Origin of the sequence: Bifidobacterium parmae, from assembly GCF_002860365.1 — a bacterium.
In the GTDB taxonomy this organism is placed as follows: Bacteria; Actinomycetota; Actinomycetes; order Actinomycetales; family Bifidobacteriaceae; genus Bifidobacterium; species Bifidobacterium parmae.
This window is the reverse complement of sequence record NZ_NMWT01000027.1, coordinates 1-57,671: the sequence shown is the minus strand read 5'-3', so window position 1 is coordinate 57,671 and position 57,671 is coordinate 1. Positions and strand designations below refer to the sequence as shown.

Here is a 57,671-nt window from a genome sequence, read left to right as displayed (position 1 = left end):
CGCGAGTCGAACGGGCTGGGCGCGAAGTCGATGATCATCCGCGGCGACCTGACGCTGGATCTCGCGAACCGCAAGGCGTATTTCGCGAGCACGCACCGGCCGATGCCGCTCTCCCGTCTCGAATACGACGTGCTGGAGGCGCTGGTGAAGGCGAACGGGCGATTCGTCGACCTAGAAGAACTGCAACGCGGCATCGGCGGGTATTTCGCCGGTGAGGGGCTGATCCGCAGCGCGTTGTACACGCTGGACAGGAAGCTGCGCCGCGCGGGACTCAACCTGAACCGGCATGGGGACTCGTTCCGCGTGATGTGACGATGTTGCGGCATGTGACGCGATGCGTGACGTGGGATTGCGGTCACGCGAGATACCGGTCACGCAGGGCGGCGAAGATGGCGGGCGTGCCGGCGAGCACGCCGGTTTCGAGACGATGGCCGAGGTCACGGCCCTCCCAGTCGCCGACCATGCCGCCGGCCTCGGTGACGAGCAGCCGGCCGGCCGCGTAATCCCAGAGCTTGATGTCCATTTCGAAGTAGGCGTCGGCGCGGCCGCACGCCACGTAGGCGAGGTCGAGCGCGGCCGAACCGGTGCGGCGGATGTCGGCCGAGTCGACGAACACGCGGCGCATGATGTCGAAGTTGCGTTCCGCGAGCTCATGATGGTAGGGCGACGTGCCCACGTTGACGAGCGCCTTGCCCATGTCGGTCTCGCCGGACACGTGGATGCGCCGGCCGTCGAGATACGCGCCGTGGCCCGCTTCGGCGGTGAACGTCTCGCCGCTGAACGGCTGGTATACGACGGCCTTGATGGTTGCGTCGCCGTCGAGCAGGGCGAGCGAGATGGCGCTGTGGCGGAAGTCGTGGATGAGGTTCGTGGTGCCGTCGATCGGGTCGAGCACCCAGGTGAGGCCGGCGAAGTCCGCATGCTGTTCGCCGTTCTCCTCGCCGAGGAACGCGACGTGCGGCCAACGGTCGGCGAGCGCGGCCTTGAGGAACGACTGCACGCCCGTGTCGACCTCGGTGACGAAGTCTGCCACGCCCTTGACGGTGATGCGTTCGCGCGCGTCGGCCGAGGAGTCCGCGAGCACGTAACGGCGGGCGGCCTCGTGTACGAGTTCGGTCATGCCGGCGATGGTGATGGGGGCGGGGTTTGCGGAGACATTAGGGGTCGTACTGGAGGCTGCGTTCGTCGTCTTAATCATGGTTCCTTCTTTCGTGTCACGGTTCACGCTGGCGGATACCCGGTTCAGTCCGCTGCGACGATTGTAGGTCCTGCAAGACCTCTTTCTATCGGCGTCACTGCACATTACAGAGTATGTTCAGGTCCACTTTTTTGACATTACGGAGTACTTTTCACCTCTCGCAATGCGCATTACAGAGTGGTTCGCAGGCGGTTGGAGTCACATTATGCGAATGGCCCCGGTTCAAGGCGTGAACGTGCATGGTTCCGGCATGGATGTGTATGGTTTCGGCATGGTCGTGTGGGATTTTGAGGCGAATGTGCATAATTGCCAGATGGTTGTGTAGGGTGCCCTCGTGAAGACCTGAACATCACACCGATATGCACCCAACCGCAATGGCGGAATTCCAAGGATCCCAAGCCTCCGCCCTGCCGCTCATTCGGCCTTCGGCCGGTCTTCTTCAACGGCGCACCATGCAGGTCGCCCGTTTCTAGGTACAGGATGCCCGCGAAACCATACACATTCATGCCGGAACCATGCACGTTCGCCCTCAGACCTTGCACGTTCGCATGTTCGACATACTCCTGTTCGACACGGTGGCGAGCGCCGCACGGTACCACGCGGTCCTTGGTACGGTAATGGGAGACTCGAAGGAGAATGGAAGGTGACGATGAATCATCAGTCGATCGTGGCGTTCATCTGGTCGGTGGCGGACCTGCTGCGCGGTGACTACAAGCAGCATGAGTACGGAGATATCATCCTGCCGTTCACGGTGCTGCGCCGATTGGACTGCGTGCTGGCGGAGACCAAGGACCAGGTGTTGGAGGCGGACAAGCTGACCGCCGGCATGACGGACGACCTCGTGGACTTCCAGTTGAAGAACGTCTCCGGATTCCCGTTCTACAATACGAGCCGCTACACAATGGACAAGCTGCGTGCGGATTCGGGCAACATCGCGGCGAATCTGGGCGATTATGTGCGCGGCTTCTCGCCGGACGCGTTGGACGTGTTCGAAAAGTTCGACTTCTTCGCCCGCATCGATTCGCTCGATGCGAACAATCTGCTGTTCCAGATCGTCGACAGGTTCTGCACGGTCGATCTCGGTCCGAAGGCGGTGAGCGACGTCGAGATGGGCAATATCTACGAGAATCTGCTGCGACGGTTCTCGGAGATGTCGAACGAGACGGCCGGTGAGCATTTCAGCCCGCGCGACGGCGTGGAGCTGGCGGTGGATCTTCTGATCGCGGGAGCGTCCGCCGACCTGTCGCAGGACGGCAAGGTGGTGAACGTGTACGATCCGTGCGCCGGCACGGGCGGCGCGTTGTCGATCTTCAAGGATCGGGTGAACGAGTATTACCCGAACGCGGACGTGTACTGCTATGGGCAGGAGTTGAACGCGGCCACGTTCGCCACCTGCAAGGCGGATATGCTGCTGCGCGGCGGCGATGCCGGTCATGTCGCGTTCGGCAATACGCTGACCGATCCCGCGTTCGCCGGCGAGGAGTTCGGCTACCAGATCTCGAACCCTCCGTATGGCGTGGATTGGAAGAAGTCGAAGCGCGAGGTCGAGGCCGAGTACAGGAACGAGGGTTTCAGGGGACGGTTCGGCGCGGGATTGCCGCGTGTGAGCGACGGTCAGCTGCTGTTCATCGAGCATATGGTCTCGAAGATGCGGCCGGCCGGTTTGGGTGGCGGACGCATCGCCGTGTTCATGAACGGTTCTCCCCTGTTCACCGGCGCGGCCGGTTCGGGCGAGAGCAACATCCGCAAGTGGCTGTTGCATGACCTGGACCTGGTGGAGGCAATCGTGGCGATGCCGAACGATTTCTTCTACAACACGGGCATCGCCACGTATATCTGGGTGTTGAACAATAGCAAGCCCGCGGAACGCCGTGGCAAGGTGCAGCTCATCAACGCGAACGGCGTGTTTACGAAGATGCGCAAGTCGTTGGGGTCGAAGCGCAACGAGCTGAGCGCCGAACAGATCCGCGCGATCGTGCAGGAGTACACCGCGTTCGAGGAGTCGAAGACCTCGAAGATCTTCGACGTGGATGATTTCGGCTATACGACCGTGACCGTGGAGCGCCCCTTACGCGATGAGAACGGCGAGATCGAGACGGACCGCAAGGGCCGTCCGAAGCCGGACACGTCGCTGCGCGACACCGAGAACATTCCGCTCAAGCAGGACATCGACGAGTATTTCGAGCGCGAGGTGAAGCCGTACGCGCCGGATGCGTGGATGGACCGGAAGAAGGACAAGGTGGGCTACGAGATTCCATTTACGCGGTATTTCTACGAGTACACGCCGTTGCGCCCGAGTGCGGCGATCCTCGATGACATCCGCTCGCTGGAGGCGTCCATCGCCGAGAGCCTCGCGAAGGTGGGTCTGTGATGGAGCGATACAGCGCATACAAGGATTCCGGCGTTGACTGGATCGGCGAGATTCCGGAGGGATGGAAAACAATTAAGAACAAGCATCTTGCGTATATTCGTGCACGCCTTGGATGGAAGGGCCTGAAGGCCGAAGAGTACGTGGATGACGGTTATCCTATGTATTCTGCATTCAACTGTGTGGAAGGCAACCTTTGCCCGACACCAGTGAACTACATCAGCCGAGAACGATATGATGAATCACCCGAAATCATGCTTTCCGATGGTGACATCCTTCTTGTCAAAGATGGTGCAGGAATCGGAAAATATGCAGTCATTCGAAAAGTGGAAAAACCTGCAACCGTCAACGGATCGCTTGCAGTTATATCACCAACTCCCAATATGGAAAGCCGTTATCTCGGTTATTTCTATGCCTCGATGCAATTTCAAGACTATATCCATTTATTGATGGATGGTATGGGAGTTCCTCATCTTTTCCAGAGAGATCTAAAACAAGTGCCAGTCATTGTTCCTCCCAAAGCCGAACAGCAGAGCATTGCTGACTATCTGGATGAGAAGACGGGGGTGATTGATGCGGCGGTGAAGGATATAGAACGTTCAATCGAGCTGCTGAACGAGTACCGCCAGTCCGTCATCTCTGAAGCCGTCACCAAAGGCCTCGACCCCACCGTGCCCATGAAGGATTCCGGCATCGACTGGATTGGCCAGATTCCAGAGCATTGGTCGGTGCTCTATCCCAAGAAACTGTTTGCTCTTCGAAAAGAACGAGCACACGCCGACGATCAGCAACTCACTGCCTCTCAAAAGTATGGAGTCATCTCTCAGAAGAGGTTCATGGCACTTGAAAACCAACGTGTGATGGCTGTGCTTACCGGTAATGACATTCTTAAGCATGTCGAAGCCGGAGATTTCGTTATCAGTATGCGTAGCTTCCAAGGCGGCTTGGAATATAGCTATGAGAGCGGGAAAATCAGCTCGGCCTACGTGATGGTTCACCCATTCACTGAACAGACCTACTCCGAGTACTACAAATACCTGTTCAAGACATGGGCCTATATACAAGCTCTTCAATCCACTTCGAATCTTGTACGAGATGGACAAGCGCTTCGTTATGCGAACTTCGCACAGGTTTATTTGCCTGTGCCGTCAATTGAAGAACAACAGATGATTGCCCATTATCTCGATGACGCCACCGAGAACATCAACTCCCTCATCCAGCAGAAGCAGTCGCTCGTTGTCCGGTTGAAGGAATACAGGGCGTCGCTCATCAGCGAGTGCGTCACCGGCAAGGTCAAGGTTCCCGGCGTGGAGGAGTGACGGGAGGAAAGGAATCATCATGGCAGTGAAGCCGACCCGCAGCATGAGCGAGCGCACGTTCCAGAATCATGTGGTGGATGGATTCGAGAAGCATGGGTACACGTATGCGCCTCAGTCGACGATGGACCAGACCTTCAACCGCGATACAGCCATTGACGAACCGGCACTGATCGGGTTCCTGATCGAAACGCAACCCAAGGAGGTCGCCAAGGTCGAACGCCAGTACGGCGGCCGTTGGAGCCAGATGGTCATCAAGCGCATCCAGCAGGTCGTCGCGGACAAGGGCCTGCTCTGGACGCTGCGCAACCAGGTCGAGATGGCTCCGGGGGCGAAATTCAAACTCCTGTATTTCAAGCCGAAGAACGACCTCAACGAGACCGCGGTGGAACACTACCATGCGAACCGCTTCCAGGTCACCGAGGAGTTCCATTACGGCACGTTCAAGGACGACCTCAACAACCGCATCGACGTGGCGCTGCTCGTCAACGGGTTCCCGCTCGTCACCATCGAACTGAAGAACCATCAGACCGGTCAGACGGTGAACAACGCGATCCGCCAGTACATGGCCGACCGCAATCCGAAGGAGCAGGTGTTCCAGCCGGACCTGCGTTCGCTCGTGCATTTCGCCGTGGACGCGGACGACGTGTACATGACCACATGGCTCAAGGGCAAGAACACGAAGTTCGTTCCCTCCAACCGTGGCAACGGCAAGGACGGCGGCGGCAATCCCCCGGCCGAACCGGGCAAGTTCGGCACCTCCTACCTGTGGGAGGAGGTGCTCGCACCGGACTCCCTGCTGGACATCATCGAACGGTTCGTGCAGATCACCTACCACGAGAAGGACAAGAACGGCAGGAGAATCACCCGCCGGTGCCGTTCCACGATGAAGGCGGTGGTCTTCCCCCGCTACCATCAGCTGCGCGTCGTGCGCCGTCTGCTCGAGGCGACGCGGGAGCAGGGCCCGGGGCACAACTATCTCATCCAACATTCGGCCGGCTCCGGCAAATCGTATTCGATCGCCTGGCTCGCCTACCATCTTGCCTCCCTCACGCAGGATGACGGCGATTCGTTCTTCAACTCGGTGATCGTGCTCGTCGACCGCGTGGTCCTCGACAGGCAGCTGCAGGGCACCATCATGAGCATGTCGCAAACGAGAGGCGTGGTCGCCATCGCCAAGGATTCGGCGGGATTGCGTGATGCGGTCAACGCCGGCGCACGCATCATCATCTCCACCATCCAGAAGTTCCCGTACATCTACGACCAGACCGACACGGCCGGACGCACGTTCGCCATCATCATCGACGAGGCGCATTCGTCGCAGAGCGGCGAAGCGCACCGCAAGACCAAGCAGGCACTCGGCGACCACACCGGTCTCAACGCCGACGATACGGACGAGCTTGCCGGCGAAGACTTCGAAGCCGACGCGTTCGACTGGGACGACGGCGGATTGGACGAGGATGCGGACGACGCCGCGAAGCGCGTGCGCGACGAACTGAACGCGCAGGGCGTGCAGCGCAACCTGTCGTTCTACGCGTTCACCGCCACGCCGAAGCCGAGCACGCTCGAAACGTTCGGCACGCCGAACCCCGCAACCGGCAAGCCGGAACCGTTCGACCTGTATTCGATGCGGCAGGCCATCGAGGAAGGATTCATCCTCGACGTGCTCGCCAACTACACGACGTTCCAGACGTACTTCCAGCTGGTCAGGAAGTCCGAGGAGGATCCGAAGCGGAAGACCGGCCGCGCGAAGAAGGAGATCATGGACTTCGTGAAGCTCGACCCGAGCAACGTGTCCAAGATCTCCGAGATCATCATCGACCATTTCCACGATCACGTCATGCCACTATTGCACGGCGTAGGCAAAGGCATGGTGGTGACGTCCAGCCGCAAGGCGGCGGCCGCGTACTTCCAGCATATGCGCAAGCTCGCAGCCAAACCCGAATACGCCGGGGTGAAGCCGGTCGTCGCGTTCTCCGGCAAGCTCGAGCTCGGCGGCGTGGATGTGACCGAGGAGACGCTCAACGGGTTCCCGTCCAGCGAGATCGCGGACCGGTTCGACACGCCCGAATTCAACCTGATGATCGTGGCGAACAAGTTCCAGACCGGCTTCGACCAGCCGAAACTATGCGCCATGTACGTCGACAAGAAACTCACCGGCGTGGCCGCGGTCCAGACGCTCTCCCGACTGAACCGCACCTGCGCCGGCAAGACCGCGCCGATCGTGCTGGACTTCGCCAACAAGGCGGCGACCATCCAGGCCGCGTTCGAACCGTACTACACGCAGACCGAGCTCGACCGCGTCACCGATCCGAACGTCATCTACGACATGAAGACCGAACTCGACGCGTTCCAGATCTACGACGACGAGGACATCGCGGCATTGTGCCGGATCTGGCTCGGCAAGCCGGACGAGTCCACCATGCCGGAAGTGCTGCGGGCTCTCGGCCCCGCCAAGGACCGGTACGCCGATCTGGACGAGGACCGTCAGGAGGAGTTCCGCAAACGCGTCGGCAAGTTCCTGCACACGTACACGTATGTGACGCAGCTGATCCGGCTCGACGACCGTCCGCTGTTCGAACTCGACACGTACCTCACGTTCCTCCACCGGGAGCTTGCGCCGGAACGCGAGCCGGAGGAATCCATCGACGGGCTGATCGCCGTAACGCAGCTGCGCATCGAGAACAAAGGACACGCCGACATCAAACTCACCGGAGGGGAGCCGGTCAAGAACAACGCCGGAACCGTCGGCGTCGGCAAGAGCGGCGACGACGAGGATTATCTGTCTTCGATCATCGAACAGATCAACCAACTGTTCGGCACCGATTTCGGCGACCCCGCCAAGAAGTTCTTCGAAGGCGTGATGACATTGCTGAAGGACGACGCCAAACTCGGCCAGCAGGCGCGCAACAACTCGCGCTCCGACTTCCGCACGGCGTTCGACCCCGCGTTCCTCAACGCCTTCTTCAAGTCGCAAACCGAGAACACGGACCTCTTCCGCCGCATCAGCGGCAGCGGGGAGGCGCTGCGGATCGCACGCGAAGGACTCCTCAACGAGTACTACAACGAGGCGCGGAAGGAGAAGCCGGACCAGTCGGAATGACCGCATCACGACCCCACCGCCAATACGTATATGACTATCCATAGTGTATGTATGGAAGCGAGGTTCCGTCATGGGCAAACTCACACTGAGCATCGATGAACGCGTCATCGAGAACGGGAAACGCTATGCCGAGCAACAAAGTCGCATGCTGTCTTCGCCGGTGGAAAGCTACCTCGAATCCCTGCAGGAGGAAGGTACGTCGACAAGGACTTCACCCGCTCCCCGTCGGGGCGGCCACACCAACGACGGTCGCCGCAGGCTGTTACTGTGTTTGTGAGCAAGTTGTCCGTAAACAACTTGCTCACAAACACAGTAACAGCCATCTACGAGCGGGCACAGGGGCACGGACATGGGATTCGTCGGCAGGACCGAGGAACTGAAGACACTGGAATACCACTTCTCGCTCAACAGATTCCAAATGGTCGTCGTATACGGACGGCGACGCGTCGGCAAGACGGCACTGATCGCCCACTTCTGCGAAACCCGACCCACACTGTGGTTCACGGCCAAGGAGCAGAGCGCAGCCGCGAATCTGCGAGAATTCTCCCGATCAACGCTCTCGTTCTTCAACGAACCGAACTTCCCCGCAGGATTCGCCAGCTGGGACGACGCATTGAACTACATCGCGGACAAGGCGAAAAGCTCCCCCGACGAACCGTTCGTACTCGTCTTGGACGAGCTGCCATATGCAGCCGCCGCCGAACCATCATTGCCGTCAGTGCTGCAGATCGCCATCGACCACCGGTTCAAGGACACGAACATCCTCATGGTGCTGTGCGGATCCAACGAAGGCTTCATGGAAAGCAAGGTGCTCGGATACAAGAGCCCGTTGTACGGACGCCGCAACGCACAAATCCGACTCAAACCGTTCGACCTGTTCGAAGCGCGCGAGCTGATGCCTGCCAACGCGGATTGGCAGACATGCATCCACTATTACGCGGCACTGGGAGGAACCCCCTACTATCTGGAGCAGCTCGACCCGAATCTGACATTCAGCCAGAACATACAGGCACGATGCTTCAGCCAGAACGGACTCCTCTACGAGGAACCGCTGATGCTGTTGCGCCAGGAACTGCGCGAACCGGCGTTGTATAGTTCGATACTCGACGCGGTCGGCGCCGGACGCACCCGTCCGAAGGAGATCGCCGAATATGCAGGCGTCGATCCGAACACCGTCGGCTCATATCTTCGCACACTGGAGCAGCTCGGCATCGTCGAGCGACTCGTGCCGTTCGGCGAAGACCCGAAACACTCACGCAAAGGACTGTGGAAGATCAAGGACCCGTTCTTCGCCTACTGGTACCGGTTCGTCAGCCCCGCCACCGCGCTCATCGATACCGGCTACGGACAAGCGGCGGGGAAGACGGCCACGTCCGGCGAAGTGTTCGACACCTACGTCGGCCAACAATTCGAGACCATGTGCACACAATGGCTTCTCCGCCAATGCCGTGAGCAGCGCCTCGACTTCCTGCCGACCGCATCCGGCAAATGGTGGGGCAACGATCCGATCGCCCGCGAACAGACCGACATCGACGTGGTCATGGCCGACTCGTTCAACCACAAAGTGCTGCTCGGTGAATGCAAGTGGCGAGAACACCTCAACGAGACGGAAACCATCGACCGGCTCAAAGCACGCTCCCCTCTCATCCGGGACAACGGCGAACGACTCTACTATCTGTTCACCAAACGCCCGGTCAGTGAGGCGACCGCGGCGAAAGCGGCCATCGACCCCACGCTCACCGTCATCGACGCCGCGACGATGATGCGGGACGCATAGAACGCATATACATATATACGTATCGAACAATCGTCCGCCAGCCCGAGACCCTCGGCACATGCCGGGACCTCAGTACCAAGGCCCCGGTGTCAGCGCGCCATGAGCCTCAACGCCTGCCGCATGTCCCTGACGCCGGCCTCCGCCTCCCAAAGTCTGGCATCGTAGGCGGCGCCACCGTCACGCACCTCCAGTTCCAGACCCGTCCGTGCGACACCGTACCAGTGCAGCGCCCGATCATAATCCAAGACGCAGCCGCGCGCGTTCGCATACGCCCGTGCGAGACGCAACGCGACGCTCCCCCAGATGCGCGGCGAACCGTCGCGCCCGTACCGGTACGCCTTCAGGAACATGTCGAGCGCCGCGGCATAGTCGACCTCGCAGCCGCGGCCTTCCGTCAGCATGTCGCCCAGCTTGTAGCAGCCTTCGGCCAGCCGCCTGTCCGCCGCGTGCCGGAAGCACTCGAACGCCAGCGTATCGGCGTCCGGCTTGGGCGGCACCTCGCCGAAATTATCGAAATAGGAACGATAGTATTCGCCTTCGCACCGGTCGTAGGCGTACACGTAGCCGAGGCACAGCCATCCGATCGCGTTGCCGCGGCCGGCGGCATGCCGGTACAGGATCTCCGCCGCCTTGAAACAGTCGATGCGTGCCCGCCTGTCCTCCGGAGCCGTATATCCCATGCCTTCCTCGTAGTACATGCCGCCGTACTGCAACGCCAGGCGCCCCTCCGGATCGCTTTCGTCGGCCACATGGCACAAGTCGTCCTCGGCGGTTCCGGCATCATAGAACGGCACGCCCACGTCGGCGGCATCATCCGCATGGCCGATGCCGACGGGATCGATCTCGACCGTCTCCGCATACGGATAACAGTCGATCCGGTCCCGTCCGACCGCGCCATCGCCGTCGCGCACCGGTATGGTGATGAACAGCAACGGGAGAATGGGGCCGATGACCGGATCATCGTAGAGGAAATACACGTCGCCGTAGTCGATGACGGGAATATCGTCATGCACGTTGAGCAACGGGTCATCACCGATGTCGAACACCATGGCATTCACCTGCCTTCCATCGGAATCCGCAACGATTCCATGATTCCCACGATCAATCCTCCATGACCAGCGACACCCAGATACGGTGGTATTCGCCCAGCGTCTCCGTTTCCAGGTATTCGGCGTACACGTGTTTGCCGGCGTCCATGAGACGCGCGATGATCTCGTTCTCATGGGCGCGGACCACGCCGAGGAAGACGCCGTCGAGCGACGCCTCCACGGTCCACGGGTCGGCGGCGTCATCGGGTTCACACCGCAGGACGATACGCGTCTCGCCCCCGGCGCTTCTGATGCCTTCGAGCATGCCCTCGTCGGCGCCGCTGCCGCCGAATCCGCGTCCGCCCACCAGATACGTACGGTCCACCAACGTGATGGTCGTCCCATACGGCTTCGGCAGGTCGACGTCTCCCGCCAACCCTCCGGAAACCGTCAACGCGAATCCGTCCTGCGCGAGCAACGACAACGCCTGCGACTCCGCCCGATCGGTTTCGCGACGCGCCTGATCGCCGGCATCGTTCGTCTTGTCGGTCATATCGGTCATCGATCCTCCTTGATCAACCGGTCATACGCTTCATCATAGTGTGTTTTCTCACGCTCGAACGCCTCCACCCGCGCCCTCAGACCGCCGACCACGCCGCTCACCCATTCCGGATCATCGAGTTTGGCCCGCAACGTGTACGGCTCGGTGGAAACCATCCGATTCAGATCTCCCCGACAGGACGACAGACGGTCCTCCAGCAATTCGATCTCACCGGCGAGCTCGTCTTCGGTCAGACGCCCGTAATCGACGTCGTCCACCCAATCGGCCGTGGCCACGTCCAGCGCCCGCAGCATGTCCAAATCTCCATCCGCCAGGGCGTTGCACGCCATCTCGTAGTATTGCGCGCGTTCCTCATCACCGGGGAACAGGTCAGGGTGGAAGCGCCGGGCGAGACGACGGAACAGCCTGTTCAGTTCCTCCGCATTTCCTGCGGGCATGCGCTGCCGGCCGCTGCGCCATCGGAGAAGCGCATTGAGACTGCGCATCTTCTCATCCATCAACCGCTTCCAATCAGCGAACTCGGCATCCAACGCCTTCGTGATCTCCTCGGACTCCACGGGTTCCCCGCGGTTCACGCGCGCCCGCGCCATCGCATAGCGTCGTTTGGCGCGGCGCGCCGCGAGCTCGGTTTTGATCCGACGCGCGTTCCAGACGCCGATCTTGGTCGCGTAATCGGCTTTGATCCGCGGAATCACCTGCTGCCGGATCTCGTCCATACGCGCCAACGTCTCCGACAGGTCGGCACGTAGACGCGTTATGCGCGCGACGAGTGCCCTGCGGGAATCACCCGATTCCTTCGCGTCCGCTTCGTCGTCGTACTCCCACACCACAGCAGGCTCCTTCGTCCATCATCCATCATCCAACCGAAGCCGATCGGAACAGGCATTGCTCGATGACCTGTTTGCCGCGCAACGTCGCCATCCAGTCGGCGGGGATTCCGTCCGCTCCGTAGACGATGCCGGCGAGGCCTCCGGCCACGGCGGCCGTGGTGTCGGTGTCCGAACCGAGGTTCACGGCCTTCAGCACGCATGCCGCATACGAGTCCGTGGTGAGCAGGCACCAGATCGCGGCGAGCAGCGTGTCCAGCACGTAGCCGCCGGAACGGATCTCCATCTCCGGAAGCGACGCCACGTCGGCGCGCACCGGCTTCGCCTCCGCCAACGCCTCCGCCGGGGAACGGCCGGCGATCAGCAGTCGGGCGAACGCGACCAGACGCACGCAGGCGTCCATGCTCGTCGGATGGGCGTGCGTGATCGCGCTCACCGCACGGATCTCGTCATCGGCCGCACCGGTGAACGCGAGCGGGATCGTGCGCATCAGCGAACCGTTGCCGTTGTCCCACTCGCCGTCGCAGCCGCGTCCCATCATCAGCGCCTCGACCGTGGTGTTGCCGATGTCGAACAGGCCGTCGACCGTGTACGCGTCGTGCCGGTACCAGTCCTCGAACCGTGCGCGCATGTCCGCCACGTCGATGCGCCCGTCGTTCGCACGGATGGAATCGCAGATCGCGAGCGCCATGCTCGTGTCATCGCTCCATGTGCCGGCCGGCTGGTCGTGCGTGCCATGGCCGATCATGCCTTCCGCATGGAAGCCACCACGTTTCCTGAACTCGTAGGGCACGCCGAGCGCATCCCCCACCGCCTGCCCGTACACGGCATCACGCAACGTCGCAGTCATGGCCATCTCCTTGTCGTGCTTCCCGCCGACCCAGCCGGCATATTCCCAGTCGGGAGGAGTCCCTGTGACGAGCATAACCCAGGCCGGGTGCACGCGTCCTACATCCCTGCTGACGTTATACTTGCGGTATGAGAATGCCGAAGCTTTCCACGTTGTACATGGCGACCGCGGCGATGAACGCCCTGTCGACCATCCTCGAGTTCGCGAAGGAGAAAAGGGACAACAAGGTCCTGCTGCTTCGCGCCGTCACAACGGTCAATTGGATCACCATCACCATCATGCAGCTGCGATGGGAACGGCAGGAAGCGCTGGAGGCAGCCGAAGACGAAGAGGGCGGCACCCCCGAACGCATCGAGGCGTAGCCGGCTCCTCGACGTCCTCCCACGAGCACCTCCACCGTCATCACAAAAAACGACCATGACGCAACATCACGAAACCCCCTCAACCCAACCGGAACGCTCATCCGGCTGGCCGAAGCCGCCACGACATGACGGACGGTCCTGGAACGAACCGAAGCGCGCGGACGGCAAAGCCAAGCAGCCCTCCGTCAACGCGAACGCCCGGGGTGCGGCGAAATCCGGCAGGCGTGCGATGCCGTTCAAGGCGACCGGCCACAAGGGCGGCATCAGCTTCCGCTGACGCCGCTGCAGGCCTTCAGGACATGGGCCGGACGCACGCACTAGGCGGCAGCCCATGCGGCCGTTCCGGAGTTTCGAGGCGGACGTGCATGGTCCGGAGGGCAACGTGCATGGTTCAACCGGATACGTGCATGGTCCGGAGGGCAACGTGCGGCATTCCCGGATGAACATGTACCGTTCTGGGGCGAACGTGTACGGTCATGTCGGGAAGAGCACGACGACCACACCATTGCAGCGATGAGGATTCGGCGGAATTTCAGGGGTTTCGCACAAGCAGGAATTCGTTCATCCGGCTGTCTTCAGAAAGGCACCCTGCAGGTTGACCGTTTTGAGCTACAGGTTGCCGCCGAAACCATACACGTTCGTGCTCCGACCATGCACGTTCCTTCCTCATCCATGCATTTAATCGGCCATTTCATGCACATTCGCCGTATATCGCCGCATCGGTTCTCGGCGCGACGCAACATGGCCGATACGTCACGGGATTACCATCACGCGCCAGCGGTGCGGTTCGCGCGGACCGCGACGCACCGGACGCAACCGGACGCAACCGGCACGCAAAGGAAAGGCAGGCACATCCATGAAGATGCTCACCGTAGGCCCGAAGGACATCTACCAGTTCGACACGGTCAAGGAGTTCGCCGAGGAGTTCGGGCTCGGCCCGCGCGACCTGGTCGTCACCATCGGCATGATCCACGACGCGTTCCTGGAACCCCATCTCAACGGCGCGAACGTGCTGCTCGTCGACAAGTACGGCAACCAGGAGCCGACCGACGTGATGATCGACGCGATCATCGGGGACGCGAAGGCGTTCGACTACGACCGCATCGTCGCGATCGGCGGCGGCGCGGTGATGGACATGTCGAAGATCGTGGCCGTGGCGGGCGGCGCGTCGATCGACGAGGTCATCGACCATCTGCCCGATTTCAAGCGCACGGTGGGTCTCGTGCTCGTGCCCACCACGTGCGGCACGGGCAGCGAGGTCACGGAGATCGCGGCCATCAACCGCACGCGTCTCGGCTGCAAGGCGGGCATCGCCGGCCCGGAGATGTTCGCCGACCATGCGGTGCTCATCCCCGAGCTCCTGTACGGCCTGCCCGACCACGTGTTCATGACCAGCTCGCTCGACGCGCTCGTGCATTCGGTCGAGTCCACGCTCTCCCCGAACGCGACCCCGTACACGCGCCTGTTCGGCTATGAGGCGATGCGCATGATCGTGGGCGGTTACCAGGCGATCGTCGAGGCGGGTGGTCCGGACGGCGACGCCGAGAAGCGCCGCGTGAAGCGCAACGAGCTGATGACCGACTTCCTCATCGCCTCCGACTACGCGGGCATCAGCTTCGACACGGGCGGCTGCGCGGCCGTGCACGCGCTGAGCTACCAGCTGGGCGGCAAGTACCATGTGCCGCACGGCGAATCGAACTACGCGATGTTCACCGGCGTGCTGCGCAACTACATGGAGATCAAGCCGGACGGCGAGATCGCGAAGCTCAACGGCGTGCTCGCCGGTCTGCTCGGCTGCGACGTGGCCGACGTGTACGACGAGCTGGAGCGGCTCATCGACCAGCTACTGCCGAAGAAGGCGCTGCACGAGTACGGCGTGACCCGCGAGGACTTGCCCGAGTTCACTGATCGTGTGATGACCACGCAGGCGCGTCTGATGCGCAACAACTACGTGCCGCTCGACGCGGCCCGCGTGCGCAAGATCTTCGAGGAGCTGTACTGACGATGACGCCGATCGAACTGGCGACGCGCAGGCGGGTCACGGGATTGACGTCGGGCGAGTTCGCCCGGCTGTTCGTGACCATCGAACGCAAGGTGGGCGGCGAATCCGCGCATTGGGACGCCTCCGACGTGGAGTCGTGGGAACTGGTCGGCCCGCCCGCGACCGCCGACCAGCATCTCAACGACACGTTCGCCGCCGCGAACGAGTTCGTCGCGACGCTCGCGAAGCGCCTGTACCGGATGATCACCCCGGCCGAGGAGGATACGGTCGTCACCGTGTTCGACGACGACGTGACCTTCTGGGCGGAGCAGCCCGATCTGGGCGGCATCCCGCACGCCCTGTGGAACATCGCGGCGTTGCAGGCGATCGAATGGGTGCGTCAGGAGTCGGGCGTGGTCTGCACGCTCGACGTGCGGCCGGCGATCGGCTGAGTCCGCCCGAAAGCTGCCGTTTCCGGCTTTTCGCCGCCGGTCTCCGGCGAAAAGCCGGAAACCCCGACCGACCGGCGACCCCTAGTACAGTCGCATGCCCTGCGGCACGGGGGTGAAACCGGCCTGGTGGAGGACGTGCGTATACGGGTTGCGCGCGTTCAACGGCGCGCCGTTCACGTCCGAAAACGTGACGGTGCGCGCGGCCGCGCCTCCCGTGCCGTCCGTGCCGCCGCGGCGCAGCGCGTAGGCGAGTTCGGTCAGTCCGAGGCGCAGGCGCGCGTCGGCGCCGGCGCCGGCGCCGGTCACGTCACGGCCGTCAGTCACGTCACGGCCGGCGAACACCGTCAGATGCTTCGATTTCGGTGTCGCATAGGACACCGGCCTGCCATCGGCCAACACGACGACGCCGCCCTCGCGGCGTACCGGCTTGGACGCGCCCACAGGCACGGGCGGCCACGGCAGCGCCGAGCCGTACAGGTTCGCCGGGTCGAGCACGGACAATGCCACCGGCGAACACATATGTCCGGCCGACTCGGATGCCATAGCCGGTGCGCCCGGCATGTCCGGTGCTTTAGCGCCGCCGCGCCCGCCTTCTTCGGTCCGCCGCAGTTCGTCGACCGTCTCGCGTTCGGCGAACTGGGCGGCGCCGAATCCTTCCACGAACATGCCGCGCGCGAGTCGCCCGTGTTCCTCCATGCGTTTGAGCAGCGGGTACAGCGCGGGGAACCCTCCGGGAACGTTCTCCTTGTCGATCAGCGGCTGTGCGATGACGCCGTACCGGTCGAGCAGGATCTCCACCAGTTCGAGCGCGCATCGCTCGTTGCCTATGGTCGCCGCAGATTCTGCATCCCCCGTGCCGCTCGTATCACTCATATCGTCCGACTCCGTCGCGCCGACCGCGGACCACAATCCGCCCAGCGTCATCGGCGTCGCGGGCCGCATGCGGATGCGGCGGCGTGACGCGCGGGCCGACGTGCGCACCTTACGGACGTCCGCGCCCAGCGCACGCACGGGCGCGAACGAGCTGTTGGTCACCTTCCCCTGCCAGGCGAGCGTCCACAACGCCTCCTCGAAGCGTTTCGCATCCCACTCGGGAAGGAGGATCTCGCCGGTCGCTGTGTCGATGTCCGGCTCGGCGATGGTGGTCCAGACGCGTTTGGCGGCGTCGGCGAGCTGGGTCGCATGGTAGGCGCCGCCGGAGGACAGGGCGGTGAGGATGGCCGCGGCGTAAGGCGATTCTTCTTCGGCGGTCTCTCCCCCAGGCTGCTGTTCCAGCAGGGGTGAGTCGGCGGGATGGAAGGCGATGAGCCCCGGATCCGTGGGTTTCGTGCCGCCGGTTTTGGAACCGACCCACACCGCTTCGCCGCCGGCGAGCAGTTCGTCGAGCATGGCGGGCGCGTATCCGGCGACGCGCGCGGGGAACACCGACGCCTCCCAGACGGCGGCGGGCAGCGCCACGCCCTCCAGTTGCTCGATGACGCGCATCAGCCCGTCCGCGCCCTCGTACGCCTCGCCGCCGACCGGTCCGACGCCCTGCCGTTGCAGCAGGAACGATTGGTACGCGACGGCCGGCACGGGGCGTATCGCCTCGCGCGCCTTGGCGAGCGACCTTGCGCGGATGCGGCGGAACACGTCGCGGTGCAGCCATTGCGTCGGCGCATTCCCGACCGCACCGTCACCCGTGCCACCTTTACCGTCGGGGTCCCCACCATCGCCGGCACCACCGTCTCCGTCGCCACCGTCTCCGTCACCGTCCATGAACCGCCCACGCAGCAGTTCGCCGCGCCGTTCGAGTTCGTCCAGCGCATGCACGGCTTCGGTCGCGTCGATCCCCAGTTCGGCGATCATCCGGTCCGCGGTGAACGGCCCGTGGGTCTTCGCGTAGCGGGTGACGCGCCCGGTCACGTCGTCGGCGGCGAGCTCGTTCCAGAACGTGCGTCCGGCGAGTTGCCGCGAGACTTCGGCGATCACGTCCGGGTCGAGCACGGCGCTCATGTCGGTGTTGCCGAGCAGCCGTTCGAGCACGTCCGGGTCCATGGACAGCAGGCGCACGCTGCGTTCGGCCTGCGGCGCGTCGTACTGGTACATGACGGAGCCGACGAATCCGAACAGCAGGTTCTCGGCGAACGGGGACGGCGTTTCGGTCGACGTGTCCTTCACGACGATGGTTCCGGCGTCCAGTCCGGTCATCAGGTCGCGCAGCGCCTTGAGATCGTAGACGTCCTGGAGACATTCGCGCGCGGTTTCGAGCAGCAGCGGGAAGTTGCGTCGCGTGCGTGCGGCGGCGAGCAGTTGGGCGGCGCGGAGCCGCTGCTGCCACAGCGGCACGCGCCGGCCGGGTTCGGTGCGCGGCAGATAGAGCGATCGTGCGGCGCATTCGCGGAACCGGGCCGCATAGAGCACGCTCTCCCCCACCTCGGTCTCGACGATGCGCGTGAGCTCGTCGGGGGCGAACAGGAGCAGGTCGCGTGAGGGGATGTCGCCGATGCCGTCGGGGATGCGGATGACGATGCCGTCGTCGGCCGCGTACGCCTGCCCGTCGAATCCGTAACGCTGCTTGAGGCGCGTGGTGATGGCCATCGACCATGGTTCGTGGACGCGCCGGCCGTACGGCGAGTGGATGATGATGCGTTGGTCGCCCTCCTCGTCCGGGCATCGTTCGACGACGATCGTGCGGTCGGAGGGGACGATGCCGGTGGCCGCCCGCTGTTCGGCGAGCAGCCGGGCGAGGTTGGCGATGGCGTTGCGGTCGAGGCCGTCGGCGTCGAGGCGCGCGAGAGTGGTCGGAGTGAAGGATGGGGCCGACGGCGGTACCCCCTCGGTCCGCTTCGCGGACGGCTCCCCCTCGAAGGGGGCGCAATGGGAAGAGGTGGTGAGGGCGGCGGCGAGGTCGCGGATGAGGTGGCCTTTGGCTTGGCCGAAGCCGGCGTCGCGGCCGGATTCCTCGCCGTGCCAGAACGGCAGTCGGGCGGTGCGTCCGGGGGCGGGCGTGACGACGACCTGGTCGCGCGTGATCTCCTGGATCTGCCAGGTGGAGGTGCCGAGCGTGATGACGTCGCCGACGCGCGACTCGTACACCATCTCCTCGTCGAGTTCGCCGACCCGTCGTCGCCCCTGGTTGCCGTCCGCTTCGGGCAGGACGACCGTGTAGAGGCCACGGTCGGGGATGGTGCCTCCGGAGGTGACGGCGAGCCGTTGCGCGCCGGGACGTGCCGAGATGCGGTTCGCCTCGCGGTTCCACATGAGCGGCGGGCGAAACGCGGAGAACTCCTCGGTGTCGTAGGCGCCGGTGAGCATGCCCATGACCGCGTCGAACATGCCCCGGTCGAGTTCGGAGAAGGGCGCGGCATGGCGTACGCCCGCATACCATGCGTCAGGGTCGAGGTCGTCCATCGCGGCGGTGGCCACGGTCTGCTGGGCGAGGACGTCGAGCGGGTTGCGCGGCACGGCCAACGGTTCGAGACGGCCGGCGCGCATGCTTTCGACGGCCGCGGCGACGCCGATGATCTGTTCGCGCGTCAACGGGTAGAACAGGGCGTGCGAGACGCCGCCGACGTGATGGTCGGCGCGGCCGACGCGCTGCAGTCCGGACGCGACGGACAGCGGCGGCGCGATCTGGATGACGAGGTCGACCGACCCCATGTCGATGCCGAGTTCGAGGCTGCTCGTCGCGACCACGCACCTGAGTTCGCCGCGCTTCAGCCGTTCCTCGATCTGTTTGCGCCGGTCCTTCGACACGGACCCGTGGTGCGCCATCGCGATCACGTCGTCCGGCTTGTGCGAGCCGACGAGCTGCGTGGTGCCGCCGACGACCGCGTCGTAGTGCGCGGCGAAGCGTTCGCGCCCTTCGGGCGAACCCGTGTCGGCGGATGCGGGGAATGCGGCGGGGCCTCCGCTCCCCCGCCGTTCGGCGTACAGGTCGTTCAATCGTGCAGTGAGTTTCTCGGCGAGTCCGCGCGAGTTGACGAACACGAGCGTGGTCCGGTGCGCGAGGATCTCGTCGAGCACGCTCGCCTCGACCACCGGCCAGATCGATCCGGCCGTCCGGTCGCCGGCCGCGCCGACGATCGCCGTGGACGCGACGTCGGCCCCGACGATCCCTTTGCGTTCGGCGAGCCGTCGCATGGCGGGCGTGACGCCGGAGATGTGGGGCGCGTCCGCACGTCCGGAGTCCACGCCGCCGGCGCGGTTCGGAACGTTCGCGGAGGAGAGGTCGCGCATGTCCGCCAACGGTTCGACGACCTTCAGATCCATGTCGGGACGCGAACCGGGATCCACGATCGTGACGGGCCGGTCGCCGCCGAGGAACCGCGCCGCCTCGGCGGGCGGATTCACGGTGGCGGACAGGCCGATGCGCTGCACGGGCGCGTCCGCGTCCGCGAGTCCGTCGAGCCGTTCGAGGCTCAGGGCGAGATGGCTGCCGCGTTTCGTGCCGGCGAGCGCGTGCACTTCGTCGACGATGACCGTGTCCACGGTCTTGAGGATGCGCCGGGCCTTGGAGGTGAGCAGCAGGTAGAGCGATTCGGGGGTGGTGACGAGGATGTCCGGCGGGTGGGCGGCGATGGCGCGGCGTTCCTTGGGCGTGGTGTCGCCGCTGCGCGTGGCGACGCGGATGCGCGGCGCGGGCAGTCCGAGCGTCCCGCATTCGCGGGCGATGCCGTCGAGCGGCGTTTCGAGGTTCCGGGCGACGTCGACGGCGAGCGCCTTCAACGGGGAGATGTAGAGGACGCGCACGCCGCGGGTCGTGCGTGTCGTGGAGGCTGAGGCGGGACCACCCCCAGTCGGCTGCGCCGACAGCCCCCGCCGGCGGGGGCGTGAGGTGGAGACCGGCTCCGCATCGGGACGCGATGTGACGGTCATCAGGCGGTCGATGGCGGAGAGGAAGGCGGCGAGGGTCTTGCCGGATCCGGTGGGTGCGACGACCAGCACGTTCTTCCCGGAGCGGATGGCCGGCCACGCCTCGCGTTGGGCTTCGGTCGGCTTTCCGAAGGCGCGCTGGAACCAGGCCCTCGTGGGCTCCGAGAACGATTCCAATCCTTCGCACATATGTTCGATTATCGCCCCCGCCGCGGACACGTGGCGCACACCCGCATCACCGCCCGCATCACCGCCGGTCCCGGCCGGCCGGGCCCGGTCAGTCCTCCACGTATTCGAGGATGTCGCCGGGCTGGCAGTCGAGGGCCGTGCAGATCCGGTCGAGCGTGGTGAAGCGTATCGCTTTGGCGCGGCCGTTCTTGAGTACGGATACGTTGACGGGCGTGATGCCGATGCGGTCGGCGAGTTCGCCGACGCTCATCTTGCGTTTGGCGAGCATGACGTCGATGTTCACGCGGATGGCCATTCAGATCACCGCCTCGAGTTCGTCGCGCTGCGCGATGGCGGCTTTGAGCAGGGAGCGCATGACGAGCATGAGCAGGACGAACGCGGCGATGAGCAGCAATGCGACGACGCATGCCGCGCTCATGGCGGCGGCCCCCATCGCGACGTCCGCGGAAGCGCCTTGGGCCGGGTCGTAGTATTCGGCGTGCGCGAGCGAGCCGTAGAGCAGCACGAACAGGACGACCGCTCCTTCGGCGGCGGCGCATGCGGTGATGGCGTCGGTCCATCTCACGGCCCTGCCGGAGAACACGTCGCGCCGTTTGGCGAGCGTGAGCAGCCGCCACAGGGGGATCAGCGCGACCTCGAAGCACAGGATGCCGAGCAGTCCGGCGACGGCGTACGGCCATCGGGCGGAGGCGAGTTCCGGGTATGCGGCGACGATGTCGCCGGAGAGGACGATCACGACGTATTGCCCCCACAGGCAGATCAGTTCGAAGAGGACGATCATCGCCTTGAGCACGGCGATCGCCGTGGGATGGTATTCCTTCCAGACCTGCCCGTCGGGCGCGTCCCGCCCGTCCGATCGATCGGCGCCGGCCATGGCCCCACCACCTTCCATATCACACGCCCGCGCCCTGCTTGGACACGAACGCATCATCACAATCGTCTAACGATAGTAATCTATCGATTTTCGATATGCAAATTCGGTGAAGAATCGTATTTCGATAATCATCTATCGTTTTTCGATAGCTTACGGTGATGGTGAAGCACGACGCAATGACGGACGGCACGCCCGTCGCACGCATCATCGAAGGAGCATGACATGGATCCGCAACCACCCACCACCACGCAACCACCCACCACGCGACCCACGACCGCACGGCCGTCGCCCGTCGCCGCGAAACCCACACCGCGCACCATCCTCACGCTCGCCGTCTCGCTGCTCGTCGTCGTGGCGTTCGACCGTCTCGTCGCCGCGGCGCCGTTCCGGTACGGCTCCCCGTTCATGCCGATCGCCGTCTTCTGGACCGTCTGCGTGGCGGCGACGACCCTGCTGCACTGGAGGACGGCGGCCCGCCGCCCGATGACGTGGTTCGTCGCCGCGGCCGTCGTCGCCTGCTCCGTCTGGACGGCGACGGACATGGCCGGCGCGTTCGCGTCGTACGACGCCACCTACCCGCTCACGATGCTTCTGGCCGTACCGTCGCTGCTCATGCTGCACCTTCAGCTCGTGAACGGCAGGTTCGACGTGTGGCGTCCCGCCGGCGTCGCGTCGCGCTGGCTGACCGGCTGGGCGGTGCAGCCGTTCTCCGGACTGGGCGCGTTCGGCCGCGCCGTCGCCGGTCTCGTCCACGCCGCCCCGGACGGCGGCCGTCGCGCGACGATGCGCCGCATCGGCCTGGCGGCGGCGATCGCCGTGCCGACGATCCTCGTGCTGGGCACGCTGCTGGCGAGCGCCGACATGGTCTTCGCCTACGCGCTCTCCCGTCTCGCCGCGGACGTCGACATGGCGTCGGTCGCCGGGCACACGGCGTTCGTGCTGACCGCGCTCCCGTTCGTGTTCTCGCTGCTCGCGAACCAGGACATGCGCGACGGCGCGCTCGCCGGCCTGTACGGCAGGCGGGTCGCGCTGTCGTTGGACCCGGTGGTGACGGCGATCGTGCTGGGCGCGGTGCTCGCCCTGTACGCCGTGTTCTGCACGGTGCAGTTCGCGTTCCTGTTCGCGGGCGCGGGCCTGCCGGACGGCATGACGTACGCCGAATACGCGCGCGGCGGGTTCTTCCAGCTGCTGCTGGTCGCCGCGATCGATCTGGGCGTGTTCGGCGTCGTGCTCTCCTACGCGCCGCGCACGCGCACGCTGACGGCGATGCTCGTCGCGCTCGTCGCGGCGACGGGCGTGATGCTGGTCTCGGCGGGCGCGCGGCTCGGCCTGTATGTGGGCGCGTACGGGCTCACGTGGCTGAGGTTCGCGTCGCTGACGTTCATCGGCCTGCTGGCCGTGGTGCTCGCGTTGTGTCTCGTGAAGACGGCGACGGTGCGCATGCGCGTGGACCGGCTGCCGTTGGTAGCGACGTGCTTCGCGCTGTCCGTCGTCTGGTATGTCGCGCTCGGATGGTGCGATCCGATGGCGTTGGTCGACGCGTACAACGCGGCCCACGGGTTCGACGCGGCTGGCGTGGCGGCGATGATGTGACCGTCACGCGCGCTTGCGGCGCAGGACCTCGTGCATGACGACCATGAGCGCGAGCAGTACGAACAGGTAGCACGGGTAGAGCGTGATGGACACGTATTGCGCGATGAGGCCGAACACGGGCGGCATGGCGAGCGAGCCGACGTAGGCGCTGGCCATCTGCACGCCGACGATGGCCTGCGAGTTCTCCTCGCCGAAGTAGTCGGGCGTCGAGTGGATGACGCACGGGTAGATGGGCGCGCATCCGAGGCCGATGACGACGAGCCCGGCCACGGTGCCCACGCCGCCGGGGATCGGCAGGGCGACGAGCAGCACGCCGGCGAGGAGCACGCACTGGCCGATGCGGATCATCGTCGGGTCGTCGAAGCGCATGGTGAGGAAGCCGCTCAGCGCGCGGCCCACGGTGATGCCCACGTAGAAGAGGCTCGCGAGCCCGGCCGCCCGGGTCTTGTCCATGCCGACGTGCATCACCATGTAGCTGCTGGCCCACAGGCCCGCGGTCGATTCGATCGCGCAGTAGCAGAAGAACATGATGAGGACCTCCTTGGCGCCGCGGATCGCGAGCACGCCGCGGATGCCGAGCGGTCTGCGCGGCGCGGCGGCCCCGGAGGAGTCGTCGGAGGCCGGGGCGTCCGTCGCCCCCGCTCCCCCGCGGGCCTTCCACAGCGGCAGGCTGAGCACGAGGACCGCGGTGAGCGCGACCTGGAGGATGGCGATGTAGCGGTAGCCCCACGCCCATCCCTGGCCGCCGGCGAGCGCGTAGCCCATCACGTAGGGGCCGAGCGACGCGCCGACGCCCCACATGCAGTGCAGCCAGCTCATGTGGCGGCTTTCGTAGTGGATGGCCACGTAGTTGTTGAGCGCCGCGTCGACGCCGCCCGCGCCCAGACCGTAGGGGATGGCGACGAGGATCAGCGTGGCGTAGTTCGGCGCGATGGAGAAGCCGAACAGCGCGGCGGCGGTGAGTCCCACCGATGCGGCGGTGACGCGTCCGGCGCCGAAGCGCAGCGTCATCCGGTCGCTCATCAGCGCGGAGCAGATGGTGCCCGCGGAGATGACCATCGAGATGCCGCCCGCCCATGAGACGGATGCGCCGAGGTCGCGGCTCATCGTCGGCCATGCGGCGCCGAGCAGGGCGTCGGGCAGGCCGAGCGAGACGAAGGCGACGTAGATGACGGCGAGCAGCAGGTTTGCCATGGTTGTCTCTCCATTGTGGCCATTGCGGCCGCCATGACGGCCGCATCGTTATGTACGTTCGTACATACTAGCGGACGGCGCGGGACAGCGGCCGCCGCGGCACGCGGGAGCACCCCCTGGCCCCATCCCCTGCCGCGGGACCGTTATCTCGCGGAGAAGTAGGCGACCACGTCGGCGGCCGAGCCGAACGACGCCTGCGCGCCGAGACGCGTGGCCGCATAGCCGGCCACGTAGGACGCCATCTGCGCGGATTCGAGCAGCGAATAGCCGGCGGCGAGGCCGGAGAGCACGGTGCCCATGAACGCGTCGCCGCAGCCGGTCGTGTCCTTGGCGGGGACCTTCGCCACGTCGACGCGGTACCAGCGGTAGTTCTCGATGACGACGGACCCCTGGTCGCCGAGCGTGACGATCGCGCGTTCGAACCCGTAGTCGGCGATGCGCGACACCACGTCGTCCCAGTCGCAGCCCGACCAGTCGCCGCCGTCCGGCTCGTCCAGTTCGAGCAGCTGGGCGGCCTCATGCTCGTTGACGAGCAGGATGTCGGTGGAGGTGACGAGCTCGTGCGGCAGTTCGGGCAGGAACGGCGACTCGTTGAGCAGCACGGTCACGCCGTCCGCGTGCGCGGCCTCGGCGGCGGCGATCACCGTGGTCATCGGGCTTTCGAGGCACAGGCCGAGCACGCTCGCGTCGGCGAGCGCGTCGCGGTGCGACTGCACGTAGCCGGCGCTCACCTTGCCGTTCGCGCCCGGCGAGTAGACGATCGTGTTCTCGCCGTCCACGTCCACGGTGATGACGGTGGTGCCGGTCGCGCCCTCGGCGCGCAGGATCTCGCTCGTGTCGACGCCGGCGGCGTCGAGTTCGCCGAGCAGGAAGTCGGCGTTCGGATCGTTGCCGACCGCGCCGTAGATGCAGACGTTGGCGCCGAGACGGGCCGCGGCGGACGCCTGGTTCGCTCCTTTGCCGCCGGGCAGGATGCGCAGCGCCCCGCCGCGCACGGTCTCGCCGGGTTCGGGCAGGCGGCGTGCGGTCACCGTGTAGTCGGCGTTCATCGAGCCGACGACGGCGACCGATCCTTCGGCGCGTTCGAGGCTGAGCAGCCGGTCGCGCACCTCCTGCGGCATGACGGGGCGCATGCCTCCTTCGAGCACGACGGCGGGGATGACGCCCGTCATCACCACCGGTTTCAGGCCGGAGCCGGTGCCGTTGGTGACGATGGCCGGCATGGATTGGGTGACCGACTGGACCACCGACTGGGCCAGCGACGGTTTGGCGGCGCGGGAGGACTGCGCCACGGACTGTTGGACGCCGGCGGGCACCTGCACGACCGGCTGGGTGGCCGTGGGCGCCTGCACGACCAGCGGCTGCGGCTGGGATTGGGTCTGGATGGGCGGGGACGGCACGCCGGCGGCGAGCGCCTCCTGCTCCACCGACTGCACGAGGGAGGCGAGACGCTCCTGGGATTGGATCTTCGACCGTTCGCTCATCGGCGTGACGGGCGGGATGGCCGCCGGCATCGTCTCGGCGGCGGGATGGACGACGGGGATGCGCTCGGTGTCCGCGGGAGGCTCCGTCGCCTGAGCCTGTGTCGCTTCCTCGGACGGTACGATGACGGTGGGGCCGTCATCGGGCATGTCGCCGCTCTCTTCTGCGCTCATCTCGGTATTCACATCGGACAAGCATAGTAGCGGTTGCGCACAAAACACACACATACGAGGGAGCCCGGCTGCAACCTCGTGCAACCGGGCTCCCCGTCCGCTCCCGCCGGCGGCGGGACGGACGCCGTCACGTGTCGATCTTGGAACGGTCGAAGTCGTCGGCGTTCTCGACGATGAACGCCTTGCGCGGCGGCACGTCGTCGCCCATGAGCAGGCTGAAGATCTCGGCCGCCTGGGCGGCGTCCTCCATGCGGATGCGGCGCAGCATGCGCGTGCGCGGATCCATCGTCGTGTCGGCCAGCTGGTCAGCGTCCATCTCGCCCAGACCCTTGTAGCGTTGGATATCCGGGTTGTAGGAGATGTGACGGCGGTCCAGGTCGGCGAGCTTGCCGGCGAGCTCGTCGTCCGAATACGTGTAGATGTATTCGCCCTTGTGCGAGCCGGCGAGCGCGATGCGGTGCAGCGGCGGCACGGCCGCGTACACGTGGCCGTGTTCGATGAGCGGACGCATGTAGCGGTAGAACAGGGTGAGCAGCAGGATGCGGATGTGCGCGCCGTCCACGTCGGCATCGGTCATCATGATGACCTTGTTGTAGCGCGCCTGTTCGATGTCGAAGCTCTGGCCGCTGCCGGCGCCCACCACCTGGATGATGGCCGCGCACTCCTTGTTCGACAGCATCTGCGTGATCGACGCCTTCTGCACGTTGAGGATCTTGCCTCGGATCGGCAGGAGCGCCTGGAAGCCGGAGTTGCGGGCAGCCTTCGCGGTGCCGAGCGCGGAGTCGCCCTCGACGATGAACAGTTCGGCCACGTCGTCGTTGCCCGGCTGGCAGTCGGACAGCTTCGACGGCATCGACGCGGATTCGAGCGCGTTCTTGCGGCGCGTGACCTCCTTGGCCTTGCGCGACTGGACGCGGGCGTGCATCTCGCCGACGATCTTCTCGAGCACGCGCGCCGACTGCTCCTTGTAGCCGCGTTTGGCGCCGGCGATCATCTCGCCGAACTGCTTGTCGGTCATGCGGGTGACGATCGGCTTGACCTGCGCGGTGCCGAGCACGTCCTTGGTCTGCCCCTGGAACTGGGGTTCGGCGATGCGCACGGTGACGACGGCCACGAGTCCGGCCATGATGTCGTCGCGTTCGACGCGCATGTGCTGGTCCTTGAGGTTCACCTTGAGCTTGCGCGCGTTCGCCTCGACGGTCTTGCGCACCTGACGGGTGATCGAGTTCATCAGCCCGTCGACGTGCGTGCCGCCGCCGGGCGTCTCGATGATGTTGACGAAGCTGCGCATCACCGTGTCGTAGCCGTTCACCCACCTGAGGGCGATGTCGACGCCGCAGGTGCGCGTCACGTTCTGCGCGTGCAGCTCGCCGTTCTCGCCGACGGCCTGCGTCTCCTCCTCGTAGGTGCCTTCGCCCTGGATGCGCCAGATGTCGGAGATCGGCTCGCCGTGGGAGAGGAAGTCGACGAAGTCCCTGACGCCGCCGGTGTGGAGGAACTCCTCGACGCGGGCGTGCGTGCGCGCGGCCGCGTCGGCCTGCGCCACGGCGACCGCGTCGGACGGGCCGGCGGCCTCGGACGCGGCGGGCGTGTCGGAGACATCGGGGGCATCGGCGACCGTCTCCGTCTCGGCGGCGACCGCGGTCCCGGCCGTAGCGACGGCGTCGACCTCGCGCATCTCGTCGAGCGACGCGTCGCCCGTCTCGGGCACGTTCTCGTCGACGACGGTGATCTTCAGGCCCGGCACGAGGAAGCTGGTCTGGCGCACGCGGTCGATGAGCTGCTCGTAGGAGAACTCGGCGGTGCTGTTGAAGATCTCCTTGTCCGCCCAGTAGCGGATGCGCGTGCCGGTGCGCTTGGCGGGCACCTTGCCGACGATCTCCAATTCGGTGGGCCGGTTCTTGCGCGTGCGCTTGAACGGCGAGTCCGGCGACGGGTTCGCCGGGTCGGCGTCCGCGTACACGCCCGGGTGCCCCTGGTGGAACGACATGTGGTGCGTGAGCCCGTCGCGGTCCACCCACACGTCGAGACGGGAGCTCAACGCGTTGACGACCGACGAGCCGACGCCGTGCAGGCCGCCGACCGCGTTGTACGAGGAGTTGCCGAACTTCGCGCCGGCGTGCAGCTTGGTGAGCACGACCTCCACGCCGGTGAGCTTCGTCTTCGGCTCCTTGTCGACCGGGATGCCGCGGCCGTCGTCCGCCACCTCGATCGATCCGTCGGTGTGCAGCGTCACGACGATGTTCGTGCAGAACCCGGCCAACGCCTCGTCGACGGAGTTGTCGATGATCTCCCACAGGCAGTGCATGAGGCCCTGCGAGTCGGTGGTGCCGATGTACATGCCCGGGCGTTTGCGCACCGCGTCCAGGCCCTCAAGGACGGCCAGGTCCTTGGCGCCGTATTCCTCTTTCGCCATAATCCCCTAGTGTTGAACGATGGTTGGTCGGCGGCCGCCGATCACTGATCCAGGAAGTCGCGCAGCGTCTGCGAACGGGACGGGTGGCGCAGCTTCGACATGGTCTTCGACTCGATCTGGCGGATGCGTTCGCGGGTCACGCCGTACACGCGGCCGATGTCGTCGAGGGTCTTCGGCTGGCCGTCCTCGAGGCCGTAGCGCATCTTGATGACGCCGGACTCGCGCGGCGACAGGGTCTCGAGCACGCTCTTGAACTGCTCCTGGAGCAGCGAGAACGCGACCGCGTCGGACGGGGCGATGGCGTCGGTGTCCTCGATGAGGTCGCCGAACTCGGAGTCGCCGTCCTCGCCGAGCGGGGTGTGCAGCGAAATCGGCTCGCGGCCGTACTTCTGCACCTCCTGCACCTTCTCGACCGGCATGTCGAGCTCGCGCGCCAGCTCGTCGGGCGTGGGCTCGCGGCCGAGATCCTGCAGCATCTGGCGCTGCACGCGGGACAGCTTGTTGATGACCTCCACCATGTGCACGGGCACGCGGATGGTGCGCGCCTGGTCGGCCATGGCGCGGGTGATGGCCTGGCGGATCCACCAGGTCGCGTACGTGGAGAACTTGAAGCCCTTCTTCCAGTCGAACTTCTCGACGGCGCGGATCAGGCCCAGGTTGCCTTCCTGGATGAGGTCGAGGAAGAGCATGCCGCGGCCGGTGTAGCGCTTGGCGAGGGAGACGACGAGTCGCAGGTTGGCCTCGAGCAGGTGGTCCTTGGCCTTCTTGCCGTCGTTCGCCGCCCACTTGAGCTCGCGCTTGCGCTTGAAGTCCATCGTGTCGCCCTCGGTGTCCAGCAGGTGCTGGGCGTACAGGCCGGCCTCGATGCGCTCGGACAGGTCGACCTCCTGCTCGGCGTTCAGCAGGTTGACGCGGCCGATCTGCTTGAGGTAGTCCTTGACCGGGTCGGCGGTGGCGCCCGCGGTGATCACGCGGCGCTTCGGGTTGCCGACCTTGCCGCCGCGGCGGCGCGGACGCGGCTCGTAGTCGTCATCGTCGTCGCGCACGACGAAGGCGCCCTTCTGCTTGGGCTCCTCCGCCTCGGCGGGCTTGTCGTCATCATCGTCGTCATCGGAGTCGTCGTCATCGTCGAGGTCGTCGTCGGAGTCCTCGTCGTCCGCGTCGTCCGACTCGTCGTCGACGTCGTCGCCGTCGATGTCCTCGTCGAGGTCGTCGAGGTCGTCGACGTCGAGATCGTCCTTCTCGTCGTCCAGCTCGTCGACCTCGTCCGCCTCGACCGGCTTCGCCGGCTCGTCCTTCTTCCTGCGCGGACGCTTCGCGGCGGCCTTGCGTGCCGTGGTCTTCGTGGCCGTCTTCTTCGCGGCCGTCCTGCGCGCGGTGCTGGCTTTCTTGGCGGCGGCGGGCTTCGTGTCCTTGGTGTCCTCGGTCTTGTCGCCGGCCGTCGTGCTCTTGGTAGCCAAACTGTTCCTCCTCGCGGTTCCTCGCCCCGCCTCATATACCACAAGGGCACACTTCTGGCAAGGGCAAATCGTCAACTATGTGAGTAAACCACCCCATAGGGACGATTATTCCCGTCGCGAAGAAACCCGCGCGCCCGGACGCGCCGCGGCGGCCGCTCAGGCGCAGCTGCACGCCGGTCCCAGACCGCGTTCCGACGCGCCCAGCACGATCGCCGCCAGCGTGCAGCCCTCGTCGGCGGCGAGTGAGCGCAGCGCGTAGACGGGGGCGCGGCAGTCGCCCAACCACCACAGGATGTAGGCGATCGCGGCGAACGGCTGCGCCGTCATCGTCAGCGGCATCAGGCACGCCATGGCGGAGAACATGGTGATCCCCGCCTGGCAGCGGCCCATGTCCGGCCCGTCGTCGCTCTCGAACGCCGCGGTCATCAGGTCGCGCACCAGCGCGGAGACGGGAGGCGTGCGCGGACGCGACAGGATCGTCATCAGCATGTCCCTGTCGCAGGCCGCCCGGTCGACGATCAGCGAGAGGATCAGCGCGTCGCGCATCGCCAGCACCTCGTGCATGCCGACGGCGATCGTGGCCATCGTCTCCTCGTCGAGGTCGACGCGGCCGTGGTCGATGTTGTCGAGCCACTCGTCGAGCGGACCGTCCATCCACTCGTTGTTGCCCGATTCGGGGCCGCGTTCGCGCCGGTCGGCGCGCAGGCGCCCCACGAGCCCGTCGATCACGTCGGCGTCGAGCTCGTCGAGCCCTTCGAGGAACTCGCGGCACTCGTCCGGGCTGTCGGCGTGCACGGGCCGCTGCCCCTTCCCCCCGGGGCCGGGCGGATCGGGCGGGTTCGCGTTACGGGTGCGTCGGTGCTTCGTCATGGCATCCTCCTTGATGGTCGTTCGATGGTCGTTGCCGTCACGGCCGGGGGTTCCGCGGCCGTGATGCCAGTATGACGGCCGGGCCCCGCCGCGCGCACGCTCCGCGGCCAATGTGGTCAGTACCCCGCGAGGCCTTGGAACCATTGGGTTCTTGTGTTCGGCGCGCATTGTGGATAACTTAGAGGCATGTGTTTGAGAGACGTTGACCGTTCCCTGATCGAACCGCGTATCGCCGCCCTGGTGGCCGAACGGGCGGGCGTGCCCGCCGAAGGCGCCGCCGCGGCCGGCTCCCCCATCCCCGCCGCATGCCGGTCGATGATGGACGCGGTCGTGCGCCAGGGCGTGACCTCCAGCGAAGGCGGCAAGCGTCTGCGCGCGCTGCTCGCCCTCGCCGCGTACGACGCATTCGACGGGGATCCCGCCGCCCGCGACGCGATGGTGGACATGGCGTGCGCGATCGAGGTGTTCCAGACGGCGGCGCTCGTCCACGACGACATCATCGACGACTCCGATCTGCGCCGCGGCAAGCCGAGCGCGCACCGGGCGCTGGAGGCCCGCACCGGCGACGCGGCGATCGGCCGCGGCCTCGGCCTCATGCTCGGCGACCTGCTCGCCACCGCCTGCGTCGACATCGCCAACAGCGCGGCCGCACGGCTCGAGAACCCGTCCGCGCTGGTCTCCGCGTTCCTCACCATGCAGCGCGAGGTGGAGATCGGACAGGTGCTCGACCTCGCCGTCGAACAGGCGCCGCTGGCCGACCCGCGGGCACTCGCCGAGGCGTCGCTCGGCGTGTTCCGCTGGAAGACGGCCAGCTACACGACGATCGCGCCGCTCGAACTCGCCCTGCTCGCCGCCGGCGACGCCCCGGCGGACGCGCGCGCGAAGGCGCTCGCCGTGGGCGTGCCGCTGGGCCTCGCGTTCCAGCTGGAGGACGATCTGATCGACGTGGTCGGATCGAGCCGCACCAGCGGCAAGCCGGTGGGCGGCGACATCCGCGAGGGCAAGCGCACGGTGCTGCTCGCCGACGCGCTCGAAGCCGCGTCCGCGGCGGAACGCGCCGAACTCGTCGCCATGTTCTCCGCCCCCGCGCGCGACGAGGCGGACGTGCGCCGCGCGATCGGCCTGTTCGCCTCCACCGGCGCCGTGGACCGCTCCCACGAACGCATCGCCCGGCTATGGACGCGCTCGCTCGAAGCGATCGACGCGCTCGGCCTCGAAGCGGACGCGCGCAGGCGCCTCGCGGACGCGTGCGCGCGTTTCGTGCCGGACGTGGCCAAACGCTAGAGTGGAACGGCAGGGATGCCCGCGGCGGAACGTCGCGGCGGAACGCATCCCGGTGATTTTCGTGAGTGACGTAAGGACACGGACGCAACCCCATGAGTGAAGCCGCAAACACCCCCGTAGGCCAGGTGATCGAAGGCCGCTACCGCATCGTGCGCCGGATCGCGCAGGGCGGCATGGCGACGGTGTACGAGGCGCAGGACGAGCGGCTCGGACGCACGGTGGCCGTCAAGATGATGCACGCGCAGCTCGCCGAGGGACCGCACCGCGACCAGTTCCTCGAACGCTTCCGCCGCGAGGCGAGGTCCGCGGCGCGCATCGCCAACCCGCATGTCGTGCAGGTGTACGACGCCGGCGAATCCGACGGACGCGCCTACCTCGTCATGGAGTACGTGCACGGCGTGAACCTGCGCCACGAGATGAACGGGCAGGGCGTGTTCAGCGTGCGCCAGACGCTGCGCGTCGTCGCCGAGACGCTCGACGGCCTGTCCAGCGCGCATCAGGTGAACGTCGTGCACCGCGACATCAAACCCGAGAACATCATGCTCAACGACCGCGGCCGCGTGCAGATCACCGACTTCGGTCTCGCGAAGGCCACCTCGCAGGCGACGCTCTCCTCCACCGGCATGCTGCTCGGCACCGCCGCCTACCTGCCGCCCGAGACCATCGAACGCAACGAGGCGACGCCGCAGGGCGACCTGTACGCGGTCGGCATCATGGCGTGGGAGATGCTCGTCGGCCACGTGCCGTTCATCTCCGACAATCCCGTCACGCTCGTCTTCAAGCACGTCCACGAGGACGTGCCGTCCCTCACCGTGCCCTGCCCCGGCATCGACCCGGCGGTCGCACGGTTCGTCGCGCACCTGACCGCACGCGCCATCGACGCGCGTCCCGCCGACGCGACCGCCGCGGCGGCGGAACTGCGCGACGTGATGCGCGGGCTCTCGGTGGAGGCATGGCAGTATCGGCGACCGGCCGAAACGGACGCGACGGCGCACGACGCGGACCGCACGGCCGGCGCGGTCGGCGCACGGCTCGCCGGGGCGGGGTTGCCGCCCGCGCCCCCGGCGACGCCGCAGCCGCCGACGCCGCCCGAAACGGAACCCGCCCCGCGTGACGCGGCGACGCATGATGCATCGGATTCCGGCACGACCGACTCACGGACGACCGTCCTGCCGCAGGAAGCGACGCCCCCCGCGCAGGCCGCGGAAACCGAGACGCTGCCGCCGACCACCGCCATCGAGGCGGGCGCGACGCAGGTGCTCGCGCCCATGCCCGAGCCGAAGGAGACGCAGGCGCTCAGCCTGCTCGACTTCGCGGACGAATCCACGCTGACCGGGCAACGCCCCATAACCGATGCGGCGCCGCGCACCGTGGAATCCGACCCCGCCATGCCGCCCGCCGTTGCGACACCCGACGCGGCGGCGTCGAACGCCGCAACCGTCGCCCTGCAGCCGGTCAAAGGCGACGTGCGGACGAACGCGGCCGCGGCGCCGCGTCCCACCACCTCGCTCGCAAACGGTTTCGGCGCGAAGGCGGCGCCGCCGCAGCACCTCGCCGCCGAACCGACGGCGCAGGCCGCCGCGCCCGGCGCGACGACGCCGCGCAAACGCCACGGCAAGGCCATCATCATCACGATCGCCGTGCTGCTCACCGTCGCGCTCGCGGCGGGCGGCGGCGGCGCATGGTGGTACTACCGCGGCCCGGGCAGCTATTGGGAACTGCCGAAACCGGACGACGTGGCCTGCGAGACGGACCGCGCGTGCACGCTGGAAGGCGCCGCATGGAAGGCGTACGAGAGCACGCTCAAGGTGACGGGCATCCCGTACAAGACGTCGACCGCGTACAGCGACACCGTCGAGGAGGGGCATATCGTGCTCGCCACGCTGGACGGCAAGAACGCCCAGGTGGCCGCGCACGTGAGCAAACGCCACACGCCCACCCTGCGCGTCGTCGTGTCCCGCGGCGTCAGGATGGCCACCATCCCCGCGGACATCCTCGACCCGAACACCGACAACGGCAAGGCGCCGCTCGACGCGTTGAAGAAGGCCGGATTCACGAACGTGAAGCACGACCAGTCGAAGGACGTGTACTCGGAGACCCTGCCCGAAGGCGCGACCCTGAGCATCTCCCCCGACCCGGGCACCACGCTCAAGCACAACGCGGAGATCGACGTGGCCCTGTCGAAGGGCCCGATGCCCGTCACCATGCCCGACATCGTGGGCCGCACGAAGGACGAGGCCGCCACCGCGCTCGACGACCTCAAACTCAAGGCGAACTGGAGCGAGGAGTACAGCGACACGATCGAGTCCGGCAAAGTGATCTCCTCGTCCGTCGCGAAGGACACGCAGCTGCATTGGGGCGACTCGGTGGACGTGGTCGTCTCGAAGGGCCCGGAGATGGTGACCATCCCCGACGTGCGCGGCAAGACCTACGACGAGGCGTCCAAGACGCTGGAGGCGCTCGGACTGCAGGTGAAGAAGTCGGCGCCGCTCGGCGACGTGACGCACACGGTGCGCCTGCAGAGCCCCGACCCCGGCCAGCAGGTGCGCGTGCGCGACGAGAAGGGCAACAAGACGGTCGTCACGCTCACCGTGGTGTGAGTCGACGAGAGGGGCGGTTCATCGCAACGACATTGCGATGAACCGCCCCTCTTCTATGCCCCCCCTCAGTCGTTCTACGGACGACTGAGGGTTCTTTCGGCGCAGACGAACGTCCGTCACGCGGCGGCCGATTCGGCCTCTTTCCTGGCCTTGAGCTCGGCCTTGATCTTCTGCGCGTATTCGGGCACGTACTCCTGACCGCTGAGCTTCTGGATCTCGGCGGTCAGATGGTCGGTGAGCGCGCGCAGGTCGTCGTGCGTGATCTCGTCGGCCGGCTTCCGCTCCACGTGGATCGGCTTGCCGTAGATCACCTGCGTCCTGCCCTTCTTCGGAATCGACGTGCCGATCGGCTGGAGCTTGTCGGAGCCGATGAGCGCGGTCGGCACGATCGGGCAGCCGGTCTCGAGCGCGAGACGCGCCACGCCCGTATGACCCTTGTACAGGCGGCCGTCGGGGCTGCGCGTGCCCTCGATGTGGATGCCGAACAGGTGGCCGTCCTCGATGATCTCACGCGCGTGCTCGAGCGCGCCCAGCGACTTGTTGCCGCCGGAACGGTCGACAGGGAACACGCCCACGGACGTGAACCACCACTTCTTGAACTTGCCCTTGATGCCCTTGCCCTCGAAGTACTCGGCCTTGCCCATGAAATGCACCATGCGCGGGCAGGTGATCGGGATGAGCGCGTCGTCGATGACCGCCAGATGGTTGGCGGCGATGATCGCGCCGCCCTTGCGCGGGATGTTCTCCAGCCCCCTGGCCGTGGGGCCGAGACGGCGGCGCGCGATGGGACCGAACACTTTGACGAAGAACCAGTAGAGCACTTGGCGTTTCCCTCCCCGCGCAGACCCTGGCCGCGCATTAGAGTGGTATGTATGACTGAACTCAACAATACCAACGCTGACGACGAGCGCACAAACCCCGCTCCGGATGGCGACGGGAAGACGGCGAAGACGCCGTCCGGCGCCGGACGCGACGACGCGGCGAAGCCCGATCTGGGCAATCTCGACGCGGCGTGGGCGGCGTTCGAGGCGGAGCACAAGGACGAGCTCAGGTCGGTGGCGTCGTCGCGCAACGCGAAACGCTTCGAGAAGCACGCCGAACGCCGCGAGAAGGAACGGCTCATCGACATCGACGACCTGAAACCCGACGCGTTCTCCCGCACGGGCGCCAGCCACGGCCCGCGCGATTTCACCGGCTCCAGCTGGCTCGACACCGACCGGGTGATGGACGCCTACGATGACGGCGGCTTCACTCCCCCGAACCCCGAAATCGGCCCGGTGAAGCGCTCGACCCTCGTGTGCTGGATCCTGCTCGCCGTCGGGCTCGTCGGCTCGATCGCCACGATGTTCATCCCCGGCATCGGGTCGGTGCCGTTCCTCGGATGGCTGCTGAGCTTCGCGTTCAGCATGTGCACGATCATCGGTCTCGGCGGGCTCATCGGCAAGCTGCTGACCCGCCGCCGCCAGACCGGCGACCGCGGCGGCTATTTCGACGACGGCGCGCGCGTCTGAGCGGACGTTCCGCCACGGCCGTGCGAGCGTACGGTCACGAGTTGAAGTCGATGGACTCCTGCAGTTCGGCGATCATCGCGCGCGCCGCGTCGGACGCCGTGCGTTTGCCGAAGACGACATCCTGCTGGTAGCGCACGATGGTCTTGTCGAGGTCGGAGGCCCCGTTCGGCGTGATCGCCGGCGGATCGCCCAACGTGGGGCGGACGACGTCGACGAAGTCGAGCGCCGTGCGGTCGGTGCCGGTCGCCTTCGCGGCGAGGTCCCTGCGGATGGCGTCGTTGGACGGGATGCCGCGCTCGGTGCCGAGGATCCGCCCGGCCGTCGCGTCGTTGAGCAGATAGTCGACGAGCATCGCCGCCTCGGCCGGATGGCGCGACTGCGAGGAGATCGCCCAGTACATGCCGGGCTTGAGGTACATCGCCTTCACGCCCGGATCGTCCTGGGGCAGGGGGACGAGCGTCATGTCGTCGGTGCCGGCGGCCTGGGCGTACGGGGTGATCTGCGTGGACTGGGTGAGCATCATCGCCTGCCGTCCTTTGCCGAAGTCGCTGTCGTTCATGGCGGCCGCCGTGTTCTCGCTCCAGCGTTCGGCGCTGCCCTCGATGCCGTTCGCGGCCCAGTCGGCCGGCAGCTGGAGGAAGGACGCCAGCGTCTTGGCCGAGATGGCGACGCGGTTCCCCTCGAACAGGCGCTCGCCGTGCTGGCGCGCCCACAGTTGCAGGCCGAACCCGTTATTGGGGGCTATGGCGCCGATGTCCTTGCCGCCGGAGCGTTCGGTGACCTGCTTCGCGAAGTCGGCGAACTCGTCCCAGGTCCAATGGGAGGTGTCGGGCAGGGTGAGGCCGAGCCTGTCGAGCACGTCGTCGTTGACGATGACGCCGTATTGGGTGGTGGTCATCGGCGCCGCGACCTGTCTGCCCTCGACCTGCCCCATCCGTTTCAGCGAGGCGTCCATGCCGTCGAGACGGAGATAGTCCGAGGCCTTGCCGAGGTCGAGCAGGGAGCCCATCGAACCGTAGAAGGCGAGGTAGAGCTCGTCCATCTGCATGACGTCCGGCGCGTTGCCTCCGGCCGATTGGACGGCGAGCTTGTCCCAGTATCCGGTCCAATCGGAGTATTCCGTGTCGACGTGGATGCGGGGATGCTCCTTCTCGAAGGCCCTGACGGCCTGCTCGGTGGCCTTGACGCGGGCGTCGCCGCCCCACCAGTCGAGCCTGATGGTCACATCGCCGTCCGCCGGCTCGACCGGCACGTCGGACGCGCCGACCGAGCCGCCGCACGCGGCGGTCGCGCACAGGGACAGGGCCGCCAGTACGGCCGCCGCGAGCCGCGCGCCTTTCCTCCACATCCTCCACAACCGTGTCATCATCATTTGCCTCCCGTGGTGGCGATGCCCTGGACCAGATACCGCTGCCCGAACGTGAACACGAGGAACAGCGGGATGAGACTCACCACGCTCATCGCGAACATCGGGCCGTAGCTGGATTGGGACTGCGAGTCGATGAACGTGCGCAGGGCGATCGGCACGGTCATCATGTCGGGCTTGGTGAGGTAGAGCAGCTGGGTGAAGAAGTCGTTCCACGTCCAGATGAACGTGAACACGGCGCAGGTGCCGATGGCGGGCTTCATCAGCGGCAGCAGGATCTGGAAGAAGATGCGCGCGTGCCCGGCGCCGTCGATCTGCGCCGCCTCGTCGAGATCGCGCGGCAGCCCGCGCAGGAACTGGTAGAACAGGAACGTGAAGAACCCGTCCATGGCGAGGAACTTGGGCACGATGAGCGGCACGAACGTGTTGATCATGTGCAGCGAGTTCCACATGATGTACTGCGGGATGATGACCACGTGGATCGGGATCATGAGCATGAGCAGCATGAAGCCGAACAGCGGCCCGCGGAACCGGAAGTCGAGTCGCGCGAACGCGTAGGCGGCCATCGAGCAGGTGAGGATGTTGCCGACGATCGCGAACACGACGATGATCAGCGAGTTGAGGACGTACCGGCCGAACGGGTGGCTGAGCGCGTTCCATCCGGCTACGTAGTTCTCCCACAGCGGGTGGGTGACGACGAGGCCCATGTTCGTGAAGATCTCGTTCTGCGGACGCAGCGAGCTCGCGACCATCCACAGGATCGGGTAGAGCATGACGACCGCGAGCAGCAGCACGACGATCTGCTTCGCGACGGCCGCGACCACGCGCACCGCTCCCCTGCCCCGGTCCGGCATCATGCCTTCGCCCGATCCGAGATCGGCGTACGCCGCCGCCTCGCCGTCGTGCGCGGCCCCGCCGGACGTCCTGTCGGTTGCCTTGTCGGCCATCTTGTCGGTTGCCATATCCTTCGTCCTTGCCGTGTCAGTCATCGTAATGCACCCAGAACCTCGAAAGGGCGAAGTTGATCCCGGTGAGCGCGGCCACGATCAGCACCATGATCCAGGCCATCGCCGAGGCGTACCCCATCCTCAGGGAGGCGAATCCCTGCTGGTAGAGGTAGAGCGTGTAGAACAGGGTCGAGTCGGACGGGCCGCCGGTGCCGCCGGAGACGACGTACGCCTGCGTGAACGTCTGGAACGAGTTGATGACGCTCATCACCAGGTTGAAGAAGATGATCGGCGAGAGCATGGGCAGGGTGATCGACCGGAACCTGCGCCATGGGCCGGCGCCGTCGACGCTGGCCGCCTCGTACAGTTCGCGTGGGATCTGCCTGAGGCCCGCGAGGAAGATGACCATCGGCGAGCCGAACTGCCAGACGTGCAGGGCGATGAGCGTCCAATTGGCGGTGTCCGGGTTGGCGATCCAGCTCATCGACGTGTCGACGCCGATGAGGCCGAGGAACGCGTTGAACAGGCCGTCGGAGCCGAACACCATCTTCCACAGGACCGCCACGGCGACCGAGCCGCCGAGCATCGACGGCAGGTAGAACGCGGAACGGTAGAAGGCGAGGCCCCGCATGCCGCGGTCGAGCGCCACGGCGAGCGCGAGCGCGGCGGCGAGCTGCAGCGGCACGGAGACGACCACGTAGGTGAGCGTGACCGCAAGCGAGTGGAGGAACCGTGGGTCGACGAGCATGTGGCGGTAGTTCATGAGCCCCACGAACCGCGGCGGTTTGATCATGTTGTATTTGGTGAACGAGATCGCCAACGAGTACAGCATGGGGATCAGGCTCAGAAACACGGCTCCGATGAGCCATGGGGCGAGGAATCCCAATGCCACCTTGGTGTCCTTGGGCCGTTCCTTGGGTGCGCGCCGGTTCCTGACCAGCGTGCCGAATTCCGTGAAAGCGCTCATGACGTTCCCTCCGTCATCGCCGTTCGTCTCGTGCCGTCCGGCCTTCGTCGGCCGGTATGGTTGCAAGGATATCAACGCAGGCGCCTCGCGTCGCGGAGCCGCGATCGGTCGCGGGGAGCATCGCCTTCCCGAACGTCATGGCCCCTCCTTCGCCGGTTCCCGTGGTTTCTCCGTTGCATTGCGTCCCCACCGCTTTGCGAGGACACCGTCAGGCTAATGTCTGCGGTGCCGTGCCTGAGGGTTGTTGCCACAGGTTGCCAAAACCTGGTGGGCGACGGGTCGGGGCCGACGGAGACGCTTCGGAGACGACGATGCCCCGGCCGCCGGTTGGCGGTCGGGGCATCGGGGGCATGGGCCCGGAACGGGCCGGGGCCGTTCGGATCAGGCCTTGGATTGGGCGACGGCGATCCACTTGTCGAGCAGGGCCGCGGCCTTGCCGGAGTCGACGGTCTTCTCGGCGAGCGCGTACGCCTCGCGGAAACGATCGGCCAGCGTGCCGTCGGCGACCAGATGGCCGTCGGCGACGATGGCGGAGGCGGCGTTGAGCAGCGCGGTGGTGCGGGCGGGCACGTCCTTGCCGGCGAGGAAGTCGCGGAACGCCTGGGCGTTGACCTCGGGCTCGCCGCCCTTGAGCGTCGTGACGTCGATCTTCTCCAGGCCCAGTTCGACGGTCGGGTCGAATTCGGTCTCGGTGACCTTGCCGTCGCGGATCTCCCACACGGAGACCGGACCGGTGGGCGCGAGCTCGTCGAGACCCTCGTGCGAGGTGTACACCATGCCGGACTGGCCGTTGGCGGCGTACACGGCGGCCATGATCGGACTCACCTCGCGTTTGGCGCAGCCGATTGCCACGTGCGCGGGCTTGGCCGGGTTGGTGAGGGGCCCGAGCACGTTGAACACGCACGGGATGCCGAGCGCGGCGCGGATCGGGCCGACGAAGCGCATGGCCGGGTGGAAGGTGCGGGCGAACGCGAAGGTGATGCCCACCTCGTCGCCGATCTCGCCGACGGCCTCGGGGCTGAGCCCCAGCGGCAGGCCGAGCGCCTCGAGCACGTCGGCGGCGCCGCACTTCGACGAGGCGGCGCGGTTGCCGTGCTTGACGATCTTCACGCCTGCCGCGGCGGCCACGACCGAGCCCATCGTCGACAGGTTCACGGTGGAGAATCCGTCGCCGCCGGTGCCGACGATGTCGGTGGTCTCGCCGGAGACGTTCAGCGGCACCGCGTGCGACACCATGGCCTTGGCCGCGCCGGACACCTCCTCCGGGGTGAGTCCGAGCTGCTGCTGCATGGCGAGCGCGGCGCCCACGGCCGCCGGGTTCGCGTTGCCCTTCATCAGATCATCGACGAACCATTCGGATTCCCCGGCACTCAGATGGTCTCCCCCGACCAGCTTGGAGAGAATCGACTTCCATGTGATCTCTGCCATTGTTCCTCCTTGGCGCGTTCGGCGCCCGATCCATCAGTAACGCCGCTCATTGTAACCCCTGTGCGTTTCGCTCCGACGGAACTTCCATATAGCAGAACGCGGGCGAGGGCCTCCCTCGGGAAGGCCCTCGCCATCGGATCCGCGGGACCGGCCGGCGGATCATTCGGTGGTCTGCGGCCAGCACTGCTCGTAACGGATGCCTGTGAGCTGTTCGACGACCTTCTTGGTCTCCGGGTCGACGTCCTTCTTCAGGCCGCCGTTCCTGAGACGGTCGATCTCCTTGAGCAGGATGCCATCGGTACGCTTGTCGAGCTTGAAGGTCAGCGCGATGATCCAAGCGATGATCAGGCCGATGATGACCCAACCGATGCACACGAACGCGATGCCGTTCTGGGCGGAGATCGGCTGGCTCGGATACTGCATCGCACCGGAGGCGTCCTTGGCGGGCTTCACGAAGCCGGTCGTGGCAAGGTACAGGCCGATGAACGTCGTAGCGAGACCCGAGGTCAGCTTGCGCAGGAAGAGCTGGAAGCCGACGAATACGCCGGAACGGTTCTTGCCGGTGACGATCTCATCGACATCCGGGATGAACGGAAACACGTTCCACGGGATGAACCAGACCATGGCGCGGAAGATGAACCACCACACAGACACCACGAAGGCGAGGACGGTCCACACGTTTTGGGGCATGGTACGCTGAGCCTGCCACAAGCCGAACAGACCGACCAGACCGATGATGCCGCCGGCGAAGTTCAGAGAGAACATGTTGCGCGGGCCGAGCCTGGCGAACAGCCAGCCGAAGACCGGCTTGAACGGTTCGGCGATCAGGGCGAAGCTCAGGAGCAGGGAGGCGAATGCGGCGGTCTTGTTCCAGTCGTAGATCACGAAGAACAACCAGGTCTGGCCGAAAACGTCCATGAAGGTCTGGCCGAGCAGGTAGATGAGGACGTGCTTGCGGAAGGACTTGATACGCAGCGTGGAGAAGTATCCGACGAAGATGTCGGCGACGTTCTTGAGCCACTTGCCGAAATCGAACGGCTGCCCGGCCTCCGCCTCGATCTTCTCGACATCGAAACCGGCCTGTTCCGGCGTGAACTCCCATGTGGACTTGTAACAGATGAACAGCGCGATGCAGAAGAGGCCGATCAGACCGACCATGGAAATCTGATAGGCGTAGGCGTGATCCTCGCCCATGCCGGCCAAGGCCGCCGCCATGAGCAGGGAGATGCCGGAGCTGGTCACGCCGGACACGAACATGCGCACGGTGGACAGCTTGGTACGTCCGTCAAAATCCGTGGTCATTTCGGTAGGCAGGGCGGAGTACGGGGTCATAATCAGCTGGTTGGCGATAATCCACAGCGCGTAGCCGATGAAGTACAACCAGACTGGCAGACCGGGAATCCACACGATCGCGGTGACGAGGAGAAGCGGGATGCCCGCCATCAGGAAGAAACGGCGGCGACCGAACCTGCGGCCGATTCTATACCTATAGAAATTGTCGGATAGCGTGCCGACCACCAGTGCGGCAAAGGCGGACAGAATGGTGGCGATGCCCATAATCGATGTCGCCTGGTCGACGGCCAGCCCGGCGAAGGTCACCCAGAAGACGGGCAGGTATGTTGCCGTCTGGCCGAAGCCGCCGCCGTAGAAGTCGCCGAGGCCGAAGCCGAAGGCGTTCTTCATCGTAATCTTGCGTCCCTGGGGCGCCTTGGCCTCGGGGGTCTTGTCATGCTGCGTCATTGCATTCCTTTCCTTAGGTTGCGTCTGCGGCGCTCAGTGCCGCCACTTGGTCTTCATGGCGGCGAAGATCTCGTCGTCGGTGGGATGGTTCTCCATGTTCATGATCACGAACACGTCCTTCTCCCATTCGGGGTAGGTGAAGTCGCGCAGCCACTGGTAGTAGTGGGGGCCGTCGCCGACGCATCTGAGATAGCCCATGAGCTGGCGGGAGACCCACGCGGACTGCTTGACGTCGGTCAGGCAGTCGTTGCGCCAGAAGCCGGCCCACTTGCCGTGTTCGCGGTCGCGCATCGCCCGGTCGCCGGCGTCGAACTCCTCGGCCGCGAGACCGGCCTCGTAGAACGCGCGCTTCCAGTCCTCGTCGTATCCGGCGAGCAGCGCGTCGCACACGTGCACGGAGGCGGCCACCGAATGCTCGTAGATACCGGCTTCGACGCCGATCGAGTCGCGGATAAGTTCGGTCGCCGCGTCCTGCCCGCGCAGTTCGGCGGAGATTGCGGCGAGCTCGACATGGTCCGCCAGGTCGGCGTAGCGTGCGACGGCCGGGGCGATCAGCGCACGGTAGAACTCGATCTGCTCCTTGAGGCTCGGGGCGTCATGCATCCAGCGCAGGTCCTGCGCCGGGGCCTGACGGTCCCTGAGCCACTGGGTGATGAGCATGCGCGGCACGTGGTTGAAGTACTGTTCGCCGGCGTGGTCGTCCCAGTTGGGGCCGTACTGCACGGCGGCCTTCCAGTACTCCTCGTACAGGTCGAACACGGCGTCGGCGTTGTCCTCGCCGTAGTAGTCGGCGGCGTACGCGCGGGCGGTCCTCTCGAAGTCGATCCTCCCCTCGCGCCAGATCGCGGCGATGAAGTTGAGGAAGTAGACGTGCGGCTTGACGTTGGAGGCGTTGACGATCCACACGTCGTCGCCGCCGTTCGCGATCACGTCCTCGAGCTCCTTGGCGACGAGACGCGGGTCGTTGGTGATGTCGGTGGTGTGGTTGGCGGCCTGCAGGTCGTAGAAGCTGGCGTGGTAGTAGATGCCGTTGTCGCCGTCGTTCGTCGGCATGGCGGGCACACGCGGGTTGTTGTTCTCCTGGCGGCGGGAGACCATGCGCCCGAAGCCGTTGTCGGCCCAGATCTTGGCGACCTGCTTCGGATAGGTCAGGACGCCGGCGCGGTAGAGCTCCATCGCCTCGCCGTAGAGGTAGATCACGCACTGGGCACCCGGGTCGGCCGCCTGCACCATGTCGTACTGGCGCTGGATGATCTCGCTCAGCAGCCTGCCGCGCGCCTCGTCGGTGGCGTAGCGCGGGTCGAAGTTCCAGAACGGCTGGTCGCCCTGGCCGCGGAAGCCGAGCGTCCACACGGTGCGCTTGCCCTTCTGCGCCTCGATGGCCTCGCGCCACAGGGCCTCGAAACGGGGCTCCTCCTCGGGCCACTTGGGTTGGACGCCCGGGTAGGCGGAGGCGAACATGCGGGCGCCGAGCGGGCAGGCGTGATGCTGGTTGATGTAGAAGCCCATGTCCTGGGCGAGCTTCAGATGCGGCTCGCCGCGCTGGCCGGAGCCGGGGATGACCATGTTGCCGCCGAGACGGTACACGGTCTCGAAGGCGAGCCTCCACGGCTTCTCCTTGTCGTTGTCGACCTGCCAGTCCTCGAGCAGGACCTCGTCGTTGATGAAGAACCCCTTGTACTTGACGGCGGTCGGCTTGGACGTGAGCGTGAAGTCGTCGGCGACCTCGATGGCGGGGACCGGCGCGAACCGCTGGTCGTTCCAGAACCAGAGGTCCTTGACGCCGAGCACCTCGCGGCTGACGGCGTAGAGTCCGTAGATGAAGCCGAAGTCGTCGCCGGCGTGGATCTCCAGATTGCCTTCCGCCACACGTACTTCATAGGTTTCCGGATTATGAGGGCCTACGACCAGCACGATATCCGCGCCTGATCGCTCCGAGGGCACGGTGACGGCGGCAAGATCGCGCTCGACATCTTCAACCGCATATGCCACCGCCCTGGATGGCGTAGCACCAGTCACTTTCGTGGTGGCTGTGATGGAAATAGACATGGTTCCTCCAAGTGAACTTGTCTGTCTGTTGCTTTCCGCGATACCGTCCGCTTCCACGCGCCTCGTATCGCTGACATGATTCATGTTCGTCTACTTCAGCAAGCCCGTTGCGCTTGTTGCCCAAGGTTGCCATAATATTGCCGAACGTTGTTGTTTACCCATGCAACACCCGTTGGAGGGAAGCCACCATGGAGCGCGCACATCATAAAGCCACCATCTACGACATCGCCCGTGAAGCCGGAGTCAATCCCTCCACCGTATCCCGCGCACTCAATCAGCCCGGTCGCGTCGCGGCAAAAACCGAGTTCCGCATCCGCCATATCGCCGAGAGGCTCGGCTACCTTGCCGTCGATTCCGGCCGCGACGTCGGTACGATGCCGGCCACCGGCATGGTGGCCGCCATCGTACCGACATTGACCAATCCCCTGTATGCGGCGACGATCAACGCCATGCAGCGCCGGCTTCAAGCCAAAGGATACGGCCTGATCACATTGGGCACCGATGAACAGCCTGTGGTGGAGCGCAAGGCGATGTCGTACGTGATGCGCAACGTGGATGGCGTGGCATTGATTTCGCCGCGTTTGAGCGAACCGGACATCCGCCGCATCCTGCTGGTCAAACCGGTCGTATTGCTGAACCGCTCCATTCTGGGCATGACCAGCATCACTATCGATATGGCTCGAGCCATCGATGATGCGGTACGCAACCTCAAGGCATGCGGACACTCCTCCATCACCTATCTGGCAGGCCCGACAAGTTCCTGGTCGAATGAGTATCGACGCCGGTATGTTCGCGCGGCCGCCTTCCACTACGATATGACCTACCGGGTGGTACGTGAATGCGAGCCGGACGTCTCGGGCGGCATCAAAGCCGTAAACCAGTACCTCATTCGTCCTACCGATGCCGTATTGGCGTTCAACGACGCGCTGGCAGCGGGGTTCATCACCGCCGCGCGACGCAATGGTCTGCGCATTCCGGAGGATGTATCGGTCATCGGGGTCGATAATACGGAGATGTCCGCCATAATCACCCCCTCCTTGAGCACCATCGACATGAAGATCCCCGACATGGCGGAGCATGCCGCCGATGCACTGATCAGGATGATACGCAATCCGAGCGGCACCCGTCCGGAATCGATAACGTTGACCGCCGACTATCGTCTGCGCGATTCGGTGAATGAGCATAAACGATCGACCATGAAGCTCGGACCGTATGCAGAGATCAGACAATCGAGCGACACCATCGTGCTCACCATGCTGTCCAACGCGTTCAATGAGACCATGCCACGCCTGAACGAATTCATGCGCACGCACCGTCATATCGTCATCGACCCCATTGAAGGGCGTACGCAGGAGAACACACTGTCGCTGTACTGGGAGCGCGTCATCAATCACCGTTCGGTTCCGGATATCATCAATGTGGAACGTACCGCCCTTCCCCAGTTGGCGGCATCCGGCGCGCTGCAGGATCTGTCCATGGAACGTGTCGCATCCGAATTGGAGCCCCTCGTGGACAAAGCGGCATGGAGATCGGTGCATTATGCCGGCAGACTGTATGGCATACCAGGCGACCAGTCACAGACCGTGATGTTCTACCGCCCCGACCTGCTGAAGCACTACGGACTTGAAAAACCACGAACCTGGGACGAACTCTACGAGGAAGGCGTGGCGTTGCATGCGCGCAATCCCAAACGGTACATGGGCATGATCGACACGAACGACGTGCAGCATTACCTGTCGTTTTTCCGTTCGGCCAGAATAAAGCCATGGACCGTGGAAGGCGATTCCACCATCTCGTTCCATATGACCGACGACACGACGTTGTCCATCGCGCGGTTTCTTCAGCAATGCATCGACGACGGTGTGCTCAAGGCCGAACCTCTCTGGGACAGCCGCTACATGCCATCGCCGGAGTCCGGCACCTATCTGACCATCACCTACGCGAACTGGCTGGGAAAGATACTCTCCGGATCCTATCCAGCCGACAAGGGACTGTGGAAGGTGTCTTTGCCCCCGGCCTACACGGATCCGGTCATGATCGCCACATCGGAGATAGGCGGTTCCGCATTGGCGGTCAGCTCCGGCCTGTCCCCGATCCGCCTCAAGGCGGCGTTGACGTTCATCCGCTGGTTCCAACTTGACCCGGCATCAGTCGACCTGCGTGCGCCGGGCGGCGTATCCGCCGCAGCCGGATATGTCGAGAATCCGATGCGGCGGGGCACCGTGGACCCGTATTTCGGTCAGCCGATCTACGATATCTACGCCAAATCGGCGGAACGGGTCAACAGGGATTGGGACAACCTGCCGTTCTACAGTCAGCTCGACGCGGAATTCGCACGTCTCATAGTGCCGGCGTTGAAACCGGGCGGCCGCAGCCAGGATCTGTTCGATGAATGGGAGCGGCGGCTGAAGATCTACGCCATCTCCCAAGGCTTTGCGGTGAGGTGACGCAGCTTCTCCGAGGAACCCGCATCACATCATATATGACTGAGGGGAGCCCCGCACTTTGCGAGGACTCCCCTCAGGCCGACCATGTCATAGAAGCACTAGTTCTACGGCCCATGCCCTATGACACGGCGGCTCACTTCTCGTTCTGGCCGTGGCACATCTTGTACTTGCGGCCCGAACCGCACGGGCACGGGGCGTTGCGGCCGGTGCCCGGGAACGTGCGGCCGTCGGCCCACGGGGTCTTCAGCTCCTCGTTCTTCGGACGCTTGTTGGCCGGGACCTTGCCTTCGGCGTGGCTGATCGGGGCGGGGCCGGAGATGGCGGACGTGGTCTCGCCGGCCTCGGACGCCTTCGCGGCCTCGGCGATGGCCTCCTTCTCGGTCTCGTCCTGCTCGGACTCCTCCTCGACCTCGCCTTCGGCGGCCTCGGCCTCGCTCTCGCCGTCCTCGTCGGGGCCGGCGGCCTCGGTGGCGGCGGTGATGCCGAGCTCGCTTTCGGTGGCGTCGACGGCCGCGTCCTCGTCGGATTCGGTGGTCGTGTCCTCGGTGCGGGCGACCTCACGGATGTCCACGTGGAAGAGCAGCTGGACGGACTCCTCCTTGATGGCCTCGACCATCGAGTTGTACATCTGGTAACCTTCGCGCTGGTATTCGACCAGCGGGTCGCGCTGGCCCATGCCGCGCAGGCCGATGCCGTCCTTGAGGTAGTCCATCTCGTACAGGTGCTCGCGCCACTTGCGGTCGAGCACGGCGAGCACGACGCGGCGTTCGAGCTGGCGCAGGCCCTCGGCGCCGAGCGTGTCCTCGAACTCGGCGTACTTGGCCTTCGCGTCGGCGACGATCACGTCGCGCACCGCCTCGACGGCCTTCTCGCCCTTCTTGCCTTCGGCGGCCTCCTTGACCTCGTCGACGGTCACCTCGGTCGGGATCACGGTGTTGAGCGCCTTGAACAGGCCCTCCCAGTCCCAGTCCTTCGGCTTGTCGGAGCCGTTGTTGGCGCCCTTGACGTAACTGGCGACGGTGTCGGAGATGAAGCGCAGGATGTCCTCGTGGATGTCCTCGCCCTTGAGCACGGCCTGGCGCTCGGAGTAGATGACGGTGCGCTGCTTGTTCATCACGTCGTCGTACTTGAGCACGTTCTTGCGGATCTCGAAGTTCTGCGACTCGCGCGCCTTCTGCGCGGTGCGCACGCCCTTGGAGACGCTCTTGGCGTGGATCGGCTCGCCCTCCGGCAGGCCCTTGGCCATGACGCGGGCGACGAGCTGCGTGTTGAACAGGCGCATCAGATCGTCTTCGAGGGACAGGTAAAAGCGGGATTCGCCCGGATCGCCCTGACGGCCGGAACGGCCGCGCAGCTGGTTGTCGATGCGGCGGGACTCATGGCGTTCGGTGCCGAGCACGTACAGACCGCCGAGCTTCTTGACCTCCTCGTGCTCGTCCTTGACCTGCGCCTTGACCTCGGCGAGGGTGCCCGGCCAACGCTTCTCGTACTCCTCCGGGGTGTCCTCCGGGGAGTATCCCTCGGACTTGAGCTTCGCGTCGGCGAGGAACTCGACGTTGCCGCCGAGCATGATGTCGGTGCCACGGCCGGCCATGTTGGTGGCGACGGTGACGGCGCCCTTGCGGCCGGCGACCGCGACGACCGCGGCCTCCTTCTCATGCTGCTTCGCGTTGAGCACCTGATGCGGGATCTTGGCGACGTCGAGCAGCGTGGAGACGACCTCGGAGCTTTCGACGGAGGCGGTGCCGAGCAGCACCGGCTGGCCCTTGGCGTGGCGGGCGGCCACGTCCTTGACGATGGCGGCGAGCTTCTCCTTCTTGGTGCGGAAGATGAAGTCGTCCTTGTCCTGGCGGATCATCGGGCGGTTCGTCGGGATCGGCAGCACGCCCAGCTTGTAGGTGCTCATGAACTCGGCCGCCTCGGTCTCGGCGGTGCCGGTCATGCCGGCGAGCTTGTCGTACATGCGGAAGTAGTTCTGCAGGGTGATGGTCGCGAACGTCTGGTTCTCGGCCTTGACCTCGACGCCCTCCTTCGCCTCGATGGCCTGGTGCAGGCCCTCGTTGTAGCGGCGGCCGGGCAGGATGCGGCCCGTATGCTCGTCGACGATGAGCACCTCGCCGTGGGTGACGACGTAGTCGCGGTCGCGCAGGAACAGCTCCTTCGCCTTGATCGCGTTGTTGAGGTAGCCGATGAGCGCGGTGTTGCTCGGCTCGTACAGGTTGTCGATGCCGAGGTAGTCCTCGACCTTGGTGATGCCCGGGTCCTTGATGCCGACGACCTTCTTCTTCTCGTCGACCTCGTAGTCCTCGTCGCGCACGAGCTTGAGGACCAGCTTGGCGAAGGTGCGGTACCAGCGGGTCACGTCGCCTTCGGCCGGGCCGGAGATGATGAGCGGGGTGCGGGCCTCGTCGATGAGGATGGAGTCGACCTCGTCGACGATGGCGTAGTGGTGGCCGCGCTGCACGAGCTCGCTCTTCTCCCACGCCATGTTGTCGCGCAGGTAGTCGAAGCCGAACTCGTTGTTCGTGCCGTAGGTGATGTCCGCATTGTACTGCTTGCGGCGTTCGGCCGGCTTCTGCTCGGTGATGATGCAGCCGACGTTGAGGCCGAGGAAGCGGTAGATGCGGCCCATGAGCTCGCTCTGGTAGCTGGCGAGGTAGTCGTTGACGGTGACGACGTGCACGCCCTTGCCTTCGAGCGCGTTGAGGTAGCTCGGCAGGGTGGCGACGAGGGTCTTGCCTTCGCCGGTCTTCATCTCGGCGATGTTGCCCCAGTGCAGGGCGGCGCCGCCCATGAGCTGCACGTCGAAGTGGCGCTGGCCAAGCGTGCGCTTGGAGACCTCGCGCACGGTGGCGAACGCCTCGGGCATGATGTCGTCGAGCTTCTTGCCGTTGTCCAGCTGCTGCTTGAACTTCGGGGTCTGCGCCTTGAGTTCCTCGTCGGAGAGCGCCGAGATCTCGTCCTCGAGCGCGTTCACGGCCTTCGCGACGTTCTCGAGTTTCTTGATCTGCCGGCCTTCGCCCATGCGCAGGGCCTTGTCAACGATATCTACCACTGTTCGCTCCTGTGTCGTTCGTTAGCGCTCTACATTCGCCCGTGGACCACCGGCTGCCCGCCGTCGGTCCACGACGCGCATGCAGAGACACACTGCCGATTATCTTACGCGATATCGGCGATAAGCCTGTGCATTTCGCCAAATTCGCCAGAATCATGTCGATGGGCCGAGACGCGGTGAGGGCCGCGCAGTCGACTGCGCGGCCCTCACCTATCGAATCGGATCGGATGTCCGGTGCGTCGGATCGACGTCACTCGGCGGCCTTCACGTTCTCCGGGGTGTCGATCTCGAACACGCCGTAGCTCCAGCCGTGACGGTGGTAGACGACGGACGGGCGTCCGGTCTCCTTGTTGACGAACAGGAAGAAGTCGTGTCCGATGAGCTCCATCTCGTACAGCGCCTCGTCGATGCTCATCGGCTCGGCGATGTGCAGCTTGCGGCGGATGACGATCGGGGTGTCGCCCACCTGCACCTCGACGGATTCGCCGGGGCCGAGATCAGAGGCGACGGCGGCGGCCGGGCTGTTGTTCGGCTCCTCCTCCGGGCTCTCCTCCTCCACGACCGGCGGCTCGACGACGCCCATGTCCACCGGGACCGGGTTCGTGTAGCCGCGGCGGTGGTCCTTGCGGCGGTCGCGCGTGCGGCGCAGACGCAGCGTCAGCTTGTCCATGGCCAGGTCGAGCGCGCTGAACTCGTCGGCGCTCGACGCCTCGGCGCGCACCACGGTGCGGCCGGCGATGATGGTGATCTCCACGCGCTTGGCGGTGTCCGCCTGACGCGGGTTGCCCTCATGCGACAGCACCACCTGGGCGCGCTGCGCATCGGGCGCGATAGCGGTCACACGATTCATCTTGTTCTCTACGACATCACGGAACCTGGGCTTGACCTGCGTGTGACGTCCGGTAACGACGATTTCCATGTGGACCTCCCTTGACTCAAGCGGTTGCCCGCTATTTGCGTTCCGTACGGCGTCTTCACCGTCCGGGTACGCCCCATTCTAGACGAACCGCGCGTTAAGGGCGGGAGAACTCGCGGAAAGATTATCGACGCTTCGTCATTTTCCCGTTCCGGCCCCGCAACATCCGCATGATTGCATGGGTTTCGCATGTGCGCGAATCCGCGCGCCCCGCGTGTCTTACAGCATGTTCCGAGGCGACGTGTCGGACGGTCGTGTATAGTGGTGCGGTCGAGACCCCTTGATGGCCGCGGCACAGGTCCCGCATGGGACCCGGGCTGAGGAACTTCCGGGCTCCGCAGAGCACGATGGCGGATAACGTCCGCCCAGGGCGACCTGAGAGATAGCGCAGCAGAGAACAGACCGCCCGTCCTCGACGGGTAAGGGTGAAACGGCGGTGTAAGAGACCACCGGGCCCCTGGCAACAGCGGGCCGCATGGCAAGCCTCATCGGGAGCAAGGCCAAGCAGATGGCGGTAAGGGCTGCTCGCCCGTGCCATCGGGTAGGCTGCTAGAGCCTGGCGGCGACGTCAGGTCGAGATGGATGGCCATCCGTGCCGCGCGTTCGCGCACGGCACGACAGAACCCGGGGTATAAGGGGTCTCACCTCATTTGTCTTGATGTGATTTCGGTTCAGGAAGCCCGGCTTACGGATGATTCGGACCGGGTCACCGGAACAGCTCTGCGGCGACGCGGCGCAGCGTTTCCGCGTCATGTCCCTTGCGCCCTCCGGCCGACCAGAACCGGCGCATGCGCACCTGCCGGTCGAGTCCTTCGGTCTTGCGGGCGATCTTGCGTCCCAGCTCCCATGCGGCGTCCTCGAACGCGCCGTCCGCATCGGCCTCGCCGGCGACCTGCTCGGCCATCGACCGCGTGACGCCTTTGCGCGTCAGTTCCGCGACGGCGCCGCGACGGCCCATCATCCTGCCCACGCAGTACCGCATCGCGCTTTCGGCGTAGTCGCGGTCGTCGAGCAGACGCACCTGGATCAGACGGTCGATGACGCCGTCGACCACGTCCTCCTCGTATCCTTTGCCCAGCAGACGGTCGCGCAGCGCGCCGGACGAGCGGGGCGCCGCGTCGAGCAGACGCAACGCCGCCTCGCGGCATGCGTCGAAGTCCGCGGCGTCGTCGCGTCGTCCGGCGCCGCCGGACACGTCGGTTATGACGGGCGACGCAACGGGATGGACACGGCCCGGACGGGACGCCGGGCATCCGGTCCTTCTCTCGTCGTCCGCGGGGATGCGCGAATCCCCCATCCCCGCGAGGAACGCCTCGGCGCTGATCATGTCAGGCCTTGTCCGGCGTCTTGGCGTCCGCCGGCTTCGTCTGGCTCTTGGACGCGCCCTTCGCCGGGGCCTTCGCGGCCGTGTTGGATTCGCTGGCCGCCACCGACTCGGTGTTCGCGTCCGCCTCGGAGGCGGCCTTGGTGGCGTCGTCCTCGGCGAACTGGTCGGTCGGCTGGATGAGGCCGAACTCGGCCTTGACCTTGTTCTCGATCTCCTCGGTGATGGCCGGGTTGTCCTTGAGGAACTGGCGCACCTTCTCGCGGCCCTGGCCGAGCTGGTCGCCGTCGTAGGTGAACCAGGAGCCGGACTTCTTGACGACGCCGACCTGGATGGCCATGTCGAGCGCGGAGCCCTCGCGCGAGATGCCCTCGCCGTAGAGCATGTCGAATTCGGCGGACTTGAAGGGCGGTGCCATCTTGTTCTTGACGACCTTGACGCGCGTGCGGTTGCCGATGGCCTCCTCGCCGTTCTTGATGGTCTGGATGCGGCGGATGTCGAGACGGACGGACGAGTAGAACTTGAGCGCCTTGCCGCCGGTGGTGGTCTCCGGGCTGCCGAAGAACACGCCGATCTTCTCGCGCAGCTGGTTGATGAAGATGGCGGTGGTGCCGGCCTGGGCGAGCGCGCCGGTCATCTTGCGCAGCGCCTGGCTCATCAGCCTGGCCTGCAGGCCGACGTGGCTGTCGCCCATGTCGCCGTCGATCTCGGCCTTCGGCACGAGGGCGGCGACCGAGTCGACGACGATCACGTCGAGCGCGCCGGAGCGGATGAGCATGTCGGCGATCTCCAGCGCCTGCTCGCCGTTGTCCGGCTGGGAGACGATGAGCGAATCGGTGTCGACGCCGAGCTTGCGGGCGTACACCGGGTCGAGCGCGTGCTCGGCGTCGATGAACGCGGCCACGCCGCCCTTGCGCTGGGCGTTGGCGACCACGTGCAGAGCGAGCGTGGTCTTGCCGGAGGATTCGGGGCCGTAAATCTCGATGACGCGCCCCTTGGGAAGGCCGCCGATGCCGAGGGCCATGTCGAGGGCGAGCGAACCGGTGGGGATGACCTCCACGTTCTGCTCCGGGCGGTCGCCGAGCCGCATGGCCGAACCCTTGCCGAAGCTCTTCTCCACCTGCGCCAGCGCGGTGTCGAGCGCGGCCTTGCGTCGCGCGTCGAGGTCGTCCTTGCCGCCGGACGGCTGCCCCTTGCCCGATGCGGCGCTAGTCTTCTGTGCCATGGTGTTCTCCTTCACGGTTGCGGCGGATTGTCGTTCCCACGGTAGGGGGACGGCCGCCGCCACGGCAAGGAGAACCCGCCCCTGTGGTCGGAGCCCCGCCTCTTCGGCGTCGCACGGGACGCGCCGCAGGGCGATGAACCCAATCGGGACAACGGTTTTCCGCCATGGCGCGGCATCGCCGCGCGCAACGCAGTTGGTTATCGCTGTGGATAACTATAGCGCACCGGCACGAACATTTGTTCGACTTCACGAAAAGTACATATATCGGCGCGTCGTCCGCGCCGCCCGCATTGCCCGCGCAGCCGGACGGATCGCTCCCCGCTCATCGCGCGGGCATCGGCGGCGCGTTGTGGTCCCGGCCCCAACGTTCGGCGTCGGGAATCCCCATCTGGTCGCACAGCACGTTCCAGACGACGCGGGGCTCCTCCCCTGCGTCCAACGCCTCGACGACCGTCATGTTCGCCAACCGCGGCAGCTGCTGGTCGCGGGAGAGCGCCCGGCCGTAGCTGCGGCCGAACACCTCCTCGAGCAGCTGCCAGAACTCGCGTTCCCTCACCGGCTCACGCCCCGACCATGTCGAGACGGTCGGCGACCATGCGCAGCAGCTGCGCGGTGCTCACGCCGAGCGCCTCGGCGATGGAGCTGAGCAGTTCGGAGCTGGCCTCCTTCTGGCCGCGTTCCACCTCGGACAGGTAGCCGAGGGAGACGCCGGCCTTCTCGCTGACCTCGCGCAGGGTCTTGTGGTCGCGCGTGCGCAGGTCGCGCAGCACGCGGCCGATGGCCTCGCGCAACGTCAGCTCCGCAGGTTCGCGCGTCTCCGCCTTCGCGGCCGGTTCGGCCGTCGCGGCGGCGCGCGCCGGGCGCTCCTCGCCGTCGGTTTCCGCCCACATGCGGCGGCGCGCCTCCTCGGCCTCGGCCTTCGCCTTCTTGGCCGCACGCGCCTGGATCATCTGCTGCTGGGCGAACATGACCGCCCGGCGCTGCGCGGGGGTGAGCTCGCGCATGCGCGCGGTGCCGGGGCGGACCATCGCCGCGGCGGGCTTCATCGTCGTCTGTTCGGTACGCGTCATCGTCTCCATGGTTCCCATCCCTTTCCTACGGGGTCTCGTATCACTCGATACTGTTCCCAACAACCGGACTACGCGGACTATTCCCAGAGCGAAGCGAAAACCTCAGAACGTTGATGTGAACTGGCTCACGTTCTGCAGCACGCGCAGGACGGTGCGCTCCCGCACCTGCTGCCGCGTGCCGTCGAGACGCAGTTCGACGGCGATGGTGCGACGGCCGTGGTCGTCGGTCGCGTCGAGACGCACGGTGCCGATCGGCGTCTCCGCCCCGATCCACGTCCCGCGCGGGTCGGGCGCGAGCGCGGCCGCGGCTCCGGGCAGCGACACGCCGATGTAGACGAGTCCGGCCGGCTTGTCGCCGTCCGGCCCGGGGCCGGCGACGCCGGTGGTGGCGAGGCCGATCACCGTGTCGCCGTCCTCCGGCTGCGCGTACAGGCGAGCCGTCGCGATGGCCATCTGCCGCGCGACCTCGGGGTGCACGGCGCCTTCGCGGGCGAGCAGCGCGCGGTCGACGCCGAGGATCGACGCCTTCGCGCGGATGTCGTAGGTGACGGCCGAGCCGAGCAGCACGTTCGACGCGCCGGGGATGCGCACGAACGCGTCGGCGAGCAGGCCGCCGGTCAGGGATTCCGCGCAGGCGATCCTCAGGCCATGCGATTCGCAGGTCCTCAGGATCGCCGCGGCGAACGTGTCGCGCTGCACGTCAGCGCTTCCTCGATCCGATGAACGTGTTGTACAGGTACACGCCGCCGGAGTAGAGGCACAGGACGAGCGCCACGTAGAGCAGCGCGTAGGTGAGGAAGTAGTAGGCGCTCAGCCACATGGGCACGGCCTGGCCCTCGTCGAACACCCACAGCGGCAGCAGCAGCATGGACAGGCCGATGCACTGGAAGAGGGTCTTGAGCTTGCCGGGCCACGCGGCGGCGATCACCTTGCCGCCGGGGCGTTCCATCACGAAGAAGCGCATCACGGTGATGCCGATCTCGCGCACGAGGAACAGGATGGTCGCCCACCACGGGAATTCGGCGAACACGGAGGCGACGACGAGCGTGCCGCAGGTGAGCAGCTTGTCGGCGATCGGGTCCATGAGCTTGCCGAGTTCGGTCACCTGATTGTATTTCCTGGCCATCCACCCGTCGAGCTTATCGGTGGAGGCGGCGATGATGAAGATGATCGCCGCGGCCCAGCGCAGGGTCTGGTCGTCGCCGCCCCACGGGCCGGCCTTCACATACAGCACGAGGAACACCACGACGAGCACGATGCGCGAATAGGTGACGAGGTTCGGCGGGGCGTTCCATCCGTCGAACAGCGACGGCTTCTTGTTCTCTACGATCTGTTCGTCAGTCATGGTCTTCACGTTACCCTCACTGCTCTACCTTGAAAGGGGAACGGCCTGACGGGTTCCTGAAAGAATCCCGTGAGGCCGTCCGTCACGCCTGCGCCGCGCCCGCCGATTGCGGCGCGGGGCCGTCGCCGCGGATGAACGCGAGCACCGCCTGAAGGTCCTGCGGCTGGACGAGCACCTGTCGCGCCTTCGAGCCCTCGGAGGGGCCGACCACGCCGCGCGATTCGAGCAGGTCCATGAGACGGCCGGCCTTCGCGAAGCCGACGCGGAGCTTGCGCTGGAGCATCGACGTGGAGCCGAACTGCGTGGTGACGACGAGCTCCGCCGCCTGCAGCAGCACGTCCATGTCGTCGCCGATCTCCTCGTCCGGCTCGCTCCCCTTCTTCTCCGCCTCCTTGGCCATCTGCTCGATGTCCTCGCGGTATTTCGGCTTGCGCTGCGTGCGCACGAACTCGACGGCCTTGCGGATCTCCGATTCGGACACCCACGAGCCCTGCACGCGCTTCGGCTTCGCCTCGCCCATCGGCAGGAACAGGGCGTCGCCCTGGCCGATCAGCGTCTCGGCGCCGGTCGTGTCGAGGATGACGCGCGAGTCGGTGGCCGAGGAGGTGGCGAACGCGAGACGCGACGGGATGTTCGCCTTGATGAGGCCGGTGACCACGTCGACGGACGGGCGCTGCGTGGCGAGTACGAGATGCACGCCGGCGGCTCGCGCCAGCTGCGTGATGCGCTGGATCGAGCTTTCCACGTCGTTCTTGGCGACCATCATCAGGTCGGCCATCTCGTCGACGACCACGAGGATGTACGGGTAGGGCGCGACCTTGCGGTTCGAGCCGGCGGGCGCGTGCACCTGCCCGGCCCGCACCGCCTTGTTGAAGTCCTTGACGTGGCGGAATCCGAAGTATTCGAGGTCCGAGTAGCGCGCGTCCATCTCCTTGACGACCCATTCGAGCGCCTGCGCGGCCTTCTTCGGGTCGGTGATGATCGGCGTGAGCAGGTGCGGAATGCCCGCGTATGCGGACAGCTCCACGCGTTTCGGGTCGACCATGATGAGGCGCACCTGATCGGGCGTGGCGCGCATGATGATCGACGTGAGCATCGAGTTGATGAAGCTCGACTTGCCGGAGCCGGTGGCGCCGGCGACCAGCAGGTGCGGCATCTTGGTGAGGTCCGCGGTGACGAACTTGCCCTCCACGTCCTTGCCGATGCCGGTGAGCATCGGATTCGGGTCGGCGAGCGCGCCCTGCGAGCGCAGCACGTCGCCCAGGTGCACGATCTCGCGGTCCTCGTTCGGGATCTCGATGCCGATGGCGGATTTGCCGGGGATCGGCGAGAGGATGCGCACGTCGGAGCTGGCGACCGCGTAGGCGATGTTGCGCTGGAGGTTGGTGACCTTCTCGACCTTGACGCCCGGCGAGAGCTCCACCTCGTACTGGGTGACGGACGGGCCGCGCAGGAAGCCGACGAC

At 65.8% G+C, this 57,671-nt stretch carries 44 protein-coding genes and 1 other RNA gene (1 of these 45 running past the window's edge); 16 read left to right on the top strand and 29 right to left on the bottom strand.

From position 1 onward, the window contains the following. Nucleotides 1-312 carry the final stretch of a response regulator transcription factor gene (locus tag Uis4E_RS09020; RefSeq protein WP_101622839.1) on the top strand. It extends 339 nt beyond the left edge of the window, so only the last 312 of its 651 coding nucleotides appear in the window; its start codon lies off the left edge, out of view; it ends in the stop codon at nt 310-312. A gap of 43 nt (nt 313-355) precedes the next feature. Here Uis4E_RS09020 and Uis4E_RS09015 read toward each other — a convergent pair whose 3' ends face one another. Further along, entirely contained in the window at nt 356-1,198 is an 843-nt protein-coding gene (locus Uis4E_RS09015) for an inositol monophosphatase family protein (protein WP_165784933.1), read from the bottom strand. 649 nt (nt 1,199-1,847) lie between these two features. On the opposite strand from Uis4E_RS09015, the gene Uis4E_RS09010 reads away from it, so the two are divergent. The 5 genes from Uis4E_RS09010 (at nt 1,848) to Uis4E_RS08995 (ending at nt 9,762) form a co-directional block, all read left to right on the top strand. Next, complete coding sequence (locus Uis4E_RS09010) at nt 1,848-3,569, top strand: type I restriction-modification system subunit M (protein ID WP_101622837.1); 1,722 nt, start codon at nt 1,848-1,850, stop codon at nt 3,567-3,569. Further along, nucleotides 3,569-4,885: a restriction endonuclease subunit S gene (locus Uis4E_RS09005; RefSeq protein WP_101622836.1), complete on the top strand. Its 1,317-nt coding sequence runs from the start codon at nt 3,569-3,571 to the stop codon at nt 4,883-4,885. Before Uis4E_RS09010 ends, Uis4E_RS09005 begins: the two co-directional genes overlap by 1 nt. A gap of 19 nt (nt 4,886-4,904) precedes the next feature. Further along, a complete protein-coding gene (locus Uis4E_RS09000; protein WP_101622835.1) occupies nt 4,905-7,985 on the top strand; it encodes a type I restriction endonuclease subunit R in 3,081 nt (1,026 codons plus the stop codon). Nucleotides 7,986-8,055: 70 nt separating this feature from the next. Further along, a complete protein-coding gene (locus Uis4E_RS11740; RefSeq protein ID WP_133125442.1) occupies nt 8,056-8,262 on the top strand; it encodes a DUF6364 family protein in 207 nt (68 codons plus the stop codon). A gap of 72 nt (nt 8,263-8,334) precedes the next feature. Continuing rightward, entirely contained in the window at nt 8,335-9,762 is a 1,428-nt protein-coding gene (locus tag Uis4E_RS08995; protein WP_101622834.1) for an ATP-binding protein, read from the top strand. Nucleotides 9,763-9,851: 89 nt separating this feature from the next. Here the strand turns inward: Uis4E_RS08995 and Uis4E_RS12245 are convergent, their stop codons facing one another. Genes Uis4E_RS12245 through Uis4E_RS08975 form a run of 4 tightly spaced genes read right to left on the bottom strand, consistent with a single transcriptional unit; the run spans nt 9,852 to nt 13,029 of the window. Further along, nucleotides 9,852-10,811 carry a tetratricopeptide repeat protein gene (locus tag Uis4E_RS12245; protein ID WP_243394500.1) on the bottom strand — a complete coding sequence of 320 codons (960 nt, stop codon included), beginning with the start codon at nt 10,809-10,811 and terminating at the stop codon, nt 9,852-9,854. Nucleotides 10,812-10,863: 52 nt separating this feature from the next. Continuing rightward, nucleotides 10,864-11,352, bottom strand: a complete 489-nt coding sequence (locus Uis4E_RS08985; RefSeq protein WP_101622833.1) for a hypothetical protein — start codon at nt 11,350-11,352, stop codon at nt 10,864-10,866. After that, a complete protein-coding gene (locus Uis4E_RS08980) occupies nt 11,349-12,182 on the bottom strand; it encodes a hypothetical protein (protein ID WP_101622832.1) in 834 nt (277 codons plus the stop codon). Before Uis4E_RS08980 ends, Uis4E_RS08985 begins: the two co-directional genes overlap by 4 nt. A gap of 25 nt (nt 12,183-12,207) precedes the next feature. Further along, the gene (locus Uis4E_RS08975; RefSeq protein ID WP_101622831.1) at nt 12,208-13,029 is read right to left on the bottom strand and encodes an ADP-ribosylglycohydrolase family protein; all 822 of its coding nucleotides are present in this window, start codon (nt 13,027-13,029) and stop codon (nt 12,208-12,210) included. A 134-nt stretch (nt 13,030-13,163) separates the two neighbouring features. Between Uis4E_RS08975 and Uis4E_RS08970 the strand changes: the two genes are divergently transcribed. The 4 genes from Uis4E_RS08970 to Uis4E_RS08955 all read left to right on the top strand — a co-directional run bounded on the left by Uis4E_RS08970 (nt 13,164) and on the right by Uis4E_RS08955 (nt 15,824). Beyond that, entirely contained in the window at nt 13,164-13,391 is a 228-nt protein-coding gene (locus Uis4E_RS08970) for a hypothetical protein (protein WP_101622830.1), read from the top strand. 55 nt (nt 13,392-13,446) lie between these two features. Then, the gene (locus Uis4E_RS08965; RefSeq protein WP_101622829.1) at nt 13,447-13,668 is read left to right on the top strand and encodes a hypothetical protein; all 222 of its coding nucleotides are present in this window, start codon (nt 13,447-13,449) and stop codon (nt 13,666-13,668) included. A gap of 579 nt (nt 13,669-14,247) precedes the next feature. Beyond that, entirely contained in the window at nt 14,248-15,393 is a 1,146-nt protein-coding gene (locus Uis4E_RS08960) for a 4-hydroxybutyrate dehydrogenase (RefSeq protein WP_101622828.1), read from the top strand. Between the two features lie 2 nt (nt 15,394-15,395). Continuing rightward, nucleotides 15,396-15,824 carry a hypothetical protein gene (locus Uis4E_RS08955; RefSeq protein ID WP_101622827.1) on the top strand — a complete coding sequence of 143 codons (429 nt, stop codon included), beginning with the start codon at nt 15,396-15,398 and terminating at the stop codon, nt 15,822-15,824. Between the two features lie 81 nt (nt 15,825-15,905). Here the strand turns inward: Uis4E_RS08955 and Uis4E_RS08950 are convergent, their stop codons facing one another. From Uis4E_RS08950 to Uis4E_RS08940, 3 genes are all read right to left on the bottom strand, one after another. Further along, nucleotides 15,906-20,870: a DEAD/DEAH box helicase gene (locus tag Uis4E_RS08950; protein WP_101622826.1), complete on the bottom strand. Its 4,965-nt coding sequence runs from the start codon at nt 20,868-20,870 to the stop codon at nt 15,906-15,908. 88 nt (nt 20,871-20,958) lie between these two features. After that, nucleotides 20,959-21,165: a helix-turn-helix domain-containing protein gene (locus Uis4E_RS08945; RefSeq protein WP_101622825.1), complete on the bottom strand. Its 207-nt coding sequence runs from the start codon at nt 21,163-21,165 to the stop codon at nt 20,959-20,961. Further along, nucleotides 21,166-21,744 carry a DUF2975 domain-containing protein gene (locus Uis4E_RS08940; RefSeq protein ID WP_101622824.1) on the bottom strand — a complete coding sequence of 193 codons (579 nt, stop codon included), beginning with the start codon at nt 21,742-21,744 and terminating at the stop codon, nt 21,166-21,168. A gap of 222 nt (nt 21,745-21,966) precedes the next feature. Here Uis4E_RS08940 and Uis4E_RS08935 point away from each other — a divergent pair, with 222 nt between their 5' ends. Beyond that, a complete protein-coding gene (locus Uis4E_RS08935; protein WP_101622823.1) occupies nt 21,967-23,337 on the top strand; it encodes a DUF4153 domain-containing protein in 1,371 nt (456 codons plus the stop codon). Between the two features lie 3 nt (nt 23,338-23,340). On the opposite strand, the gene Uis4E_RS08930 is transcribed toward Uis4E_RS08935, so the two are convergent. From Uis4E_RS08930 to Uis4E_RS08910, 5 genes are all read right to left on the bottom strand, one after another. Next, nucleotides 23,341-24,531, bottom strand: coding sequence for an MFS transporter (locus Uis4E_RS08930; RefSeq protein WP_165784932.1), 1,191 nt, complete (start codon nt 24,529-24,531; stop codon nt 23,341-23,343). 143 nt (nt 24,532-24,674) lie between these two features. Further along, entirely contained in the window at nt 24,675-25,652 is a 978-nt protein-coding gene (locus tag Uis4E_RS08925; RefSeq protein WP_101622848.1) for a ribokinase, read from the bottom strand. Nucleotides 25,653-26,313: 661 nt separating this feature from the next. Next, the gene (locus Uis4E_RS08920) at nt 26,314-28,602 is read right to left on the bottom strand and encodes a DNA gyrase/topoisomerase IV subunit B (RefSeq protein WP_101622822.1); all 2,289 of its coding nucleotides are present in this window, start codon (nt 28,600-28,602) and stop codon (nt 26,314-26,316) included. A gap of 41 nt (nt 28,603-28,643) precedes the next feature. Continuing rightward, on the bottom strand, nt 28,644-30,104 hold the full coding sequence (locus Uis4E_RS08915) for an RNA polymerase sigma factor (protein WP_341476286.1): 1,461 nt from the start codon (nt 30,102-30,104) through the stop codon (nt 28,644-28,646). A 114-nt stretch (nt 30,105-30,218) separates the two neighbouring features. Then, nucleotides 30,219-30,932: a DUF4192 domain-containing protein gene (locus Uis4E_RS08910; RefSeq protein ID WP_101622820.1), complete on the bottom strand. Its 714-nt coding sequence runs from the start codon at nt 30,930-30,932 to the stop codon at nt 30,219-30,221. 186 nt (nt 30,933-31,118) lie between these two features. Between Uis4E_RS08910 and Uis4E_RS08905 the strand changes: the two genes are divergently transcribed. Together Uis4E_RS08905 and Uis4E_RS08900 are read left to right on the top strand one after the other, a co-directional pair. After that, nucleotides 31,119-32,216, top strand: coding sequence for a polyprenyl synthetase family protein (locus tag Uis4E_RS08905; RefSeq protein WP_101622819.1), 1,098 nt, complete (start codon nt 31,119-31,121; stop codon nt 32,214-32,216). Between the two features lie 92 nt (nt 32,217-32,308). Further along, the gene (locus tag Uis4E_RS08900) at nt 32,309-34,816 is read left to right on the top strand and encodes a protein kinase domain-containing protein (RefSeq protein WP_101622818.1); all 2,508 of its coding nucleotides are present in this window, start codon (nt 32,309-32,311) and stop codon (nt 34,814-34,816) included. Between the two features lie 116 nt (nt 34,817-34,932). On the opposite strand, the gene Uis4E_RS08895 is transcribed toward Uis4E_RS08900, so the two are convergent. Beyond that, nucleotides 34,933-35,637: a lysophospholipid acyltransferase family protein gene (locus tag Uis4E_RS08895; RefSeq protein WP_101622817.1), complete on the bottom strand. Its 705-nt coding sequence runs from the start codon at nt 35,635-35,637 to the stop codon at nt 34,933-34,935. A 51-nt stretch (nt 35,638-35,688) separates the two neighbouring features. On the opposite strand from Uis4E_RS08895, the gene Uis4E_RS08890 reads away from it, so the two are divergent. Continuing rightward, complete coding sequence (locus Uis4E_RS08890) at nt 35,689-36,327, top strand: hypothetical protein (RefSeq protein ID WP_101622816.1); 639 nt, start codon at nt 35,689-35,691, stop codon at nt 36,325-36,327. A 34-nt stretch (nt 36,328-36,361) separates the two neighbouring features. Here the strand turns inward: Uis4E_RS08890 and Uis4E_RS08885 are convergent, their stop codons facing one another. From Uis4E_RS08885 to Uis4E_RS08860, 6 genes are all read right to left on the bottom strand, one after another. Continuing rightward, entirely contained in the window at nt 36,362-37,699 is a 1,338-nt protein-coding gene (locus Uis4E_RS08885; RefSeq protein WP_101622815.1) for an ABC transporter substrate-binding protein, read from the bottom strand. After that, on the bottom strand, nt 37,696-38,655 hold the full coding sequence (locus tag Uis4E_RS08880; RefSeq protein ID WP_243394499.1) for a carbohydrate ABC transporter permease: 960 nt from the start codon (nt 38,653-38,655) through the stop codon (nt 37,696-37,698). Before Uis4E_RS08880 ends, Uis4E_RS08885 begins: the two co-directional genes overlap by 4 nt. 19 nt (nt 38,656-38,674) lie before the next feature. Further along, nucleotides 38,675-39,607 carry a carbohydrate ABC transporter permease gene (locus Uis4E_RS08875; protein ID WP_101622814.1) on the bottom strand — a complete coding sequence of 311 codons (933 nt, stop codon included), beginning with the start codon at nt 39,605-39,607 and terminating at the stop codon, nt 38,675-38,677. 381 nt (nt 39,608-39,988) lie between these two features. Further along, nucleotides 39,989-41,035, bottom strand: coding sequence for an anthranilate phosphoribosyltransferase (gene trpD, locus Uis4E_RS08870; protein WP_101622813.1), 1,047 nt, complete (start codon nt 41,033-41,035; stop codon nt 39,989-39,991). A 159-nt stretch (nt 41,036-41,194) separates the two neighbouring features. Beyond that, nucleotides 41,195-42,775 (bottom strand): MFS transporter, encoded by a 1,581-nt coding sequence (locus Uis4E_RS08865; RefSeq protein WP_101622812.1) that lies wholly within the window; start codon nt 42,773-42,775, stop codon nt 41,195-41,197. A gap of 33 nt (nt 42,776-42,808) precedes the next feature. Further along, complete coding sequence (locus Uis4E_RS08860) at nt 42,809-44,644, bottom strand: glycosyl hydrolase 115 family protein (RefSeq protein WP_165784931.1); 1,836 nt, start codon at nt 44,642-44,644, stop codon at nt 42,809-42,811. Between the two features lie 368 nt (nt 44,645-45,012). Between Uis4E_RS08860 and Uis4E_RS08855 the strand changes: the two genes are divergently transcribed. Further along, nucleotides 45,013-47,271: an extracellular solute-binding protein gene (locus tag Uis4E_RS08855; RefSeq protein WP_101622810.1), complete on the top strand. Its 2,259-nt coding sequence runs from the start codon at nt 45,013-45,015 to the stop codon at nt 47,269-47,271. Between the two features lie 133 nt (nt 47,272-47,404). On the opposite strand, the gene secA is transcribed toward Uis4E_RS08855, so the two are convergent. Both secA and hpf read right to left on the bottom strand, forming a co-directional pair. Further along, a complete protein-coding gene (gene secA, locus Uis4E_RS08850) occupies nt 47,405-50,326 on the bottom strand; it encodes a preprotein translocase subunit SecA (protein WP_034529768.1) in 2,922 nt (973 codons plus the stop codon). Between the two features lie 250 nt (nt 50,327-50,576). Next, a complete protein-coding gene (gene hpf / locus Uis4E_RS08845) occupies nt 50,577-51,245 on the bottom strand; it encodes a ribosome hibernation-promoting factor, HPF/YfiA family (RefSeq protein WP_101622809.1) in 669 nt (222 codons plus the stop codon). A 268-nt stretch (nt 51,246-51,513) separates the two neighbouring features. Here hpf and rnpB point away from each other — a divergent pair. Beyond that, an RNA gene (gene rnpB, locus Uis4E_RS08840) (RNase P RNA component class A) lies at nt 51,514-51,890 on the top strand. 58 nt (nt 51,891-51,948) lie between these two features. On the opposite strand, the gene Uis4E_RS08835 is transcribed toward rnpB, so the two are convergent. From Uis4E_RS08835 to Uis4E_RS08805, 7 genes are all read right to left on the bottom strand, one after another. After that, a complete protein-coding gene (locus tag Uis4E_RS08835; RefSeq protein ID WP_243394498.1) occupies nt 51,949-52,569 on the bottom strand; it encodes a regulatory protein RecX in 621 nt (206 codons plus the stop codon). Between the two features lies 1 nt (nt 52,570). Next, complete coding sequence (gene recA, locus Uis4E_RS08830) at nt 52,571-53,791, bottom strand: recombinase RecA (RefSeq protein WP_101622808.1); 1,221 nt, start codon at nt 53,789-53,791, stop codon at nt 52,571-52,573. Nucleotides 53,792-54,113: 322 nt separating this feature from the next. After that, complete coding sequence (locus Uis4E_RS08825) at nt 54,114-54,347, bottom strand: DUF3046 domain-containing protein (protein WP_034529776.1); 234 nt, start codon at nt 54,345-54,347, stop codon at nt 54,114-54,116. A gap of 4 nt (nt 54,348-54,351) precedes the next feature. Then, on the bottom strand, nt 54,352-54,870 hold the full coding sequence (locus Uis4E_RS08820; protein ID WP_101622845.1) for a helix-turn-helix domain-containing protein: 519 nt from the start codon (nt 54,868-54,870) through the stop codon (nt 54,352-54,354). A gap of 93 nt (nt 54,871-54,963) precedes the next feature. Continuing rightward, nucleotides 54,964-55,560, bottom strand: a complete 597-nt coding sequence (locus Uis4E_RS08815) for a CinA family protein (RefSeq protein ID WP_101622807.1) — start codon at nt 55,558-55,560, stop codon at nt 54,964-54,966. 1 nt (nt 55,561) lies between these two features. Further along, nucleotides 55,562-56,206 (bottom strand): CDP-diacylglycerol--glycerol-3-phosphate 3-phosphatidyltransferase, encoded by a 645-nt coding sequence (pgsA, locus tag Uis4E_RS08810; RefSeq protein WP_101622806.1) that lies wholly within the window; start codon nt 56,204-56,206, stop codon nt 55,562-55,564. A gap of 82 nt (nt 56,207-56,288) precedes the next feature. Beyond that, nucleotides 56,289-57,671: DNA translocase FtsK (locus Uis4E_RS08805; RefSeq protein WP_133125439.1), on the bottom strand; the 1,383-nt coding region annotated here is incomplete at its 5' end.

Excerpts from the sequence above, each read along its gene's own strand:
- Uis4E_RS09015 (WP_165784933.1), bottom strand. The coding sequence starts at position 1,198 with ATGATTAAGACGACGAACGCAGCCTCCAGTACGACCCCTAATGTCTCC.
- Uis4E_RS09010 (WP_101622837.1), top strand. The coding sequence starts at position 1,848 with ATGAATCATCAGTCGATCGTGGCGTTCATCTGGTCGGTGGCGGACCTG.
- Uis4E_RS09005 (WP_101622836.1), top strand. The coding sequence starts at position 3,569 with ATGGAGCGATACAGCGCATACAAGGATTCCGGCGTTGACTGGATCGGC.
- Uis4E_RS09000 (WP_101622835.1), top strand. The coding sequence starts at position 4,905 with ATGGCAGTGAAGCCGACCCGCAGCATGAGCGAGCGCACGTTCCAGAAT.
- Uis4E_RS11740 (WP_133125442.1), top strand. The coding sequence starts at position 8,056 with ATGGGCAAACTCACACTGAGCATCGATGAACGCGTCATCGAGAACGGG.
- Uis4E_RS08995 (WP_101622834.1), top strand. The coding sequence starts at position 8,335 with ATGGGATTCGTCGGCAGGACCGAGGAACTGAAGACACTGGAATACCAC.
- Uis4E_RS12245 (WP_243394500.1), bottom strand. The coding sequence starts at position 10,811 with ATGGTGTTCGACATCGGTGATGACCCGTTGCTCAACGTGCATGACGAT.
- Uis4E_RS08985 (WP_101622833.1), bottom strand. The coding sequence starts at position 11,352 with ATGACCGATATGACCGACAAGACGAACGATGCCGGCGATCAGGCGCGT.
- Uis4E_RS08975 (WP_101622831.1), bottom strand. The coding sequence starts at position 13,029 with ATGACTGCGACGTTGCGTGATGCCGTGTACGGGCAGGCGGTGGGGGAT.
- Uis4E_RS08970 (WP_101622830.1), top strand. The coding sequence starts at position 13,164 with ATGCCGAAGCTTTCCACGTTGTACATGGCGACCGCGGCGATGAACGCC.
- Uis4E_RS08965 (WP_101622829.1), top strand. The coding sequence starts at position 13,447 with ATGACGCAACATCACGAAACCCCCTCAACCCAACCGGAACGCTCATCC.
- Uis4E_RS08960 (WP_101622828.1), top strand. The coding sequence starts at position 14,248 with ATGAAGATGCTCACCGTAGGCCCGAAGGACATCTACCAGTTCGACACG.
- Uis4E_RS08955 (WP_101622827.1), top strand. The coding sequence starts at position 15,396 with ATGACGCCGATCGAACTGGCGACGCGCAGGCGGGTCACGGGATTGACG.
- Uis4E_RS08950 (WP_101622826.1), bottom strand. The coding sequence starts at position 20,870 with ATGTGCGAAGGATTGGAATCGTTCTCGGAGCCCACGAGGGCCTGGTTC.
- Uis4E_RS08945 (WP_101622825.1), bottom strand. The coding sequence starts at position 21,165 with ATGGCCATCCGCGTGAACATCGACGTCATGCTCGCCAAACGCAAGATG.
- Uis4E_RS08940 (WP_101622824.1), bottom strand. The coding sequence starts at position 21,744 with ATGGCCGGCGCCGATCGATCGGACGGGCGGGACGCGCCCGACGGGCAG.
- Uis4E_RS08935 (WP_101622823.1), top strand. The coding sequence starts at position 21,967 with ATGGATCCGCAACCACCCACCACCACGCAACCACCCACCACGCGACCC.
- Uis4E_RS08930 (WP_165784932.1), bottom strand. The coding sequence starts at position 24,531 with ATGGCAAACCTGCTGCTCGCCGTCATCTACGTCGCCTTCGTCTCGCTC.
- Uis4E_RS08925 (WP_101622848.1), bottom strand. The coding sequence starts at position 25,652 with ATGCCGCAGGAGGTGCGCGACCGGCTGCTCAGCCTCGAACGCGCCGAA.
- Uis4E_RS08920 (WP_101622822.1), bottom strand. The coding sequence starts at position 28,602 with ATGGCGAAAGAGGAATACGGCGCCAAGGACCTGGCCGTCCTTGAGGGC.
- Uis4E_RS08910 (WP_101622820.1), bottom strand. The coding sequence starts at position 30,932 with ATGACGAAGCACCGACGCACCCGTAACGCGAACCCGCCCGATCCGCCC.
- Uis4E_RS08905 (WP_101622819.1), top strand. The coding sequence starts at position 31,119 with ATGTGTTTGAGAGACGTTGACCGTTCCCTGATCGAACCGCGTATCGCC.
- Uis4E_RS08900 (WP_101622818.1), top strand. The coding sequence starts at position 32,309 with ATGAGTGAAGCCGCAAACACCCCCGTAGGCCAGGTGATCGAAGGCCGC.
- Uis4E_RS08890 (WP_101622816.1), top strand. The coding sequence starts at position 35,689 with ATGACTGAACTCAACAATACCAACGCTGACGACGAGCGCACAAACCCC.
- Uis4E_RS08885 (WP_101622815.1), bottom strand. The coding sequence starts at position 37,699 with ATGATGATGACACGGTTGTGGAGGATGTGGAGGAAAGGCGCGCGGCTC.
- Uis4E_RS08880 (WP_243394499.1), bottom strand. The coding sequence starts at position 38,655 with ATGGCAACCGACAAGATGGCCGACAAGGCAACCGACAGGACGTCCGGC.
- Uis4E_RS08875 (WP_101622814.1), bottom strand. The coding sequence starts at position 39,607 with ATGAGCGCTTTCACGGAATTCGGCACGCTGGTCAGGAACCGGCGCGCA.
- trpD (WP_101622813.1), bottom strand. The coding sequence starts at position 41,035 with ATGGCAGAGATCACATGGAAGTCGATTCTCTCCAAGCTGGTCGGGGGA.
- Uis4E_RS08865 (WP_101622812.1), bottom strand. The coding sequence starts at position 42,775 with ATGACGCAGCATGACAAGACCCCCGAGGCCAAGGCGCCCCAGGGACGC.
- Uis4E_RS08855 (WP_101622810.1), top strand. The coding sequence starts at position 45,013 with ATGGAGCGCGCACATCATAAAGCCACCATCTACGACATCGCCCGTGAA.
- hpf (WP_101622809.1), bottom strand. The coding sequence starts at position 51,245 with ATGGAAATCGTCGTTACCGGACGTCACACGCAGGTCAAGCCCAGGTTC.
- Uis4E_RS08835 (WP_243394498.1), bottom strand. The coding sequence starts at position 52,569 with ATGATCAGCGCCGAGGCGTTCCTCGCGGGGATGGGGGATTCGCGCATC.
- recA (WP_101622808.1), bottom strand. The coding sequence starts at position 53,791 with ATGGCACAGAAGACTAGCGCCGCATCGGGCAAGGGGCAGCCGTCCGGC.
- Uis4E_RS08820 (WP_101622845.1), bottom strand. The coding sequence starts at position 54,870 with ATGGAGACGATGACGCGTACCGAACAGACGACGATGAAGCCCGCCGCG.
- pgsA (WP_101622806.1), bottom strand. The coding sequence starts at position 56,206 with ATGACTGACGAACAGATCGTAGAGAACAAGAAGCCGTCGCTGTTCGAC.